Raw genomic sequence first — 55,001 nt, forward strand, 5'->3', positions numbered from 1 at the left:
GGCGCCGACCTGGGCGGCCGCTTCCGCACCCAGGGCGGCGCTAACGAGGCCGGGCGCCGACCTGAGCGACCGCTTCCGCACCCAGGGCCGCACCGGCCGCGAGCGCGGCCTGCGGCCCCGCCCCCGAACACCAGGCATCGAGCAGGCCCGCCGCGAACGCATCGCCTGCGCCGGTCGGATCCTTCATCGGTACGCGCGAGGCCGTCCCCCGCCAGCGACGGCCGTCCCGGGCCGCCCACGACGCCCCCTCGGCGCCCTGCTTGACCACCACGTCGGCCACGTGCGCCGTCAACCGGGCCGCCTGGTCGTCGGCGGGGCCCGGGCCGGCCAGCACCTCCGCCTCGTCCGTGTTGCACAGGAGCAGGCCGGCGTCGCGTACCCAGGCCAGGAACGCCTCGGCGCCCACCGACCGCAACGGCGCCGCCGAGGCCGCGTCGACGCTGGTGGTCAGGCCGCGCCGGGAGGCGGCCGCCAGGGCCGCGAGACCGGCCGCGCGGGATCCGTCGTGCAGCAGCGGATAACCGGAAAGATGCAGGTGACGGGCGTCGGTCGCGTCGATCGCGGCCACCACGTCGGCGGGGTCGAGCAGCAGCGACGCGCCCCGGTCGGTGATCATGGTGCGCTCGTGCGGCCCGGCCAGCACCACCACACTGCCGGTCGACGCGCCTCGGTGCGCGCGCACCGCGCAGTGCACCCCGGTCGCGGCCAGCTCGGCCACCCGCTCCCGGCCCGCCGGATCGTCGCCGACCGCGGCCACCAGCGTCACCGGCCGGCCGCGGCTCGCGAGCCAGGCGGCCGTGTTCGCCGCCTGGCCGCCGCCGCTCACCGTGATCGCGGCGGCGGTGTCCGAACCGACCTCGATCGGGCCCGCGTGCTCGACCAGCACGTCGGTGACCAGGTCGCCGACGACGATCACGCGGGCGCCGTGCGGCCCGGCGGGGCCGGTGCGGCGGTCGCCGGCGCTGATCACGCGGGCGGGGCTCACGCGGGCGCGGCTCACGCGGGCGCGGCTCACGCGGGCGCGGCTCACGCGGGCGCGGCGAAGCCCACCGGGGCCGGCGCCGCGGTGGTCGCCACCGCGATCCGGGCGGCCAGCGCGGCGTTGCGCAGGATGATCCGTACGTTCACCGCGAGGCTCTGTCCCGCGGTGCTCTCGTGGAAGTGGGACAGCAGGAACGGGGTGACCGCCTTGCCGGTGACGTGCCGGTCGGCCAGCAGCTCGAGGCCCTCCGCCAGGGTGCGGTCGTGCAGCGCCGGGTCCAGCTGCTCGTCGGCCGGCAGCGGGTTGGCCAGGATCAGCGCGCCGGCCCCGACGCCCTGGTCGGCCCGGGCCCGGATGACGTCGGCGACCTGCTCGGGCGAGTCGAGCTGCCAGTCGACGTCGAAGCCGCCGTCGGTGATGAAGAAGCCCGGGAACCGCTTGGTGCCGTAGCCGGCGACCGCGACGCCGAGCGTCTCCAGGCGCTCCAGCGTGGCGCCCACGTCGAGGATCGACTTCACCCCGGCGCAGACCACGACGATCGGGGTACGGGCGAGGGTGACCAGGTCGGCCGACTCGTCGAAGGTGACGCTCGCCTCCCGGTGCACGCCGCCGAGGCCGCCGGTGGCGAACACGCCGATCTCGGCGGCGGCGGCGACCGCGCTGGTCGCGGCGACCGTGGTGGCGCCGTCGGCCCGCCGGGCGGCGGCCACCGCCAGGTCGCGCACGCTGAGCTTGGCCACCCCCTCGGCCAGCGCGAGGTGCTCGATCTGGTCGTCGTCGAGGCCGACGACCAGCTCACCGCCGATCATGCCGATCGTCGCCGGCACCGCGCCGTTGTCCCGGACGGTCTGCTCGATCTCCCGCGCCACCCGCAGGTTGTCCGGGTGCGGCAGGCCGTGCGAGATGATCGTGCTCTCCAGCGCGACCACCGGCCGGCCGTCCCGGCGGGCTCGGGTTACCTGCTCGCCGTATCGCATCGCGAAGTCAGTCACAAGGGCTACGGTACGGTGCCGGACGGCCGGGCCAACGTTGGACCGTTCCGGCGTGAGGTGTCAGACTTGCTGGTTGGAGCATCGAACCTTCCGCCGCGCTGGGGGGCGCCGGCGGTATGACCCGACGTGGCGTTGACCGTGTCGTTGACTGAAGGGCAGATTGTCGTGACCACGCAGATTCTGGAGCGGCCGGAGACCAAGGACGCCGATACCGGTCCGGAGATGTTCCATTATGTCCGTAAGGAGAAGATCGCCGAGAGCGCGGTCATGGGCACCTTCGTCGTGGCGCTCTGCGGGGAGAAGTTTCCGGTGACCAAGACGCCCAAGCCCGGCTCACCGGTCTGCCCGCAGTGCAAGGAGATTTACGAGGCGATGACCCACTGAGCGGTTACAGCCTGGTCGTCGGCGATCTTGTCGGCGTCGCGGTCTTCGCCGCCTCGGGCGCGTCGGCCGCGGTCGCCAAGCGCCTCGACCTGTTCGGCGTCGGATTCGTCGGGTTCGTGGCCGCGCTGGGCGGGGGCATCCTGCGCGACCTGGTGATCGGCTCGGTGCCGCCGCTCGCGTTCGCCGACTGGCGGTACCCGGTGACCGCGGTTCTCACCTCGGTCGCCGTCTTCTGGCTGCATCCCCAGCTGTCCCGGCTGCGCCGCACGGTGCTGCTGCTGGACACGGCCGGCCTCGGGCTGTTCACGGTCACCGGCACCCTCAAGGCGCTGAACGCGGGCGTGCCGCCGGTCGGCGCCTGCCTCGTCGGCATGTTGACCGCGATCGGCGGCGGGCTCGCCCGCGACCTGCTCACCGGCGAGATCCCGGTGGTGTTGCAGCGCGAGATCTATGCGGTGGCCGCGCTCGGCGGCGCGATTCTCGTCACGATTCTGTACGGCGCGGGGTTCGTCGGTCCACTCCCGATGGTGGTCGCGGCCGTGCTCATCACGGGTGTACGGCTGTTCGCGCTCTATCGGCGGTGGCATGCGCCGATCGCCGTGCCCTGAGCCCGCACTGGCTATGCTGGCGTCTTCTGTCCGGAACTGAAGGGATGTTCGTGAGCCCGCCCCTGCCGGATCTGGAGAACTTCCCACCATTGCGGGCCTGGCAGCGCAAGGCGCTGGTGGAATACCTGCGGCGCCGCTCCGACGACTTCATGGCGGTGGCGACGCCCGGCGCCGGCAAGACCACGTTTGCCCTCCGGATCGCCGCCGAGCTGCTGGCCGACGGCACCGTCGACGCGGTCACCGTGGTCTGCCCCACGGAGCACCTCAAGTCGCAGTGGGCGGCCGCCGCCGGCCGCGTCGGCATCCAGCTCGACCCGACCTTCCGCAACTCCGATGTGCACTCGTCGCGTGACTTCCACGGCGCGGTCCTCACGTATGCCCAGGTCGGCATGGCGCCGGCCGTGCACCGGCGGCGGACGATGACCCGGAACACGTTCGTCATCCTCGACGAGATCCACCACGCCGGCGACTCGCGTACCTGGGGCGACGGGGTGAAGTCGGCCTTCGAGGAGGCCACCCGCCGGCTGATGCTCACCGGCACCCCGTTCCGCTCGGACGAGAACCCGATCCCGTTCGTCTCCTACGAGCGGGGCGAGGACGGGCTGCAGCGCTCCCGGGCCGACTCCGTCTACGGGTACGCCGACGCGCTGCGCGACCGGGTCGTGCGGCCGGTGCTGTTCATGGCGTACTCCGGCGAGACCCGGTGGCGCACCAACGCCGGCGACGAACTGGCCGCCCGCCTCGGCGAGCCGATGACCAAGGACCTGATCGCCCAGGCCTGGCGGACCGCGCTCGACCACCGCGGCGACTGGATGCCGCAGGTGATGCGGGCCGCCGACGCCCGGCTCTCCCGGTTGCGGGAGCACGGGATGACCGACGCCGGGGGCCTGGTGATCGCCAGCGACCAGCAGACCGCCCGGGCGTACGCGAAGCTTCTGCACGAGATCACCGGGCAGCCGGCCGTGGTCGTGCTCTCCGACGACGAGGGCGCCTCGGGCCGGATCGCCTCCTTCGCCGCCTCGCAGGAGCGCTGGATGGTCGCGGTGCGGATGGTCTCCGAGGGCGTCGACATCCCACGGCTGGCGGTCGGCGTCTACGCCACCAGCGCCTCGACCCCGCTGTACTTCGCCCAGGCGATCGGCCGCTTCGTGCGGGCCCGGGTGCCCGGCGAGACCGCCACGGTGTTCCTGCCGAGCGTGCCGCACCTGCTCGGGCTGGCCAGCGAGATGGAGGCGCAGCGCGACCACATCCTGGGCGCGCCGAAGGAGAAGGACGGCCTCGACGACGACCTGATGGAGCGGGCGCAGCGCGAGGAGGATGCCTCCGGCGAGCTGGAGAAGCAGTTCGAGGCGCTGTCCTCGATCGCCGAGCTGGACCAGGTCATCTACGACGGCACCTCGTTCGGCACCGGCGCCCGCACCGGCACCGCCGAGGAGGAGGAATACCTCGGCATCCCCGGGCTGCTCACCCCGGACCAGGTCTCGATCGTGCTGAACAAGCGGCAGGCCGATCAGCTCGCCGCGCAGAAGCGGCAGCCGAAGAATGCCGAGGTGCCCGCCCAGCGCGACCCGGCGCCCGCGCCGATGACCGCGGGGGAGCGGCGCAACAGCCTGCGCCGCCAGCTGAACACGCTGGTGGCCGCCCATCACCACCGCACCAATCTGCCGCACGGCAAGATTCACGCCGAGCTGCGCCGGCTCTGCGGCGGGCCGCCCAGCGCCCAGGCGACGATCGAGCAGCTGGAAGAGCGGATCGCGACAATTCAGTCGTTCTGAGGCTGCCGCTGCCGCACGGACGTGCTCGCCCGGGTGGCCTGGGTGGCCGTGCCGGGCTTCTCGCCGGACGGCCGGCGTCGCGTACGCCCTTCTGCGCGTCGCTGTTGCCCTCGGTGTACCGACCCTGAGGGGCGTGGCCGTTCGGGCCGTCGAAGGGATTCTGAGGCTCCGGAAGGGCCCTGCCGGGTAACGCTGCCGCTACTGATCCCGACCGTGCTGCCCCGGCGCCGGTCGATGTCAAGTCCTCTTGACGTATAGAGAACTTGACACGATGATGGGCGCATGGCGACCTCGGTGCTCGACCGCGTGGTGCGGTGGAATCTCGATCTTGATGGCGATCTCTACGGCGATGAACGGGAGCGGTATCGGTGGTATGAGGGCATAGCCGTCGCCGCCCAGCTCCAGTCGATCCTCATCCCCTGGTCGGCGGCCGTCGTGATATGGCCGCTGGGCGAGACCGCGGTGGTGCCGCTGACGATCATGCTGGTCGCGTTCTGGCTGCCGGCCGCGCTCGGCACGGTCTACGTCCGGTCCCGCAAGGTGGAGACCGCGCCGCGCGGGTGGAGCTCCAAGCGGGTGCTGCTGACCGCGGTCACCGCGCTGCCCTACGGGGTGTTCGTGGCCGGCGCCTTCTACGTGCACAACCCCGACAGCTCGACCTGGATCGGCGCTGTTCTGGGCGGCGTGGTCGGCGCGGGCATCGGCGTCGCGGCCCTGATCGTCAAGGGCCGGCAGCGTGAGCGGCGTGAGGCGCTCGCCAAGGATGACGACTGATGGCGCCACCTGCGGGCCCGGTGCGGGCCGCGGAGGCCGACGGCGCCGCGGGGGAGCGCATCCGGGCCGCACGAAAGGATGCGGGTCTCACCCAGCAGGGGCTCTCGAGCGCGGTGCAGGTGAGCCGGCAGACCATCATCGCCATGGAGACCGGCGATTACGCCCCTTCGGTGTACCTGGCGATCAAGATCGCGCGGGCTCTGGGTACCTCGGTGGAGGGTCTGTGGGGGAACGAGATGTGAAAAGGGGCGCCCCACACCTGGGCGCCCCTTTATCGCGTCTGAAGCGGGGGATCTAGTTGGAGTTAGACATCATGTCCGCGCCACGCCAGGTGAACTCCGGGTCCGCCGCGTACTGCACCGCGATCTTCACCAGGTCCTCGGCGTACCGGTTGGCGTGGTGTCCGCAGAACACCAGCTCACCGCCACCAGCCAGGGTCAAACGGAGCTTTCCGGCTGCATTGCAGCGGTCGCACCGTTCATCGGCTGCGGGGCCGGCCACACTACCCGCCGGCGGCGTGAGAGTCGGGGTCATCGCCTTCCTCCTCTGTTCGAACCGATGAACATGTTCCTCGGCTACTGCTCACATCGTGCAACACCCTGCACCGTTGCAGCCTTCCCACTGTGCCCCAGGGGGACCGGGGTCACACGTGTTCCGGCTAGTGTGCCGTGATCCAAGGGTGCCACGTCAACGATCACTTCTGCACAACGGTCTGATCACCACCCGACGATGTACGGATGGTGATCAGACGGACACGCAATGTTGACCGAACGGTTTAGTCCAGGTAGTCCCGGAGAACCTGCGACCGGGACGGGTGACGCAGCTTCGACATCGTCTTGGACTCGATCTGCCGGATGCGCTCGCGGGTCACCCCGTAGACCTGACCGATCTCGTCCAGCGTACGCGGCTGGCCGTCGGTCAGACCGAAGCGCAGCCGGACCACGCCCGCCTCGCGCTCGGAGAGCGTCTGCAGCACCTGCTGCAGCTGGTCCTGCAGGAGCGAGAAGGAGACCGCGTCGACCGCGACGACCGCCTCCGAGTCCTCGATGAAGTCGCCGAGCTGGCTGTCGCCCTCGTCGCCGATGGTCTGGTCCAGCGAGATGGGCTCCCGGGCGTACTGCTGGATCTCCAGCACCTTCTCCGGGGTGATGTCCATTTCCTTGGCCAGTTCCTCCGGGGTGGGCTCGCGGCCCAGGTCCTGGAGCAGCTCACGCTGTATGCGGCCGAGCTTGTTGATGACCTCGACCATGTGCACCGGGATGCGGATCGTGCGGGCCTGGTCGGCCATCGCGCGGGTGATCGCCTGCCGGATCCACCAGGTCGCGTACGTGGAGAACTTGTAGCCCTTGGTGTAGTCGAACTTCTCCACCGCGCGGATCAGGCCCAGGTTGCCCTCCTGGATCAGATCCAGGAACGCCATGCCCCGGCCGGTGTACCGCTTGGCCAGCGACACCACCAGCCGCAGGTTGGCCTCGAGCAGGTGGTTCTTGGCCCGCTCGCCGTCCCGGCCGATCCAGCGCAGGTCGCGCTCCATCGTCCGCTCGAGCTTCTCCTCGCCCTCCTCGCAGGCGCGCAGGCGCTCGGCCGCGTACAGGCCGGCCTCGATCCGCTTGGCGAGCTCGACCTCCTGCTCGGCGTTGAGCAGCGGGACCTTGCCGATCTGCTTGAGGTACGCCCGGACGGAGTCGGCGGACGCGGTCAGCTCGGCGTCCCGGCGGGCCTGCTTGAGGGCCTCGGACTCCTCGTCGTCCCACTCGAAGTCGCCGTCGGTGGCCGAGCTCGCGGCGTCGGTCGCCGCGGCCTCGACCATGGCGGCCGGCTCCTCGACGACCACGTCCTCGATCTCGGCGGCCAGCTCCTCGGGATCGATCTCCTCGCCGTCCTCCGGGCCTTCCTCGCCGGGCGCGGCGGCCTTGGCCGGCGACGCCTTCTTGGCGGGCGCGGCGCCGGCCTTGGCGGGCGCGGCGGCCTTGGCGGCGGTCGCCTTCTTGGCGGGCGCCTTCTTGGCGGGAGCGACCTTGGCGGCGGCCGGTTTCGCCGGGGTGGCCTCGGCGTCGGCCTCGACCGCCGGGGACGCCGCGGCGGCCTGCTTCGGCGGTGCCGCCTTCTTGGCCGCGGGGGCGGCCTTGGCGGTGGTGGCCTTGGAGGCGGGCGTGGCCGCGCGGGCGGCGGCGACCTTGCGACGAGTGCTCGCCGAGCCGTCGACGACCACGGTGACGCCGGCGTCCACGAGCCCGCGCAGGATCTTCTTGGCCTGAGCCGGGTTCACCTCGGCGGACTCGAGCGTGCGAGCGACCTCGGCCGACGTGAGCTGCCCGCCCGCGCCCTGTGCATGGGCGATCAGGGCCTCGGTGAGGGAACGAACGTCGGCACCGTTCTGGTGGGCTTCTGTCACGAATGACCTTCCGAAGGCGATGTGGTTGTGCACGGCCATGAGCCCAGCGCAGCGCACGGCGAGGAGGCTGGCCGGTGTTGGTGTGGGGACCCCCGGGACGCTCTCTTACGTTCGCGAAGCGGTGGGTAGGCGTGAATTGTAGCGCCGTCCAGTGAGATCCTCCCGCCGCAGCACGCCGCAGGGGGTCGCCGACCTCGCCGGAGACGTCTGGCGCGAGAATGGTATCGGCGGAAAGGGCGAACAAGTGAGCGAGTTTCCGGCGGCCGACGAGCTGCTTTCGATCGCGATACCGGTGGCGCGCGAGGCGGCAGCCACCGCGCGGCGCATGCGCGCCGAGGCGATCACCGACGTCCAGACGAAAAGCACCCGTACGGACGTCGTCACGGCGGCTGACCGGGCGGTCGAGCGGCAGGTCGTGGTCGCGCTGCGGACGATCCGGCCGTACGACGGCGTGTTGGGCGAGGAGTACGGCGAATACACCGCCGGGCCGGGCGCGGTGCGCTGGATTCTCGACCCGATCGACGGCACGGTGAACTACCTGTACGGCCTGCCCGCGTACGCGGTCTCGCTGGCCGCCGAGGTGGACGGCGTGGTGCTGGCCGGCGTGGTGATCAACGCGGCCACCGGCGACGAGTGGACCGCGACCCGCGGCGGCGGCGCCTGGCGAGGCGGCCGGCGGCTGCGCTGCTCGAACCGGACCGACCTGTCCCAGGTGCTGCTCGGCACCGGCTTCGGGTACGACGCGAAGCGCCGGGCGCACCAGGGCGCGGTGCTGGCCCAGCTGATCACCCGAGTGCGGGACATCCGGCGGATCGGCGTGGCGTCGCTCGACCTGTGCTCGGTCGGCGAGGGCCTGCTGGACGCGTACTACGAGAAGGGTCTCAACCCGTGGGACCACGCGGCCGGCGGCCTGGTCGCCGCCGAGGCGGGCGCGGTGGTCGGCGGCCTCGAGGGCGCACCCCCGGGCCTGGACATGGTCGTGGCGGCGCCGCCGGCGATCTTCGGACCGCTGCACGACGCCCTGGTCGAGCTGGACGCCGCCGGCGGCGCCTAGATGGGCACCCGGTGCCCGTCCCGGGCGTGTCCTCGATCACCCGGGAGGGCGGGCCTAGGTAGCGTCTTTCTTGACCGGCTTGGCGCAGGCGCCCGGCGGCAGGGTCGGCTCGCCGACCTCGACCAGCGACTGGTTGACCTCGGTCGTGGTGGCCAGCTGCCGGAACTGGCTGCCGATCACGATGTCGATCAGGGTGCCCTTGCGCTTGGCGTTGTACTCCAGCTTGGACCGGTCCAGGAAGTAGGCGCGCAGCAGCTGGGCCCGGCCGACCGCGTCCGGCCCGTACCGGATCTCGGCGACGCCCTTGTACTTGGTCTTGCTCTCGGCCGGCTTCTGCACGGTGAAGCGGCGGTTCTTGAACTCGTTGGTGACGCTGTCGGCCAGCCCGGCCGTGCTGGTCCCGTTATAGACCTTGATCGTGACCTCGGCCGGATCGTCCGGCAGCGTGACGTCGGCCATCGGGGCGCCCGCGGGACAGTTGTCGGCCGTCACCTCGTCCCCCTGGGAGTCGCGAACCAGGGCGGTGATGACGAAGACGATCGCGGCCACGGCGAGCACACCGACGACGACCAGTGCTCGAACGCGGGCAAAGCTCATGGGGCTGGCTCCAGATCGGGTAACACGGCAGGCTGGGACGCGGGACCTGTCGAGAGGTTAGCGTCTGTCCGCCAGGCATGCGGAAACAGGGAATCCTTCCGGCGCGCCGACGATGATCCAGAGCTTTGTGCCCCTACTTTGATGTCGCCTCGGTCACATCGGGAACAATGGGCCGCCTGTTTGCGTACAACGATGCCGCGACGCAGGTAACGTTCCGCGCTCGTCGGGGCAGTTTCATCAGGTCAGCAGGAGTGTCAGAAATCGTCCGGCGTAAGCGGGAACCGAAACCTCGTCACAGGCGTTACTAACGCCAAGTGACTCATCGATACAGGAGAGTGAAAACCGATGGCCACCGACTACGACGCCCCGCGTCGCGATGAGGTCGACCTCGGCGAGGACAGCCTCGAGGAGCTCAAGGCCCGTCGAGCCGACTCGCAGTCGGGCTCAGTGGACGTCGACGAGGTCGAGGTGGCGGAGAGCTTCGAGCTGCCCGGCGCCGACCTGGCCGACGAGGAACTCACCGTCAAGGTGCTGCCCATGCAGTCCGACGAGTTCCGCTGCGCCCGTTGTTTCCTCGTGCACCACCGCAGCCAGCTGGCCGCGGAGCGGAACGGGGAGCTGATCTGCCGCGAGTGCGCCTGACCGGCGACTCGCGCGCAAGCGCCACCACCCGGCCGCCCCGCCGAGCGGTCGGGCGTGCGGGCGTTTCCTAGTTTGACCGAGCTGGTTTCAATCGAGGACACGACCGGGCATTCGGCTGGTACGCCGATGCGACGCACGACGGGAGGACGACCATGAGCCACCCGGAGGAGACCGAGCTCGAACCGGGCGCCGCCACGCCCGCACCCGGCTCCACCCCCAGCCCGGCCGGCCCCGGTCCGGCCGAACCGACCCCGACCGATCTCAGCCCGGCCGACCCCACCCCGACCGATCTCAGCCCGGCCGGCCCGAGCGTCGCCGGCGCCGACAACGACCTGGGCAAGACGGTCGCGGCGCTCACCGCCGACGACCTCGAGCCCGCGAGCCGGCGAGAACTGCTCGGCCGCCTGGTCGGTGACATCCGCCACCGTGGGCTGGGCCAGCTGTTCCGCCCCAAGGCCGCGCTGCGCTGGATGGCCGACGTGGTCACCGACATCGCGCCGCACGTGCCGGTCCGCGACCGTGCCATGTTGCACCGCCACTTCCCCGGCCTGAACGAGGACGAGCTGGCCGAGCGCCTGATCCGCAATGCCGCGCGCTCCACCGCGGGCCTGGGCGCGGTCGGCGGCGGTGTGGTCGCCATCGAGTGGGTCGCCACGCCGACCCTGCTGTCCGCGCCGGTGCTGCTGGCCGCCGAGACCGTGGCGGTGGTCGCGATCGAGCTGAAGCTGCTCGGCGAGCTGCACGAGGTCTACGGCCGGCCGGTCCCCGGCGGCACCGGGCAGCGCGCCCTGCACCTGCTGCAGTCCTGGTCACAGCAGCGCGGCATCAACCCGCTGCTGCCCGGCGTGGGCGTCGCCACCGTGCTGGGCGCGGCCGCGCGCCGCGACCTGCAGCGCAACCTGCTACGCCGGTTCGGTCGCAGCCTGGGCACGATGGGGCCGCTGCTGACCGGCGCGGCCGTGGCGGGCTATCTCAACCGGCGGGCCACCCGGGCCCTCGGCGATCAGGTCCAGAAGGACCTGAAGCGGACCGCGCCGCGGGTCATCGAGTCTGCCTGACCCGTTCCGCCTGCTCCAGCAGGATGGTCGCCAGCTCGACCGGGTGCCGGGTGCTGATCACCCAGAAGGGTGTCGGATCGTCCGGGTCGTCGAGCAGGATCTGCACGGCCGGGCCGATCCACGGCCGCTGGATGACGAACGAGAGCGGGTGGGCGCCCACGCCGAGCGCCTCCCGCTTGCCGGCCGCGTCCAGCGCCACCACCTCGGAGACCACCGCGAGCGGCAGCCGGGCGTCGTCGATCAGGAACTCGTCGGCCGTCACGGTCACCCGGATGCGGCCCGCCCAGAGCAGCAGCGCCGCGCTGGCCGGCAGCAGCACGGCGAACGGTACCCAGGCGGGCAGGTGCGGGAAGCCGAGCAGCACCTCGAAGCCGATGATCAGGTCGACCGCCAGGGCGGCGAGCCAGGCCCACGGCGAGACGCCGAGCCGCTCGGTGTAACGGGCGGGCTCGGTGGTGCGCGCCGGGGACTGCGGTGTCACCCTGGAAGGGTACGGCGCGCCTCCGTTGCCGGGCACGGCAGGATGGCAGGGTGATTGCCTGCCGCCGCCGCACGAAGTGAAGGACGCTTTGCCTTGACCGACGTAGTCATCCCGATCCGCAGGCTCGACCCCGACCTGCCGCTGCCGGCCTACGCCCACCCCGGCGACGCCGGCGCCGACCTGGTCGCCGCCGAGGACACCGAGCTGGTCCCGGGCGGCCGCGCGGCGGTGCGCACCGGCGTCGCCGTGGCGATCCCGGACGGCTACGTCGGCCTGGTGCACCCCCGCTCCGGCCTGGCCGCCCGGCTGGGCGTTACGGTGCTCAACGCGCCCGGTACGGTCGACGCCGGCTACCGCGGCGAAATTCTGGTCATCCTGGTCAACCACGACCGGGAGCGGACCGTGAAGATCTCTCGTGGCGACCGCATCGCCCAGCTGGTCGTTCAGCGGGTGGAGCGAGCCGTGTTCCAGGTGGTCGAAACCCTCGACGACACCGCCCGCGGCGCCGGTGGTACCGGCTCCACCGGCGGGCACCAGTCCTTGATTCCGGAAGGTGGCAGTGATGTTCTCCCGTAAGCGCGGCGGCCCGAAACACGTGCGTCCGACCGACGCGCCGCCGTCCGCGGCGCTCGAGCGGAGCCTCGCGGCCGACGACGAGGCCCCGCCGCCCACCCACGGCCCGTGGGACGCCAAGTACGCCCCCGAGGGTGTGGAGCGGCTCGACCTGGGCAGCCTGCAGATCCCCGCGATCGAGGGCGTCGAGGTGCGGGTGCAGGCCAACCCGGACGGCGGCGTCGAGCAGATCGTGCTGGTCGACGGCGAGAGCGCGCTTCAGCTCGGGGTGTTCGCGGCGCCGCGCAGCGAGGGCATCTGGGACGAGGTGCGGGCCGAGATCGCCCAGGCCATGTCGGCCGACGGCGTCGCACCGCGCGAGATCGCCGGGCCGTACGGGATCGAGCTGGCCGCCCAGGTCAACACCCCTGAAGGGCCGGCCGACGTACGGTTCGTCGGGGTGGACGGGCCGCGCTGGATGGTGCGGGCGCTCTACCAGGGCGCGGCCGCGTCCGACCCGTCCCGCGAGGGCGCGCTCGGCCAGGTGCTCTCCGGCCTCGTGGTGATCCGGGACGCCGAGGCCCGGCCGGTCCGCGAGGCGCTGCCGCTGCGCCTGCCCAAGGAGATGGCCGACCAGGCGGCGGCGCAGGCGGAGGCGCAGGGCGCCCAGGGCCCGGGGGCCAACGGCCGGCACGCGTGATTCGCGGGACGCGGCAGCGTACCGTGGTTCGTGACGGGGGCCGGTCTTTGAAGGAGAACCCATGACGACGGACGAGCGCACCGGTCTGCGCAAGTTCTTCGACCGGTTGACCGCCAGCGACTCGGAGTTGGACGCGGAGCACCTCCAGCGGGAGAGCGCGAAATGCGGCGCGATGCCCGCCGGCCAGTGCAGCCGGGGGCAGGTCGTCTCGGTGTCCGGCCGGTTGCGGACGGTGGCGTACACTCCTCGCACCAACCTGCCGACGCTGGAGGCCGACCTCTACGACGGCAGCGACGTGGTCACGCTGGTCTTCCTGGGCCGCCGGTCGATCGCCGGCATCGAGCCCGGCAGGCAGCTCACCGCGCGTGGCCGGATTGCGATCCGGGACGACCGCAAGGTCATCTACAACCCGTACTACGAGCTGGAGGCGCCCCGGTGACTGGCAGCGAGCCGCGTCACGCCGCAGGTGAATCGGTGGAGGAACGGCTCGCCGAGGAGGTCATCGAGGAACTCGACCTGCACGAGGTCGACGACGAGGAGCCCCTTCCCTCGATGAGCGAGCAGATCGCCGACCAGCTGGGCGGTGTGCGCGGGCTCATCGAGTCGAGCCTGCCCGTGCTCGTGTTCGTGATCCTCAACGTCGTGCTCGGCGACGCCGTGCTGGGTCTGGACAAGCGCACCGCGCTGTACTGGGCGATCGCCGGCTCGGTGGTCTCGGCGGTCGGCATCGGCGTCTTCCGGCTGATGCGCAAGCAACCGGTCCGGCACGCGGTCAACGGCCTGTTCGGCATCGCGATCGGCGCGTTCCTGGCCTGGCGCACCGGCGAGGCGAAGGACTTCTACCTCCCCGGCATCCTGCTGACCTTCGGGCAGGCCGCGGTGCTGCTGGTCTCCGTCGTGATACGCAAACCCCTGATCGGCTACGCCTGGGGCATCATGGCGAACAAGGGACACCAGGACTGGTTCGGCAACGCCCGGCTGTTTCGCACCTTCCAGTGGCTGACCCTGGTCTGGGTGGTGTCGCTGTCCGCCCGCGCGGGCATCCAGTACTACTTGTGGGCCCTGGGCGAGGCGAACGCGCTGGGCATCGTCCGGATCCTGATCAGCTGGCCGATCTACGCCGCCACGTTCGCCTTCACCGCCTGGGCCATCCACCGGGTCACCTCCGAGCAGAAGGCCGCGCCCGCCTAGTCGCCGATCTCGCGGGCCTCGCTGCCCAGGACGACGGCGCGGATCTGGTCTTCTACCTCGCTGGTGCAGACGAAGATCAGCTCGTCGCCGGCTTCGAGCGAGTCGTCGACGGTGGGCACGACGACCCGCTTGCCGCGCAGGATGGCCACCAGCGCCGCGTCCCGGGGCAGCGGCACGCTGCGCACCGGCTTCCCCTCGTACGGCGCGTGCCGGGGCAGGGTGATCTCGACGAGGTTCGCCTCGCCCTGCCGGAAGGTCATCAGCCGGACCAGGTCGCCGACCGTGACCGCCTCCTCGACCAGGGCGGCCATCAGGCGCGGCTTGCTGACCGAGACGTCCACGCCCCACTGCTCGGTGAACAGCCACTCGTTCTCGGCGCGGTTGACCCGGGCGACCACCCGCGGGACCGCGAACTCCGTCTTGGCCAGCAGCGAGACCACCAGGTTGACCTTGTCGTCGCCGGTGGCGGCCACCACGACGTCGCAGCCGGCCACGTCCGCCTCCTCGAGGCTGGACAGCTCGCAGGCGTCGGCGAGCACCCACTCCGCCTCCGGCACCCGCTCCGGCCGCAGCTGGCGCGGCTGCCGCTCGATCAGCATGACCCGGTGGCCGTTGCCGATCAGCTCCTGCGCGATCGACCGGCCGACGTTGCCGGCCCCGGCGATGGCGATCCGCATGGTCAGTGCCCTTCCGTATGGGTGCCCGAGGCGACGTCCAGCACGGCGCGCACGGTGTCGTCGGTTACCAGCATGAAGATCTGGTCGCCGTCCTGGATGACCGTCGACGGGGTGCCCAGCGTGCCCATCCCGAACCGCATGAGGTATGCCACCCGGGAGCCGGTCGCGTCCTCCAGCGCCTTGAGCGTGCTGCCCACCCAGTCGCGGTGCAACGGCACCTCGACGATGGAGACGACGCTGGTCGGGTCGCGGAACACCTCGACGGTGCCCTCCGGTACGAGGTGGCGCACCATCCGGTCGGCGGCCCACCGGATCGTGGCCACCGTGGGAATGCCGAGCCGCTCGTAGACCTGGGCCCGGCGGGCGTCGTAGATCCGGGCGACGACCCGGGACACGCCGAACGTCTCGCGGGCCAGCCGGGCCGAGATGATGTTCGAGTTGTCGCCGCTGGAGACGGCGGCGAACGCGTCCGCCCGCTCGATGCCGGCCGCGCGCAGCACGTCCCGGTCGAAGCCGACGCCGGTCACCGTGATGCCGCTGAACTCCGAGCCCAGGCGGCGGAACGCGTCCGAGTTCTGGTCGATGACCGCGACCGAGTGGCCCCGGCTCTCGAGGTTCGCGGCGAGTGTGGAGCCGAGCCGCCCACACCCCATGATCACCACGTGCACGTGTCGCGTCCTCCCGGATCGGTGCTGACATGTGTGAGCGTGCCATGCGCGTCCGGCGGACGGTGCCCGGGGCGGGGTACGGGGCGTGCTGAGCGCCCGTACCCTTGGCACTCGTGGCAAGTTCGACCTCCCTCGCCAAGCGGCTGCTGCTGGGCAGACCGTTCCGCTCCGACAAGCTGCAGCACACGCTGCTGCCCAAGCGGATCGCGCTCCCCGTCTTCGCCAGCGACGCGCTGTCGAGCGTGGCGTACGCGCCCGATGAGATCCTTCTGACACTTTCGATCGCCGGCGCGGGCGCGTTCGTCATCTCGCCGTGGATCACCCTCGCCGTCGCGGTCGTGATGATGACCGTGGTGGCCAGCTACCGGCAGAACGTGCATGCCTACCCCTCCGGCGGCGGCGACTACGAGGTGGCCACGGTCAACCTCGGGCCACGGGCCGGCCTCGGCGTGGCCAGCGCGCTGCTGGTCGACTACATCCTCACCGTGGCCGTGTCGAGCTCCTCCGGGGTTGCCGCCCTGGGCGCGGTCTGGCCGCTGGCGAAGGACAACCCGGTCGCCTTCTGCGTGGGCGGCATCGCCATCCTGACCGCGCTGAACCTGCGGGGTCTGCGCGAGGCGGGCACGGCGTTCGCCATTCCGACGTACGCGTTCATCATTGTGATCGTCGGCGTGATCCTGACCGGGCTGTTCCGCATCTTCGTGCTCGGCCAGGACCTGCGGGCCCCCTCGGCCGATCTGGTGATCACCGCCGAGCACAGCAACCTGACCAGCTTCGCGTTCGCCTATCTGCTGTTGCGGACGTTCTCCTCCGGCTGTGCGGCGCTGACCGGTGTCGAGGCGATCTCCAACGGGGTGCCCGCCTTCAAGCCGCCGAAGAGCAAGAACGCGGCGACCACGCTGCTGCTGCTCGGCACTCTGGCGATCATCATGCTGGTCGGGATCATCACGCTGTCCCGGATGACCCACCTGCAGTTCGTCGAGGACCAGACCAAGCAGATCGTCTCCGGGCCGCCGGGGTACGACCAGAAGCCGGTGATCGCGCAGCTCGCCGAGACGGTCTTCGGCGCGCAGTCGCCGCTGCTCTACGCGGTCAGCGCGGTGACCGCCCTGATCCTGTTCCTGGCCGCGAACACCGCGTTCAACGGCTTCCCGGTGCTCGGCTCGATCCTCGCCCAGGACCGTTACCTGCCGCGCCAGCTGCACACCCGCGGCGACCGGCTGGCCTTCTCCAACGGCATCGTCTTCCTCGCCGCCGCCGCGATCGTGCTGGTCGTCGCGTTCCAGGCGCAGACCACCCGGCTCATCCAGCTCTACATCGTGGGCGTGTTCGTCTCGTTCACGCTCTCCCAGGGCGGCATGATCCGGCACTGGAACCGGCTGCTGCGTACCCAGCGCGACCCGTCGGTGCGCAGCCGGATGGTCCGCTCCCGGGCGATCAACGCGTTCGGCATGGGCCTCACCGGTGCCGTCCTGGTCGTCGTGCTGGTCACCAAGTTCCTGCTCGGCGCGTGGATCGCGATCGCCGCCATGGTGGTCATCTACGTGACCATGCTGGGCATACACAAGCACTACACCCGGGTCGCGCAGGAGCTGCAGCCCACCGACGAGCGCCCGGTGCTGCCCAGCCGCAACCACGCGATCGTGCTGGTCAGCAAGGTGCACATGCCGACCCTGCGTGCGGTGGCCTACGCCCAGGCGACCCGGCCGGACACGCTCACCGCGGTCACCGTGAACGTCGACGACAAGGACACCCGGGGCATCCAGGACGAGTGGGAGCGCCGGCAGATCCCGGTGCCGCTCACCGTGATCGACTCGCCGTACCGGGAGATCACCCGGCCGATCATCGACTTCGTGAAGGGCCTGCGCCGCGGGTCCCCTCGTGACGTGGTGACGGTCTTCGTCCCCGAGTACGTGGTCGGTCGCTGGTGGGAGAACCTGCTGCACAACCAGAGCGCGCTGCGCATCAAGGGCCGCCTGCTGTTCGAGCCGGGCGTGATGGTGACCAGCGTGCCGTGGCAGCTGCGCTCCAGCCAGGACCGCGACCTCGACCGCTTCGACCGCGGCCTCAGCCGGGCGCCGCGGCGCGGCCCGCGTACCCGGTCCGCCGGGTCCGAGCCGCCCGAGAACGAGGATGCACACCTATGACGGATCCGGGTTCGGACCTGGCCGAGGGCGACCGGGTCGAGGTGGTCGTCGAGGCGCCGGCGCACGGCGGGCACTGCGTGGCCCGGCTGGACGGCCGGGTGCTGTTCGTGCGGCACGCGCTGCCCGGGGAGCGGGTCGTCGCCGAGGTCACCGAGTGGCGCCGCGGCTACCTGCGGGCCGACGCGGTCGAGATCCTCGAGTCCTCGCCGGATCGGGTCGAGCCCCCGTGCCCCTACGCCCATCCCGGCGGCTGCGGCGGGTGTGATCTTCAACATGTCGCCGGCGACGCGCAGCTGCGGTGGAAGGCCGACGTGGTCGCCGAGCAGCTTCGGCGTCTGGCCAAACTGCATTTTCCGGTACGGGTCGAGGCGCTGCCGACCGCAGTTCCCCGAACCGGGGCGTCGGAGTCCGGCGCCGGGCCCGGCTCACCGCTGCTGGGCTGGCGCAGCCGGGTCCGGTACGCGGTCGACGCCGCGGGCCGCGCGGGACTGCTGCAACACCGCTCGCACCAGGTCGTCCCGATCGACCGGTGCCGGATCGCGCACCCGGCGGTGCAGGAGCTCGACCTGCTGGCCCGGCCCTGGCCGGACGACGACGCCATCGAGGTGACCGCCTCGACCGGCGGCGACCTGGCGGTGCTGACCCGACCGTCCCGGGGTCGTGCCGCTGCGCCCGGCGGCGACGCGCTGACCGGCGACCCGGTCGACTTCGCCTCGTCCGGGGGCCGGCGCGAGCGGCTGGCCGGGCCCGCGGAGGTCGTCGAGGAGGCGGTGGGTCGTCGCTGGCGGGTGCCGCCGGAGGGTTTCTGGCAGATCCACCCGGCCGCCGCCGACACGCTCGCCGCGACCGTCGTCGAGCTGTTGCGACCGGTCGAGGGGGAGGTCGCGTGGGACCTCTACGGCGGCGCGGGCCTGTTCGCCGCCGCGGTCGCCGCGCACACCGGGGCCCGCACCACGCTGGTCGAGTCGTCCCCGATCGGGTGCGCCGCGGCCCGCGCCAACCTGACCGACCTGCCCACGATCGAGATCGTCGAGGCCCGGGTGGAGACCGCCCTGCACCGCCGCCGGATCACCGGGCCGGTCGACCTGGTCGTGCTCGACCCGCCCCGGTCCGGGGCCGGCGCGCGGGTCGTCCGCGGCATCGCCGACGCCCGCCCGCGGGCGGTCGCCTACGTGGCCTGCGACCCGGCCGCCCTGGCCCGCGATGTGGGCACGTTCCTCGGCCTGGGCTGGCGGCTGACGCAGCTGCGCGCCTACGACTGCTTCCCGATGACCCAGCACGTCGAGTGCGTGGCCCTGCTCGAGCCGGCGGGCTGATCCGCGCGGAACGGGCCGCGGCCCGGCCGGCGGCGTGCACGGGCGGGCCGGGCGGGGAGCGCAAGGGCACGCTTCCGCCCGGATGGTCGCGCAGCGGCCGGGAGGTTTCGCCCAGCTCGCGGTGTCGACCGGGGACTTGTCCGCTATCCCGTATATCTGCTGTTTTTGCGTTAGTTGGCGCGCTCGGCGGCCTGGATCGCGTTGCGGAAGAGCATGGCGACCGTCGTCGGGCCTACGCCGCCCACTCGCGGGGTGATCGCGCCGGCCACCTCGGCGCACGACTCGTCGACATCGGGGAGCAGGCGGCGGCCCTCGTAGCGAACGCCGGCGCCGATCACGGTGGCGCCGGGCTTGACGTGCTCGGGCTGGATGATGCCGGGGACGCCGGCCGCCGCGACCAGGATGTCGGCTCGCCGGGTGTAGCGCGGCCAGTCCGCGACGCCGGTGTGCACCACGGTGACGGCGGCGTTGGCGGTGGGGCGCTTCTGGGCCATCAGCATGGCGAGCGGGCGGCCCAGCGTGGCGCCGCGGCCGAGGATGACCAGCTCCCGCCCGGCGACCGGGATGCCGTGGTGTGCCAGCAGCGCCTCGATGCCGGCCGGGGTGCAGGGGAGTGGGCCGGGCATGCCGAGCGCGAGGCGGCCCATGTTGAGCGGGTGCATGCCGTCGACGTCCTTGTCGGGGTCGAGGGTCTGCAGCGCGGCGTCGTAGTCGAGATGGCCGGGGATCGGGTACTGGATGAGGACGCCGTGCACGTCCTTGTCGGCGTTGAACTCGTCGATCACCCGGTGCAGCTCGTCCTGGGTGGTGTCGGCGGCGAGGTGCCGGTGCGGTGAGGCGAAGCCCAGCTCGGCGGCCTGGCGCTGCTTGATGCGGATGTAGCCGGCGCTGGCGTCGTCGTCGCCGACCAGGATGGTGGCGAGGCTGGGCACGATGCCGCGGTCGCGCAGCCGGGCGGCGCGGGCGGTGACGTCGGCGAAGATGGCCTCGGCGACCGGGGCGCCGGGCAACAGGCGAGCGGACATGGGGTCTCCTCTCGGCACGGGAACCCAGGCGGTCGACTCCCGTGGCCGGCTCCCCGATGGTCACCCATCCTGTGCCGCCAGTCGCGCAGAGGTTCCAAGGATGCCATATCGCCCAGCGGGTGAGCTAAGTCACCGGCGCCGGTGATGTGCAGGTTGTGTGTAGGACCTGGCTATGGCCGTTCGCGCGGCACGCCGTCACCGCCGCGCCGATAGACTCGGCATCCATGAGCGAAGCCCACTCTGCCTCGACCGGCCTGCTGGCGACCATCACCTGCCCGGGTGACCTGAAGCGCCTGACTCCCGAGCAGCTGCCGCTGCTGGCCGCCGAGATCCGCGACTTCCTGGTGGCCAAGGTGTCCCGCACCGGCGGCCACCTGGGCCCCAACCTGGGTGTCGTGGAGGTGACGCTGGCCCTGCACCGAGTCTTCGACTCGCCGCGGGACAGCCTGTTGTTCGACACCGGCCACCAGGCGTACGTGCACAAGATCCTCACCGGCCGGCAGGACGGCTTCGACCTGCTCCGCCAGCGCGGGGGCCTCTCCGGTTACCCGAGCCGGGCGGAGAGCGAGCACGACTTCATCGAGAACTCGCACGCCTCCACCGCCCTCTCCTACGCCGACGGCCTGTCGAAGGCGTACGCGCTGCGCGGCGACGACCGGCACGTGGTGGCCGTGGTCGGCGACGGCGCGCTCACCGGCGGCATGTGCTGGGAGGCGCTGAACAACATCGCGGCCGGCAAGAACCGGCTGGTCATCGTCGTCAACGACAACGGCCGCTCGTACGCGCCGACCATCGGCGGGCTGGCCGACCACCTCTCCACGCTGCGCCTCAACCCGGGCTACGAGCGGGTGCTCGACCTGGTGAAGGAGGCGCTCGGCTCCACCCCGGTGGTGGGCAAGCCGGTCTACGAGGTGCTGCACGCGGTCAAGAAGGGCATCAAGGACGCGATCAGCCCGCAGCCGATGTTCGAGGACCTCGGCATCAAGTACATCGGCCCGGTCGACGGCCACGACGAGCAGGCCATGGAGTCGGCGCTGCGCCGGGCCAAGGGCTTCCACGCGCCGGTCATCGTGCACGCGGTGACCCGCAAGGGCTACGGGTACGGTCCGGCGGAGCTCGACGAGGCGGACCGGCTGCACGGCCCCGGCAGCGCCTTCGACGTGGAGACCGGCAAGCTGCTGGCCAAGCCGTCGGTGAAGTGGACGCACGTCTTCGCCGAGGAGCTGGTGCGGATCGCCGACGAGCGCCCGGACGTCGTGGGCATCACCGCCGCGATGGCCGAGCCGACCGGCATCGCCGAGCTGGCCCGCAAGCACCCCGACCGGGCGTACGACGTGGGCATCGCCGAGCAGCACGCGGCGACCAGCGCGGCCGGCCTGGCGATGGGTGGCCTGCACCCGGTGGTAGCGGTCTACGCCACCTTCCTCAACCGGGCCTTCGACCAGGTCCTGCTGGATGTGGCGATGCACCGGCTGCCGGTGACCTTCGTGCTCGACCGGGCCGGCGTCACCGGGCCGGACGGGCCCAGCCACTACGGCATCTGGGACATGAGCGTGTTCGGCGTGGTGCCGGGCCTGCGCATCGCGGCGCCGCGGGACGCGGCCACCCTGCGCGAGGAGCTGCGGGAGGCGGTCGCGGTCGAGGACGGGCCGACGATCGTCCGGTTCCCGACCGGCTCGGTCGCCCCCGCCACCCCCGCGGTCCGGCGCCTGGGCCAGGTCGACGTGCTGCGCGAGGCCGACCGCAAGGACGTGCTGCTGGTGGCCGTGGGCTCGTTCGCCGGGCTCGGCCTCGAGGTGGCCGAGCGGCTGGCCGGGCAGGGCTACGGCGTGACCGTGGTCGACCCGCGCTGGGTGCGTCCGGTCCCGGTCGAGCTGATCGGGCTGGCCGGCCGGCACCGGATGGTGGTGACCCTGGAGGACGGCATCCGGGCCGGCGGGGTGGGCGACGCGGTGGCCGGCGCGCTGCGCGACTCGGCGGTGGACGTGCCGCTGCGCGACTTCGGCGTGCCGGCCGGGTTCCACCCGCACGGCAGCCGGGCCGAGATCCTCGCGGCGCTCGGGCTGACCGCGCAGGACATCGCCCGGGACGTGATCGAGTGGGCGTCCCGGATGGAGGACGCGGCCGAGCCGCAGCCCGCGCCGTAGAACGGTCTTAATGGTCCATACCCCCGATAAAGGGACGCGATAACGGCGATTCCGTTATCTAGTCGTTATTTTTGGGGAATGGACACGGTCACGATCGACCTTGGCCTCGAGCGTGGCGAACCGCCTACGTACTCCTCGCCGGGGCGGCGGACCACCCCGCTGTGGGTGCCCGCCGCCCTCCTCGCGGCCCTGGTGCTGATCTTCGGCACGGGCTCGGCGCCGCCGGCCAGATCGCCGCTCTCCGCGATGTTCCGGTTGCAGGTGGGGCCGGCCGACTCGTACGCGACGACCGAGGACGGCCAGTTGCTCGCCGAGACGTTCGGGCTGCTCACCTCGTACGACCTGACCAGCGGGCGGCTGCGCTGGCAGGCCGGCCAGTCCACCCCGGCGTACCGGCTGCGGATCAGCGACCACCTGGCTCTGATGCGGCCGTGGGCGACCACCGCCGCCGAGCCGGACACCACCGCGCTGTCCACGCTCACCGGCGCCCGCATGTGGGAGCGGCCCGGCGCCGTGGTCAACATCGCCGGCTCGGCGACCCTGCTGGCGGTCGACTCCCCGCGCACCCTCTCCGGCTCCGGCCGCCGGGTGGAGGGCCCGGTCGACGCGATCGACGCGACCACCGGGCGCACCCTGTGGAGCGTGCGCGTGCCGTCCACGGCGGTGCTGCTCGGCGTGCCCGGCCTCGGCGACGAGGAGTCCCGGATGCTGCTCGTGCACGACAACCAGACGATGGCCGTGCACGACCTGGCGACCGGCCGGCTGATCGCCAGCACGCACATTCCGGCCGCCGACTACGCCCCGGACAACCCGGTGGTGGCGGGCGGCCGGATCGTGCTGCGGCATCCCGGCGCGATCAGCCCGGAGATCTCGGTGTACGACCCGGTGACGCTCAAGCAGGTCTGGTCCGCGCCGTCCGAGACCGCGTACGAGATGCAGGCGTGCGGCATCCTGGTCTGCCTCAGCGGGCCGGACGGGGTGCACGCGATCGACCCGTTCAGCGGGGACACCGCCTGGGTGCAGCCCGCCTGGCACAGCCTCACGCAGTACGGCGACATGATCGTCGCGTACGCCGACCCGGACGGCGTCGAGCCGGTCGGTGTGATCGACCCGGCGACCGGCGCGCTGCGGACGCCCCTGGCCGGCTGGCGGCCGGTGACCGGCACCGGGAGCGGCGACCGGCTCGTTCTCACCCGGGCGACGGACAACGGAAGCCGTACCATGGTCGCCGTCGCCCGCCCGGGCGACCCGCGACCCCGCGTGCTGGACGCCCTGCCCCAGGGCACCGGCGACTGCCAAGCGGCGCCGTCCCGGCTGGTCTGCCGGACGATGTACGGCGAGCTGGTCGTCTGGGCGTACCAGGAGGAGTGACGCGTTGGCGCTGATCGAGCTGGACCTCGCCGCGCCGCCCGATCCGCGCCTCGACTCCCGTCCGCCCGTCCGGCACTACCGCTTCGCCGGCCTGATCCTCGCCGCCGTGCTGCTGGTCACCCTCGGCGGCGCGGCGCCCGGCCCGCACACCCTCTGGCGCTACCTCGGCGCGGTGCCCCCACCGGTCGGCGCCGAGACCCAGTCCCAGCTGGCCGGCGACCGGGTCTACACGGTGGCCTCGGCCGGCGGCGTGCGGATCGCCACCGCCTGGCAGGCCGAGTCGCCGCCCCGCAAGCTGTGGACCGTACGCCTCGCGGCCCGGGTCGCCGGCCCGGACACGGTCGGCTACGGCGGGGTCGAGGCCCGGCCGGCCGGCGACGTGGTGCTGCTCTCCGACGGGCCGCAGACGACGGTGGTGGACGCCCGGACCGGCGCCGTCCGCTGGACCTCCCCGGTCGGCGTCACCCCGCTGGGCAGCGGCCGGATCGGCCTCGTCCAGAACCAGGCGTTCCGCCCCGGCACCGCGTACGACCAGGACTCCGGGGCGCCCGGCATGCTGTATTTCTCGTCCACCGGCGAGCCGCACACCGAGCCGCCGATCCGGACCGAGATCGACGGCGTCGACCTGTACACCGGCAGGACGGTCTGGACCGCCTCGGTGCCCGGCGCGATCAACGTCTTCACCACCCGCGGCGACCCGCCGGCCGTGCTCCTGCTCGCCTCCGACCGGCTCGAGCGGCTGAACGGCGAGACCGGCGTGGTCGAGCACAGCCGCCCGCTGCCGAAGATCGGCGCCGACCGCCCGGCCGGTGGCCGGCTCACCGACGGCCTGCTGGTGGTCCGCTACGGCGACTACGCCGTCGACGGGCCGGCGGCCGGCTACGCCGCCGACTCGCTGGACCTCCGCTGGCAGCGCCGGGTCGCCGCGGTGCTGCTCGACCCGCCGAACTGCGGCGACCTGCTCTGCGCCGGCCCGCGCAGCGCCCTCGACGTGCTCGACCCGGCGACCGGCCGGGCCGCCTGGCGCGCCTCGGAAAACGTGGACCTCGGCGAGCAGAGCGGCTACGTGCTCGAGCGGGACGCCGGGACGGGCGCGCCGCTGCGGCTCGCCGACCGGGCGACCGGCGCCACCCGGGCCGACCTGACCGGCTGGGCCGCCGCGCTCCCCACCGGCGGCGACGGGCAGCCGCTGGTGCTGCGCCGTGGCCTGGCGGCCGGCAAGAGCGAGTTCGGCGTGCTGCTCGCCGGGCCGCCCGACCGGGTGCGGCGGCTCGGCGTCAGCGCCGGGCCGGTCAGCGACTGCACCGCCGACCAGCGGTACGTGGTCTGCCGGGGTAATGACGGTCTCGAAATTTGGGCCTACAGCTCCTGACCTCGTCGGGCGCAGAATGAGTGCACCGTGACACACACCTTGATCGACCTCGGGGAGGTGCCGGCCGTCCTGGAGGTTCGCAGGCGGCCGCCGCCCTACCGCGCCGTGCTCGGCGTCCTGTCGGCCGTGCTGCTCCTGGCGGCCGGCGGCGCGGCCTACCAGCGGCCGCCGGCCGGGCCCACGGTGATCCCGGCCCGGCTCGGCGACACCTTCACCATCGACGGGAACCGGCTGTACCTGGTCGGCGCCGGCGGCGTGGACAGCTTCGGCTCGGTCCGCGATCGGGCCATCACCAGCTACGAGCTGCCGTCGATGCGGGAGGTCAGCCGCACCACGGTCGGGGTGTCCGGCACCGTGGTCAGCGTCCAGCAGGCCGGTGACACGGTGGTCGTCGGCTACCAGCTCGACGCGAGCGGCGATCAGGTGACCGTGGCGTACCCGGCGGGTGGCGGCCCGATGCTGTGGCACCGGCCCGACCGGCTCGTGTCGGTCTCCTCCGCCGACGGGATCGTCCTGCTCAGCGCGGACGGCGGCGACGTCGCGATCGACCTGGCCACCGGCGCCGAGCGCTGGCGGGTGTCCCGGCCGGCCAACGGCGTCCTCGCCGAGACAGTTGCCGGCACCGGCTACCCGCAGTGGCTGATCTCGCTCTCCGGCCAGGGCCGGCTGCTGGCGTACGACGCGCACACCGGGCGCCGGATCGGCGCGACCACCGTACCCACCGGCAACCGGCCGATCGCCGGGTTGATCTGGCCGGTCGGCTCGTACCTGCTGGTCGGCGTCGGCGGCCGCTACGACGGTTACCGGGTGCCCGGGCTGGAACGGCTCTGGCAGACGCCGGCCGACCTGTCGCAGAGCTGGATGCAGGACGACTGCGGCACGGTGATCTGCACCTTCCGGCAGCAGCGCGGGATGACCGTGCTGGACCCCGCGGACGGGCAGGTGCTGTGGAGCTCCGACCGCTGGACGTCCGCCGGCGCGCTCGGGCCGCACCTGATGGCCACCGGCGGCTCGGACGAGGGCGGCGGTGCGCGGCTCTCGGTGCTCGACCCGCGCACCGGCAGGGAGCTCGGCAACTTCGGCGACTGGCAGGGGCTCGGCCTCGCGCCCGGCGGTCTGATCTACGGCATGATCCAGGCGCCCGGCCACTACCGGCTCGTCTACGGGCTGCTCGACCCGGCCGACCGCTCGATCGAGGTGCTCGGCTCGGCCGACCGGGTCTCCGGCGGCTGCGAGACCGGCGGCGGCGTGCTGGCCTGCCGGCTGGTCGACGCCTCGGTCGCCGTCTGGCGGCTTGGGTAGCCTCCACTTACGGCCTCTTCACACCCCGTCGGGGAGGCTGGGGCCCGGCAATGGCGTGGGAGGTCGTGCGGTGCGGGTGCTGGTGGTGGAAGACGAGCGCAACCTGTGCGACGCGATCGCCAGAGGGCTGCGCCGCAAGGGCATGGCGGTCGACGTCGCGTACGACGGCCTGCAGGGCCACGAGATGGCGTACGTGACCCGGTACGACGTGGTGGTGCTCGACCGGGACCTGCCCGGCAAGCACGGCGACGAGATCTGCGCCGACCTGGTCGCCTCCGGCGCGCTCACCCGGGTGCTGATGCTCACCGCCAGCGGCACGGTCGCCGACCGGGTCGAGGGCCTGCAGTTGGGCGCCGACGACTACCTGGCCAAGCCGTTCGCCTTCGAGGAGCTGGTGGCCCGGGTGCAGGCGCTCGGCCGGCGCGCCACCCCGGCCGCCCCGCCGGTGCTGACGGCGGGCAACCTGATCCTCGACCAGACCCGCCGGGTGGTCACCCGTGGCGGCGTGCTGATCGAGCTGACCAACAAGGAGTTCGGCGTCCTGGAGGAGCTGCTGAAGGCGCGCGGCGGCGTGGTGTCCAGCGAGGAGCTGCTGGAACGTGTCTGGGACGCGAACACCGACCCGTTCACCACCACCGTCCGGGTCACGGTGATGACCCTGCGGAAGAAGGTCGGCGACCCGCCGCTGATCGAGACCGTGGTCGGCGCCGGCTACCGGGTGCCCGAACCGGTCGGCCTCTCATGACCGTCTACCTCGGCCGCCGCAACCGCAAGCTGGAACTCAGCCTCCGGCCCACGCTCCGGCTGCGGCTCACCCTGCTCAACGGCATTCTGCTGGTCGGCGCCGGCGCCATCCTCGTGCTGCTGGCCTGGCTGCTGGTCGGCGACGCGATGCACCCGATCGACGCGCTGCAGCCCGGCTCCACGGTCACCCTGGCCAACGGGTCGACCCGGGACGCGATCGACTGGCAGACCGCGGTGGTCGACCGGGCCTCGCGCGAGGTGCTGGTCAAGGGCCTGGTCGCGCTGCTCGCGATCGGCATCATCGGCATCGCCGGGGCGTACGCGGTGGCGGGCCGGGCGCTGCGGCCGTTGCACGCCGTCACCCAGACCGCGCAGCGGCTCGGCGAGGAGACGCTGGACCAGCGCATCCGCTACTCGGGGGCGGACGACGAGGTGGCCGAGCTGGCCCGCACCTTCGACGCCATGCTGGACCGGCTGGCCGGTGCGTTCGAGTCGCAGAAGCGCTTCGTGGCGAACGCGTCGCACGAGCTGCGCACGCCGCTCGCCGTGATGCGCACCGAGATCGACGTGACGCTCAGCGACGACGAGGCCGACGTGGCCGAGTACCGCCGGATGGCCAGGGTGGTGCGCAACGCCTCGGAGCGGGCGAACGGCCTGGTCGACGCGCTGCTGGTGCTCGCCCGGTCGGAGGCGCAGTCGGGTCGCCGGCTGGTTCGCAAGGTGCCCGCCGACCTGGCGACGAGTGTCCACAACGCGCTGTCGGCGGTGCGGGCCGAGGCCGAGCGGCTCAAGCTGGACGTCACCACCGACCTGCAGCCGGCGCCGGTGGTGGGCGATCCGAGCCTGCTCGACCGGCTGGCCGGGAACCTCATCGAGAACGCGATCCGCTACAACCACCTGCTCGGCAAGCTGTGGCTGCGCACCGAGATGGTGGACGGGCAGGCCCGGCTGATCGTCGGCAACACCGGGTACGAGGTCGAGCCGGCCGACGTGCCGGGACTGTTCGAGCCGTTCCGCCGGGGCGGCTGGGAGCGCACCGGGTCACGCGGGTCGGGGCTGGGCCTGTCGATCGTGCGAGCGGTGTGCGACGCGCACGGCGGAACCGTGTCGGCGGTCGCCCAGCAGGGCGGGGGGCTCGAGGTGACGGTGGCGCTGCCGACCGCGGATGCCACGCCGGTGGTGGCCGCCACGGCGTCCGTGCCGCGCGGCCGGAACGTCGGGCTGGCCACCTGAGCCACGCGCGGCGGTCACGCCGGGTCGGTGACCTTGGGCTACGCGGCTACCGCGGCCTCGCGGCGGTAACGCCGGGTCGGTGACCTTTGGGCTACGCGGCTACCGCGGCCTCGCGGCGGACGGTGCGCCAGCGGGAGGCGCTGATGCCCAGCTCGGCGGCGATCTCGGCCTCGGTCAGCTGCGGGCGCTCGGCCTTTATCCGGTTGGCGAGGGCGACCGTCTCCGCGGGGGAGCGGCGCTCCTTCTTCTCCGGCTTGGCGGTGCCGCGTGCGTTCCCTGGCCTGGCGGCGCCGCGCGCTTGCGGCGGCGGGACGGCCTGGCTGGTGGTCGCTCGCGAGGCGGCGGTGCTGCGCTGGGCCGGAACCGCCCGGCCGGCCGCGACGGGCTGCCTCGGGCGGCGGGTCACGGTCGGGGTGAAGGACTCGTCCTCGTTCGCCTTCCGCGACAGGGCGGCGGCAATCTCGGCGCGGGTTCGGCGGTCCATCCCGCCGCGCCCGTTCGCCCCGGCGGGCACGGGCGATCCGCTTGCGGACGGCGAGGGGACGAGGCCGGGGACGGACGGCTGCGCCGGGGCCGGCGCGGTCTCGGCCACCGGGTCGGCCACCGGGTCGGCCGGGTTCTCCAGGGACGCGATGCGGCCGCCCAACTCGACCAGGCAGATGCTGGCCACCACGATCAGGCCGTCCACCGACAGCGGCAGGAGGTAGGGCGACGCCCCGGTCTCGCCGTACCGCGCCGCGACTCCGGCCATGTGCCAGTACGAGACCCAGGCCGCGATCCCCGCGATGGTCGCCGTGGCGAGCAGGCGGGTGGCGGCCAGCCACCGCCGGTGCACCGGCACCCGGGAGATCAGCTCCACGGTCAGCAGCAGCGCCAGCGGCGGCCACGCGGCGATCGCCTGGCTGATCGGGTTGTCCAGCGCGTGCAGAACGTTGGCGACCACCGAGGCGGCCACCCCGAGGAACAGGGTGGCGCGAACCGCCCACCGGACGCGACGCAGGTGTTGCAGGACCACCACCGGAGCTACTCCTCGATCAGTCGAACGGTCTCGGGACCGCCCCATCCTGACCGGTGCGGGTTACGCGAAGGCTCCTGGCGCGGAACCGTATCCGGTCCGTGCCAGGAGCGTTGCGATCATGTGATCGAGCGGTACGGCGTGTCGGCTTGACGCCGTCAGCCCTGCTTCTCGACCTGTGCCCGGAGCCGGGGGAACTCGGCCTTCGCCTTGGCGACCGACTTGTCGTACCAGATCAGCATGCCGATGCTGCCCGAGTCGGCCCAGGTGCACAGCGCCATCTTGGTGCCGGAGTCGGTGGCCAAGCCGCACTTGGCGGAGCCGCCGAGCGAGCCGGTCGGCGCGGTGGTGACGCCGGTGACCTTGCCGGCACCGCTGGATGCGCCGGTGAACAGGAGATCCAGCATAGTCGCCGGGTCGTCCACGTCGGCCTGGGCCGCGGCGAGCACCACGATGTCCTGGTTCGAGATCGTGCCGTAGAGCGCGCCGACCGGGTTGGTCGCGCCGGGGACCGAGCCGAGCGCGGTCTTCAGCGAGTCGGTGAGGCCGGCGAGCTCCTTGTCGGTCAGCTTCGGCCGGCCGCCCAGGGTCTTGGGCGCCGCGATCGTGACCTTGGTGGCCGGCGGGGTGGTCTCGGTGGTCTGGTCCGGCGTCGGCTCGTCGGTCGCCTGCGTCGGGGCGGTCGTCGACGAGGTGTCGGCCGTGTTCTTCTTGTTCTGGTCGTTCTTGACGATCAGCGCCACGGCCGTGCCGCCGCCCACGCAGAGCACCAGAACGATGCCGATGATGGTGAGGACGATCGGCAGCGTCCGGGATTTCTGCGGAGGAGCCGGCGGGGGATATCCGGGCTGGGCGTACTCGGGCTGGCCGTACTGGGGCTGGCCGTACTGCGGCTGGCCGTACTGCGGCTGCTGGCCGTAGTCGGGGTATGCCTGCGTCGGCGGCACGTCCGGGTTGGGCTGGCCCGGGTACTGCGGCTGGCCGTACTCGGGCTGGCCGTACTGGGGCTGGCCGTACTGGGGCTGGCCGTACTGCGGCTGCCCGTACTGCGGCTGCTGGCCGTAGGGCGGCTGGCCCGGAGAGGGATCGCCGGAGGAAGGCTGACCGTAGGGCGGGCCGGAATACGGCGGCTGCGACATCGGGGCTCCATCGATTGGTTACACCACCACGGAGCCTATCTGGCCCCGCCAAACGAGGTCTCTCCGCCATCGGTCGGCGGAGTGCCGCCGACCGGACAAAACCGCGCGAGTACGACAACGCCCCGTACCCACCGGGCACGGGGCGTCGTCGATCCGACGTCAGGCGGGCAGGCTGCCCACGCCCTTGGGCAGGAACCGCTTGCCGGTGACCCGCTCGGCGATGCCGCTGCGGTCCAGGTACGGCGTCACGCCACCCAGGTGGAACGGCCAGCCGGCGCCCAGCACCATGCACAGGTCGATGTCCTGGGCCTCGGCGACGACGCCCTCGTCCAGCATGAGCCGGATCTCCTGGGCGAGCGCGGCCAGCGCCTGCTCGCGTACCTCCTCGGCGGTCAACGGCGCGGAACCGCCGGTCGCCAGCTTCAGCACCTCGGGGTTGAACTCGTCGTCGACCAGCAGCGGCAGGCCCGCGTCGACGATCTTCTTGAGCGTCGGGCTGTTCGCGAAGCGGTCGGGGAACGCCTCGTGCAGCGTCTCGCCCACGTGGTAGGCGACCGCCGGCCCGACCAGCTGGAGCAGCGCGATCGGGCGCATCGGCAGGCCCAGCGGGTCGAACGCGGTGTCCACCACGTCCAGCGGGGTGCCGGCGTCGACGGCCCGGAAGACCACGTCGGTGAAGCGGAGCAGAACCCGGTTGACCACGAACGCCGGGGCGTCCTTGACCAGCACCGACGACTTCTTCAGCTCCTTGCCGACGGCGAACGCGGTGGCCAGCGTGGCGTCGTCGGTCCGCTCGCCCTTGATGATCTCGAGCAGCGGGAGGACCGCGACCGGGTTGAAGAAGTGGAAGCCGACGACCCGCTCGGGGTGCTCGAGGTCGGCGGCCATGTCGGTCACCGACAGCGAGCTGGTGTTGGTCGCCAGCACCGCCTCGGGGGAGACGATCTTCTCGAGCTCGGCCCAGATCTGCTTCTTGAGGTCGAGGTTCTCGAAGACGGCTTCGATCACGAAGTCGGCGTCGGCGAAGACGGACTTGTCGACCGAGCCGCTGACCAGGCCGCGCAGCTTCGCCGCGGTGCCCTCGTCCATCCGGCCCTTGGCGACCGTCTTGTCGATCTGGCCGAGGACGTAGCCGACGCCCTTGTCGACCCGGGTCTGGTCGAGGTCGGTCATCACCACCGGCACCTGGAGGCGGCGGGCGAACAGCAGCGCGAGCTGCGAGGCCATCAGGCCGGCGCCGACGATGCCGACCTTGGTGACCTTGCGGGCCAGCGACTTGTCCGGCACGCCGACCGGCCGCTTGGCCCGGCGCTGCACGAGGTCGAACGCGTACAGGCTGGCCCGCGCCTCGTCGCCCATGATCAGGTCGGCGAGCGCCTGGGTCTCGGCCGCGGTGCCGTCCTCGAAGGTCGCGTCCTTGGCCAGCGCGAGCAGTTCGAGCGCCTTGTTCGCGGACGGGACGGCGCCGTGCAGCTTCTCGTCGAGCTGCTGCTTCGCGAAGAACAGCACCCCGTCCCACATGTCCTTGTCGACCTCGGGCCGCTCGACGGTCTTGTCGCCCTGTACCACCGCGGCGGCCCAGAACAGCGAGCTCTCCAGGAAGTCCGCGGCCTCGAAGATCTCGTCGGCCAGGCCCAGCTCGCGGGCCTGCTTGGGCCGCAGCACCTTCTGGGTGAGCGGGTTCTGGAGGATCACCTGGGCGGCGCCCGGCGCGCCGATCAGGTTGGGCAGCAGCTGGCTGCCGCCCCAGCCGGGCACCAGGCCGATCGCGACCTCGGGCAGGCCGAGCGCGGCCGCGCCGGTCGACACCGTGCGGTAGTGGCAGTGCAGCGCGACCTCGAGACCGCCGCCGAGGGCCGCACCGTTGATGAAGGCAAAGGTGGGAATCGTCGAGTTCTTCAGGCGTGCGAAGACCCGGTGCCCGAGCTCGCCCAGCTCCACCGCCTGCGTCCTGTCCGTAATGTACGGAATGCCGGTAATATCGGCGCCAACGCAGAAAATGTACGGCTTGCCGGTCAGGGCGATGAACGCCGGCTCGGCGGCGGTGGCCGTCGTGATCGCCTCGTCCAGCGACGCGAGACCGCCGGGCCCGAAGCTGTTCGGCTTGGTGTAGTCGAGCCCGTTGTCCAGGGTGATCAGCGCGGCCTTCTTGGCCAGCCCCGGCACCTGGACAAACCGGACGAGAGCCTTCGTCACTACCTCGTTCGGGTGCTGGATGGTCACTTCTCCGCGCCTTCCCAGTTCGGGTTCTCCCAGATCACGGTGCCGCCCATGCCGATGCCGATGCACATGGCGGTGAGGCCGTAGCGGACCTCGGGGTGCTCGGCGAAGTGCCGGGCCAGCTGGGTCATCAGCCGCACGCCCGAGGAGGCGAGCGGGTGACCGATGGCGATCGCGCCACCCCACGGGTTGACCCGCGGGTCGTCGTCGGCGATGCCGTAGTGGTCGAGGAAGGCGAGCACCTGGATCGCGAACGCCTCGTTCAGCTCGAACAGGCCGATGTCGTCGATCGTGAGGCCGGCCTTCGCGAGGGCCTTCTCGGTGGACGGGATCGGCCCGTACCCCATGATCTCCGGCTCGACGCCGACGAACCCGTACGAGACCAGGCGCATCGCGACGGGCAGGCCCAGCGAGCGGGCGGTCTCCTCGTCGGCCAGCAGGGCCGCCGTGGCGCCGTCGTTGAGGCCCGCGGCGTTGCCGGCGGTGACCCGGCCGTGCGGGCGGAACGGCGTCTTCAGCGTGGCGAGCTTCTCGAGCGAGGTCTCGCGCGGCGCCTCGTCGACGGTCGCGAGCCCCCAGCCCTCCTCCTGGTTACGGATCGCGACCGGCACCAGGTCGGGCTGGAGCTTGCCGTCGGCGTACGCCTTGGCGGTCTTGATCTGGGAGTTGAGGCCGTACCGGTCCGCGCGCTCCTTGGTGATCTGCGGCAGGCGGTCGTGCAGGTTCTCCGCGGTCGAGCCCATCACCAGCGCGGACGGGTCGACCAGCTTCTCGGCGAGGATGCGCGGGTTCGGGTCGACGCCCTCGCCCATCGGGTGCCGGCCCATGTGCTCGACGCCGCCCGCGATCGCGAAGTCGTAGGCGCCCATCGCGATCCCACCGGCCACGTTGGTCACGGCCGTCATCGCGCCCGCGCACATCCGGTCGACGGCATACCCCGGAACGGTCTTGGGCAGGCCCGACAGCAGCGCGGCGGTACGGCCGATGGTCAGTCCCTGATCGCCGATCTGCGTGGTGGCCGCGATCGCCACCTCGTCCACCCGCTCCGGCGGCAGCTGCGGGTTGCGCCGCAGCAGCTCCCGGATGCAGCGGATGACCAGGTCGTCGGCGCGGGTCTCGGCATACATGCCACCCGCCTTGCCGAACGGTGTGCGGACGCCGTCGACGAAGACGACTTCGCGTACTTCACGGGGCACAGCAAGCCTCCTTGCGGGCGAGCCCATGTTCTTGGTGAGACGAATGCTACTCGCCAGTAACTAACGTCTGCCAAGCGACCGCCGGGAATGTCACAGCCCCGTTTCGGCTACCCGGCAAACCCCACGAAACCACGAACCCCGGCCGCCGGTCCCTCAGTCGGCCGGATCGGGCAGCACCTCGGCCAGTTGCGCGGCCAACAGCCCTACCTGCCAGTCCCGGGCACCGAACCCCCGCAGCGTGTCCGACACGGTCTGCGCGGACACCTCGTCCGGCGGCGACCAGGCGAGCCGGCGAACGTAATCGGGGCTGATCAGATTTTCCGGGGGGAGATGGTGCGACTCCGCGGTGCCGACGACAACCGCGCGGCAGCGGGCCAGGCGGGCCGCCGCGATCGGGTCCCGCTCGGCCCAGCGGTGCGGCGGCGGGGGACCGTCGATCGGCTGGTTGACCGGCAGGGCGTCGTCCGGCAGGGCGCGAGCCTCGTCGAGAGCATCCAGCCACACCCGGGCCAGGCGGCGGACCGACCGGCCACCGAACCCGGGGATGGCGAGCAGCGCGCGCTCGTCCTTCGGATCCTGCTCGGCGGCCGCGACTATCGCCGAGTCGGGCAGGACGCGACCGGGGGCGGAGTCGCGCCGGGCCGCGACACCATCCCGGGCGTACCAGAGAGCACGGACTCGGGACTGGGCGCGGGCGCCCCGTACCCGATGGATCCCGGACGTGCGGCGCCAAGGATCGGGCCGGACCCGGGGCGGCCGGTCCGCGCTGGCCACCAGCGCCGCGAACTCCTCCGCGGCCCATTCCGTCTTGCCCTGACGTTCCAGCTCGGCCGACAGGTGGTCGCGCAGGTCGGTCAGCAGCTCGACATCCAGCGCCGCGTAGGTGAGCCACGACTCGGGCAGCGGCCGGGTGGACCAGTCCGCGGCCGAGTGGTGCTTCTCCAGCGTGAAGCCCAGCAGCTGCTCGGTCAGCGCCGCCAGCCCGACCCGCTCGAAGCCGGCCAGCCGGGCGGCCAGCTCGGTGTCGAACAGGCGGCGCGGCTTCAGCCCCAGCTCCGCGAGGCAGGCCAGATCCTGGCTGGCCGCATGCAGCACCCACTCGCTGTCGGCCAGCGCGGCGTCGAGCGTGTGCAGGTCGTCGAGCGGCAACGGGTCGATCAGCACCGTTCCGGCGCCCGCCCGGCGGAGCTGCACCAGATAGGCGCGCTGGGTGTAGCGGTAGCCGGACGCGCGTTCCGCGTCGACGGCGACGGGCCCGGCGCCGGCCGCCATCCGGGCCACGATGTCGGCGAGTTCGGTCTCGGACTCGACCGGGCGGGGGGTGCCCTCGCGAGGCGCGGTCAGCGGGACGGCGGCGGGAAGGGGGTCGGGACCGCCAGACGTCGGGTCGGGCGGCTCGGGGAGCGGTCGTCCGTCCCCTGCCGGCTCTGGCTCGTCCCGACGGCGCAGGGGTGCTTCGTCGGTCACTCCGTAACCGTACGGGTGCACCACCCCCCTGATGTGCAGCCGGGTACCGGCGCGTCGGTTCTCGATCGAAAGCAGACTCATCCGGAACGGCTTTTCCTCCGTACTACCTCCCGCAGCACCGAGACCCGGGAGGCCGTGCCGGATGACTACCACGTACGACCCGTTCATCCCCGCCGACGGCACGGACCAGCACCGATACGACGGGCGAAGGCGCGCCGAGGAGCGGGGTGGCGGGTCCGCGTGGGGGACCGAGCCGCGCTGGGAGCCGCAGTACCAGCAACCTCAGTACCAGCAACCTCAGCAATGGGAATCCGAGCCGCAGCAGCATCGATGGGATCCGGAACCGCCGCCGCAGGCCCGGACCTGGCAGACCGGCGCGTTCCCGGTGATGCCCGAGGCCGAGCCGGAGCGCGCCCGGGCGAGCGCCTCGAAGGGCTTGGTCAAGCCGCTGCTGGCCGGGCTGGTCGCGATCCTGGTCGTGGTGGCCGGCTGGCAGGCGTACCGGATCGAGAACATGAGCAGCGACAACGCCTCCATGCAGTCGGTGCTGACCGCGGAGAAGAACCGGACCGACAAGCTGGAGAAGGAGCTGGCCGGGGTCTTCGACCCCGAGGCGGTGTCGTCGAAGGTGCTGCCGAGCGTCTTCCGGGTGCGCGCCGGCGAGTTCACCGGCACGGCCTGGTCGGTCGGCAAGAAGGCGGCGAACGGCCAGTCGAATCTGCTCACGAACTATCACGTGGTCGCCCAGGTGTGGACCGGCGGCGGCCGCGCGGTGACCCTGGAGCGCGGCAACACATCGATCAAGGCGACGATCGTGAAGGTCAACAAGGCCAAGGACCTGGCGCTGCTGCACGCGAACCAGGAGATCACCGGGCTGACCGCCTTCACCGGTACGGTCAAGCCCGGTCAGCAGGTGGTCGTGGTGGGCGCGCCGCTGGGGCTGGACGACACCGTGACCACGGGCGTGATCAGCGCGTACCGGCCGAACGACCCGGACGGTCCGACGATCCAGTTCGACGCGCCGATCAACCCGGGCAACTCGGGCGGTCCGGTGGTGAACGCCAACAACCAGGTCGTCGGGCTCGCGACCGCGAAGGCGAAGGACGCCGAGGGCATCGGCCTGGCCATCCCGGTGAAGACGGCCTGCGACACCTTCGCGGTCTGCTAGCGGTAAGTCTCAGCGGCTAGCGGTAAGTCTCAGCGGCGTCGGTCAGCCGACGCGGTGACGGTCGTTGAGGGCCGTCACCCCCGGCGGCGGCAACCCGGCGGTCGAGGCGAGCATCGCGCACCAGCCGAGCAGGTGGGCGGCGGTGTCCGTGGAGGTGGGCGTCCAGGAGGCGCGTACCTCCAGGTCGGCCGTGGGCGCCGGGCCGGCCAGCTCGCCGAACCGGGTCGACGCGGTCTGCGTGATCGTGCCGCCGATCGCCGTGAACGTGGCCGTGTGCTGCTCGAGCGCGTCGGTCAGCCAGGTCCACGCCACCGCGGGCAACAGCGGGTCGCCGGCCATGTCCGGCTCGAGCTCCGCGGTGACCAGCGTGACCAGCCGCAGATCGCCGCGCCAGGCCTCGTGCCCGGCCGGGTCGTGCAGCAGGATCAGCCGGCCGCTGGCCACCTCGTCGCCGGAGCGCAACACGGTGGCACTCAGCGCGAACGAATACGGCGCCAGCCGCTGCGGCGCGGGAATCTCCTCGAGCAGGATCTCCGGTCGTGGCGTGGCCGCCTGCAGCCCGGCGACGGCGCGGGTGAACGCCTCGGGGGCAGCGGAGGGGGTCGCCATGCCGGAAGCCTATGCCGCGCACCGGTGTCAGTTGTCGATCGCCGCGCTGTAACTTTGCCGCCGCTTCGCTTCCCGGCGGCCGCCGCTTCGCTTCCCGATGGCCGCCGCTTCGCTTCCCGATGGCCGCCGCTTCGCTTCCCGGTGGCCGCCGCTTCGCTCGCCGGCGGCCACCGCTTCGCTCCCCGGGCGATCGCGATGCGGGGTCGTGGGAGCATTGCGCCGTGACTTCCGTGCTGAGCGATTCCCCCTTCGTCCGGGCGTGCCGCGGCCAGGACGTGCCGCACACTCCGGTCTGGTTCATGCGGCAGGCCGGGCGCTCGCTGCCCGAGTACCGCAAGATCCGGGCGGGCATCGGCATGCTGGAGTCGTGCCGGCGGCCGGACCTGGTCACCGAGATCACCCTGCAGCCGGTGCGCCGGCACCAGGTCGACGCCGCGATCCTGTTCAGCGACATCGTGGTGCCGATCGCGGCGGCCGGCGTCGACCTCGACATCGTGGCGGGCACCGGGCCGGTGGTGGCCGAGCCGATCCGCACCGAGAAGGACCTGGACCGGCTGCGCCCGATCACCGCGGACGACGTCGCGTTCGTGGCCGAGTCGGTGCGGCTGCTCACCGGCGAGCTCGGCCGGACGCCGCTGATCGGGTTCGCGGGGGCGCCGTTCACGCTGGCCAGCTACCTGATCGAGGGCGGACCGTCGCGGACCTACACCAAGACCAAGGCGATGATGTACGGCGAGCCGGGCCTCTGGCATGCGCTGCTGACCCGCCTCTCCGGCATCACCCTCGCCTTCCTGCGTACCCAGATCGACGCGGGGGTCAGCGCGGTCCAGCTGTTCGACTCGTGGGCCGGCGCACTGTCCGAGGCGGACTATCGGGAGTACGTGCTGCCACACTCCCGCGAGGTGCTGGCCGGGCTGGCCGACACCGACGTGCCGCGCATCCACTTCGGCGTCGGCACCGCGGTGCTGCTGCAGGCGATGGGCGAGGCCGGCGCGGACGTGGTGGGCGTCGACTGGCGTACCCCGCTGGACCGGGCCACCGAGCAGCTCGGCGCGCGCCACGCGGTGCAGGGCAACCTCGACCCGGCGGTGCTCTTCGCCTCCTGGGAGGTCGTCGAGCGGGAGGCCCGCCGGGTGCTCGAGCAGGGCCGCGCCGCCCCGGGCCACATCTTCAACCTGGGGCACGGCGTGCTGCCGGAGACCGACCCGACAGTGCTGACCCGGCTGGTGGAGCTGATCCACGACATCTCCGCGCGCTGACCGACCGGCTCACAGTCATGTACCCCGGTGGGGGGTGGGGGTGGGGGCCTGGGATGGTGGAGGCGTGCGAAAGCGGGTTGCGGTTGTTGGCGGCGGCGTCGCCGGGCTTGCGGCTGCGGTGCGTTTGCGGGATCTGGTGCCGGCGGGCACCGACCTGATCGTGTATGAGCAGGGCGGTGCGCTCGGCGGCAAGCTGCGCACCGGCGAGCTTGGCGGCCTGGTGGTCGAGCGGGGCGCCGAGTCTTTCCTGACCGCCGGGCCGGCGGGTGGCGACTCCGCGGCGGTGGCCCTCGCGAAGCGGCTCGGCCTCGGGTCGTCGCTGGTGCACCCGGCCACGGTGCCGGCCGCGCTCTCGATCGGCGGCCGTCTCACCCCGATTCCGGCGGGCACGCTGGTCGGCGTACCGGCAGATCTTGACAAGCTGGACGGCGTCGCGCAGCCGGACGCCGGCCGTGACCACGACGACGGCCGCCCGGTGCTCGCCGCAGGCGAAGACGTCGCGGTCGGCGCGCTGGTCCGCGACCGGTACGGCGAGCAGGTGGTGGACCGCCTGGTCGACCCGCTGCTCGGCGGGGTGTACGCGGGGCGCGCCGACGGCCTGTCGCTCGAGGTGACCATCCCGCAGCTGGCCGAGACCGCGCGGGTCGAGCACACGCTGCGGGCGGCGGTGCGGTCCGCGCAGGCGAAGCGCAACCGCACCCCCGGGCCGGTGTTTTCCGCGGTGGACGGCGGGATGACCCGGCTGGTGTCGGCGGCGGCCGCGGCGAGCGGCGCGCGGATCAGCCTGGGACTTCCGGTGCGCGACATCGCACGCACGGCTCGCGGCTGGCGGCTGCTTCTGGGCGCGGCGCCCTTCCCCGAGACGGACGATGTGGACGCGATCGTGCTGGCCGTCCCGGCCCGTCCCGCCGCACGACTGCTGGCGGGCGTCTCCGCGGCGGCCGCCGAGGCGGTGGGTGTGCTCGACTACGCGAGCGTGGCGCTGGTCGCGCTGGCGCTGCCGGCCGGGACACCGCTGCCCGAGCTGTCCGGGTTCCTGGTGCCGCCCAGCGAGGGGACGCTGGTGAAGGCGGCGACGTTCGTCACTCGCAAATGGCCGCACGTGGCCAACGACTCCGGGCCGGTGATCGTGCGGGCGTCGCTGGGCCGGGCCGGCGAGCAGGAGCGTCTCCAGGTCGACGACCAGGTGCTGCTCGATCGGGCGCGGCGCGAGCTGGGCGAGCTGATCGGCGGCGAGCTGCCGCCGCCGGCCGCGTCCTGGGTGCAGCGCTGGGGCGGCGGCCTGCCGCAGTACGCGCCGGGCCACCGGGAGCGGGTGGCGTTCGCGCGGGCGCAGCTGCCGCCGGGCTTGGCGCTGGCCGGCGCGGCCTTCGACGGCGTGGGCATCCCGGCGTGCATCGCCGGCGGCGAGCGAGCCGCCGAAGACGTCAGCAAGTACTTGGAGGGTTGATGAGCGAGCAGACGAACGCGGCCAGGATCAACGAGCTGAACGCGACCATCCGGTACACGATGTGGTCGGTCTTCCGGGTGCAGACGCCGCTGCCACCGTTGCGTGACGAGCTGGCCGGCGAGGTGGACGGCCTGTTCGAGCAGCTGGCCGGCAAGGACGTGACGATTCGCGGCACGTACGACGTGTCCGGCCTGCGCGCGGACGCGGACCTGATGATCTGGTGGCACTCCGGCTCGTCGGACGCGCTGCAGGACGCGTACGGGCTGTTCCGTCGTACCGCGCTCGGGCGGCACCTGGCGCCGGTCTGGTCGCAGATGGCGCTGCACCGGCCGGCCGAGTTCAACAAGAGCCACCTGCCGGCGTTCCTGGCCGGCGAGGACCCGCGGGCGTACCTCTGCGTGTATCCGTTCGTCCGCTCGTACGAGTGGTACCTGCTGCCCGACGAGGAGCGGCGGTTCATGCTGGCCGAGCACGGCAAGATGGCCCGGGACTACCCGGACGTGCGGGCGAACACGGTGGCCTCGTTCGCGCTCGGCGACTACGAGTGGATGCTGGCGTTCGAGGCGGACGAGCTGCACCGGATCGTCGACCTGATGCGGGAGCTGCGGGCGGCGACCGCGCGGCGGCACGTACGCGAGGAGGTCCCGTTCTACACGGGCCGCCGCCGTTCGATCAGCGAGCTGGTTGCCGCATTGCCGTAGCGTTCCGGATCATCGGAATGTGCGGAATGCCGTCCTCGATGTATTCGGGACCGTTCTGCTGGTATCCGAACTTGGCGTAATAATTCCTGAGGTGCGCCTGGGCGTGCAGCACGCTCGGGCGATCACCGATGATCCGCACCGCCTCGGCGATCAGCCGGCCGGCCAGACCGCCGCCGCGACCGGCCGGCGCGGTCACCACGCGACCGATCCGCGGCTCGCCGTCGATGTCCAGAATCCGCACGTACGCCCGGATTTCGCTCGCCCGTTCGATCCACAAATGCCGGGTACCCGGTTCCGGGTCGAGCCCGTCGAGATCAAGGTAGACGCAGTTCTGCTCGACCACGAAAACCGCGCTGCGCAGCCTGAGAATCTGGTACAGCGTGCCGGTGTCGAGCTCGGCGAACGACGCGATGCGCAGGTCGTCCTGGAGTTCCGAAGACATGTGGCAGATCGTATGCGGCGCGCCGTCACCCGTATCGGGGCCGCCCGTTGTACGGATGGAAGCCCGAGCTGTCTGTGGAGGTCTTCATGATCAAGAAGAGCAAGCTCTTCGGCAACAAGACCCGGGTTACCTTCTGCCTTCCGGGCGACAGCCCGGCCGGGCCGGTCAGCGTGGTAGGAACGTTCAACGGCTGGAGGCCGGGCGCGCACGAGTTGAAACGGCGCAAGGATGGCACCCGGACGGTCAGCGTGCCGCTCTCGCCCGGCCACTACTCGTTCCGGTATCTGGCCAGCGATGGCGTGTGGCTCGACGACGACCACGCGGACTCCGTAGGCCCGCAGGGGAGCGAACTCCGGTTGTAACCGGAAAGCCGGAAATTTCCTCACTTCTGGGTCATCATGGGCGACATGGCCATGTATGAGACGTCAGACCTGCACAAGCGCGTGGCGCGGTACGAGGCGGCGCTGGATGAGCTGCGGGCGGCGCATCAGGACGTACGCCATGTCTTGGTCGATCAGGTGCTGTACGAGCGCTGGCAGCAGATCGGCGCCGAGCTGGGCTTCGCCGCGCCCGCCACCGTGCAGGGCGTCGAGCAGCAGAGCCGGCAGATGTCGGAGGCCTGGGCCGGGTGACGGCCCGCCGCCGCCCGCGGTGTCGGCGGCGGTTGTTAGGTTTGCTGCCATGGCTGTGGACACCCAGTACGAGGATCTGCTGCGCCGGGTCCTGGCCGGCGGAACGCCGAAGACCGACCGCACCGGCACCGGCACGGTGAGCCTGTTCGGCGAGCGTCTGCGGTACGACCTGTCGCAGGGCTTTCCGCTGATCACCACGAAGCGGGTGCACTTCAAGTCGATCGCGGTGGAGCTGCTGTGGTTCCTGCGCGGCGACAGCAACGTGGCCTGGCTGCGCGAGCAGGGCGTCACCATCTGGGACGAGTGGGCCGACGAGAAGGGTGAGCTGGGCCCGATCTACGGCGTGCAGTGGCGGTCCTGGCCGACGCCGGACGGCGGGCACGTCGACCAGATCGCCGGCGTGCTCGACACGCTGCGGAAGGATCCGGACTCGCGCCGGATGCTCGTCTCGGCCTGGAACGTGTCCGAGTTGCCGGCCATGGCGCTGGCCCCGTGCCACGCGATGTTCCAGTTCTATGTGGCCGATGGGAAGCTCTCCTGCCAGCTCTACCAGCGCAGCGCCGACCTCTTCCTCGGGTTGCCGTTCAACATCGCCAGCTACGCGCTGCTCACGCTGATGGTGGCGCGGCAGGTCGGGCTGGAGCCGGGCGACTTCGTCTGGGTCGGCGGCGACTGCCACATCTACAACAACCACGTTTCGCAAGTCACCGAGCAGCTGACGCGGCCGGCGTTCCCGTTCCCCACCCTGGAGATCGCGGACGCGTCGTCGCTCTTCGACTACCGCTTCGAGGACTTCACGCTGGCCAACTACCAGCACCACCCGGCCCTGAAGGCGCCGGTGGCGGTGTGACCGTGCACATGATCTGGGCCGAGGCGCGCGACCGGGTGATCGGCGCCGGCGGCGGGATTCCCTGGCGGATCCCCGGCGAGCAGGCCATGTTCAAGGAACGCACGATGGGCGCCACCGTGGTGATGGGCCGCGGGACGTGGGACTCGCTGCCCCGCAAGCCGCTGCCGGGCCGGCGGAACGTCGTGCTGACCCGCGATCGGTCATGGACCGCGGACGGTGCTTCCGTGATCCATGCCATCGACGAGGTGCCGACCGCCGACGAGGTGTGGGTCATGGGCGGCGGTGCCATTTATGCCGCATTCCTGCCGAAAGCAGGACATATCGTGCGTACGCGGATAGATCTGGATGTTTCCGGGGATGTTCTGGCACCGGAACTCGGTCCCGAATGGGTGGTGACCGAGTCCTCGGGCCGGACCACCCCGGACGGCCTGCGGTATGTGGTCGAGGAGCTCTTCCGGAGCTAGGCCTTCGGCTCCAGCCTGATCGACAGGCTGTTCACGCAGTGGCGAGTGTTCTTGTCGGTGAGGTGCTCCCCGCGGAACACGTGGCCCAGGTGTGAATCGCACCGGGCGCATCGGATCTCGACTCGCACCATGCCGAGGCTGCGGTCCTCGATCTCCTTGACCGCGCCGGGGATGGCGTCGTCGAAGGACGGCCAGCCGCAGTGCGAGTCGAACTTGTAGTCACTCGGGTAGAGCGCCGCGCCGCAGGCCCGGCACTCGTACATGCCCTCGGTCTTGGTGTCGACGTACTCGCCGGACCAGGGTGCCTCGGTTCCGGCCTGGCGGAGGATGCGGAACTCCTCCGGGCTGAGCCGGACCCGCCACTCGTCCTCCGTGGTGGGCAGGGTGGTGTCGTTCGTCGCCATGCCGTCAAAGGTACGTCGATGGAGTGCCGACGCACCCGTGGTGCGGCCGTTGCCGCCGGCGTGCCCGTTGAGCGGAACAGGGAAGAGGCCCCAGCCCGCGGGTTGCACACCCGTGAGGGGATTTAGGGGGTAAACCGGGCAATCCCCGCTAAGCTCACTTTGGACCCGGAAATATCGCAAGAGAACGGATAACTCCTCATGAGTGCAAATCGTCGGATTCTCGTAGCCGGACTGTCCGCGGCGGCCGCCCTGTTCTTCGCAGCCTCGCCGGCTCTCGCCGCGGCCCACCCGGCCGCCACCGCCCCGCCGTGCGCGGAGGGCCGGCGCGACGGCTGCGTCTATGTCGACCAGGACGGTGTCCCCGCCGGGGACACCCGGGGTACCGGCGGCTACGGGGTCTTGCCGACCACGCCGTCCACCACGTACCCGACCAGCCCGGTGCCGAGCACCACCGCCCCGACCGCGCACGTCGACACGGTGCCGCCGACGACCACGCCGGTCACCTCGAGCCCGAGCCCCAGCGGCGTCAAGGGCGCCATGGTGCCGCCGAAGAACGGGGTCAGCGCCGGGCACGCCCTCCCGGTGACCGGGGCGCCGATGGGCACGATCGTCGCGGTCGGCGCGCTCATGGTGGCCGCCGGCGGGACCGCGGTCTGGTACACCCGGCGCCGCCGCGAGGCCTGAGCCACGACGAATGATCTTCCAGGAGAACGGGCCGCCCACCGGGCGGCCCGTTTCGTTAGGGTCGATCACATGCCGAAAGCCGCAGCGGAAGAGCACGAGATCGCCGGCCGCACCGTCCGGCTGAGCAGCCCCGACAAGATCGTCTTTCCGAGCAAGGGCTACACCAAGCGCGACGTCTTCGAGTACTACCGGGCCGTCGGCGACGGCATCCTGCGCGCCCTGCGCGACCGGCCCACGACCCTGCAGCGCTTTCCGGACGGCATCGAGGGCGAGGCGTTCTTCCAGAAGCGCATCCCCACCCGCGGCGTGCCACCCTGGATCCAGACCGCGAAGATCACCTTCCCGAGCGGCCGGGGCGCCGACGAGCTCTGCCCGGCCGACCTCGCCCACGTGGCCTGGGCCGCGCAGATGGGCACCATCGTCTTCCACCCCTGGCCGGTGCGGGCCGCCGCCGTCGACAACCCCGACGAGCTGCGCATCGACCTCGACCCGCACGCCGGCACCGGGTTCGCCGAGGTGGTCGCCACCGCGGGGGTGGTCCGCGAGGTGCTGGCCGACCTGGGCTGGGTCGGGTATCCGAAGACCTCCGGCGGCCGCGGCGTGCACGTCTACATCCGGATCGCGCCGCGGTGGTCGTTCGTGCAGGTGCGGCGGGCGGCGATCGCGCTGGCCCGGGAGGTGGAGCGGCGGGCCCCCGACCGGATCACCACGGCCTGGTGGAAGGAGGAACGCGGCGAGAAGGTCTTCATCGACTTCAACCAGATGGCCCGGGACCGGACGATCGCCTGTGCGTACTCGCTGCGGGCCAACGGGCGTGCCACCGCCTCGGCGCCGGTGACCTGGGACGAGCTGACCCAGGTCGAGCCGGACGACTTCGACCTGCGCACGGTCCCCGCCCGGTTCGCGAAGATCGGCGACCCGCACGCCGCGATCGATGACGTGGCGCACGACCTCACGCCGCTGCTCGAGTGGTCCGAGCGGGACGAGCGGGACGGGCTGGGCGACATGCCGTACCCGCCGGACCACCCGAAGATGCCGGGCGAGCCGCCGCGCGTCCAGCCGAGCCGGATCAACAAGGCGAACTGGCCGTCAGGGGGCTAGTTTCATCCCCTCATGCCCGCTGTCACAGGGCTAGTTTCATCCCCTCGTGCCCGCTGTCACAGGGCTAGTTTCATCCCCTCGTGGCTCGCGACGAAGCCGAGCGAGTCGTAGAACCGGTGCGCGTCGGCGCGGCGCTTGTCGGTGGTGAGCTGCACGATCCGGCAGCCGCGGCCGCGGGCGCGGTCGATCGCGTACGCCATGAGCTCGCGCCCGATGCCGCCGGAGCGACGGTCGGCGCGCACCCGGACCGCCTCCACGGTCATCCGCCACGCGCCACCGCGGCTGAGCCCCGGCGTGAACGTGAGCTGGCAGGTCGCGACCACCTCGCCGTCGGCCTCGGCGACGATCAGCTCGTTGTTCGGGTCGGCGTCGATCGCCTCGAACGCCGCCCAGATCGCGGCGTCCACCTCCTCGGCGACGACGCCGAACCCGCGGGCCCGGCTGATGTCGTCGTCGGCGAGCAACCGCAGGATCGCGGGCACGTCGACCCGTTCGGCCGAGCGGAACTCCATCACTTTGCCGGACACCGCAGGCCTTCCGCGGGCACCTGGAGATTGATCAGGTAGTTGTCGACCGCCTGCACGATGCAGGGCGTGCTCGGGTACGCCGTGTGCCCCTCGCCCTCCCAGGTGAGCACGTGCCCGACGCCCAGCATGTCGGCCAGCGCGGCGGTGTTCTCGTACGGCGTCGCCGGGTCGCCGGTGGTGCCGACCACCACGATCGGCGGGGCACCGGTCGCGGCGCCGGCCGGGAACGGGTCGCGCTCGCCCGGCCACAGGGTGCACGGCAACATGCCGGTCGCGAGCGAGGCGCCGAACAGCGGGTACTTCTTGCGCCACTCGCCCTGCAACTGCCGGATCTCGGCGACGCTCGGCACGTCCTTGGTGTCCGAGCAGTTCACCGCGAGGTTGGCGTCGAAGAGATTGCTGTACGTGCCGTCCGACTTTCGATCGGCGTACTGGTCGGCGAGGGTGAAGATGCCCTTCGCGTTGCCCTCCTTGAGCGTGGACACCGCCGCGGCCAGCGCCGTCCAGCCCGTCTCGGTGTACAGCGACGAGATCACGGCCAGGAAGATCCAGCCGGAGGTCGCCTTCCGCCCGTCGCTGTAGGGCACCGGGTTCTTCTCGGCCGCCGCCATCGCGTCGGTCACGGCCTTACGCGCGTCCGGTGCGATCGGGCACTTCGCCGGGGTCGCCTTGCACCAGTTGCCGAAGTTCGTGAACGCCCGCTCGAAGCCCTTCGCCTGCAACTCGGAGCTCTGGACGAAGGTCTGCTTCGGGTCGATCGCGCCGTCCAGCACCATCGCCCGGATGTCGGTCGGGAACTGCTGCGCGTAGGTGGCGCCGAGCAGCGTTCCGTACGAGAAGCCCAGGTAGTTCAGCTTGTTGTCGCCGACGGTCTGCCGGATCGCGTCCATGTCCCGGGCGGCCTGCTCGGTGGCGAAGGTGACGAGCTGGTCGCCGTACTTGTCGCCGCAGCCGTCCACGATCCTCTTGTTCAGCGCGACGAAGGCGTTGAACTGCGCCTGGGTGACCAGGTCGGGCGGGGAGGCGAAGGTCGCGTCCTGATCGGCGTCGCTGATGCACTTCACCGGGTCGGACCGGCCGACGCCACGCGGGTCGAAGCCGATGATGTCGAACTGGTTGGTGACGGCGGTCGGCAGGCCGCCGAGCGACTCGCCGTAGGAGAGGTAGACCGCGGTCTCGATGCCGGAGCCGCCCGGGCCGCCCGGGTTGATCAGCAGCGAGCCGATCCGGTGCGACTGGGTCTTGGACCGGACCCGGATGAGGGCGATCCCGTACGTCTGGCCGTTGGTCTTGTCGTGCCAGTCGCGCGGGACCCGGACCGTGGCGCAGTCGTACGTCATGTTGCTGGCGCCCCGGCCGATCAGCGACTTGGGAATGTCCGAGCAGTCCCGCCAGTCGGTCGCGGCGCCGGTCGGAGCGACGGTGCCGTTGGCATCCGGCCCGGCCTCGCCCGAGCCGTCCGGCGCGAACGTGGGCACGGTGCAGCCGGCAACGGCGAGGACCGCCGCGAACAGGAGTACGGCGACCAGACGAAGACGACGCGGCACGATCACGGCCTTTCGATGGCTGAGCTTGCTTGATCGAGGCTAGCCGGTCGGTCCGACAGGTTCGCTCAGCGGCCGGTCAAGACCTCGGCCAGATTGACTTGGACAGGGCGCTCCAGCTGCTCGTACGTGCATGTGCGGGGTTCCCGGTCGGGCCGCCAGCGCTCGAACTGCGCGGTATGCCGGAATCGGACGCCTTCCATGTAGTCGTAGCGGACCTCGACCACCCGCTCCGGCCGCAGCGGCGTGAAGGAGAGATCCTTGCCGTTGTTCCACCGGCTGTACTCGTTCTTGCGCGGGGTGCGCTCGCCCTGCTCGTGCGCCGCCCAGTCCCACGGGTGCCCCTCGAACGACGTGACCAGCGGCTGCATCTCCTCGAACAGCTCCTCGCGGACGGCCATCGGAAAGCTGCCGATCACGCCGACCGAGGCCAGCACCCCCCGCTCGTCGTACAGGCCGAGCAGCAGCGAGCCGATCCGGTTCTCGCCCGATTTGTGCACCCGATAGCCGGCCACCACGCAGTCCGCGGTGCGCTTGTGTTTGATCTTGGACATCACCCGCTTGTCCGGCTGGTACGCCAGCTCGCGGCCCTTGGCGATCAACCCGTCCAGCCCGGCGCCCTCGAACTCCGCGAACCACCGCTGCGCGGTGGGAAGATCGTCGGTGGCCGGGGTGACGTGCACCGGTGGCTGCGCATCCTTGAGTACGTCGAGCAGCCGCTCGCGTCGCTCGGCGAACGGGCGTTCGGTCAGGTCCTCGTCGCCGATCGCGAGCAGGTCGAACGCCACGAAGCTGGCCGGCGTCTGCTCGCTGAGCAGCTTGACCCGGCTGGCCGCGGGGTGGATGCGCTGCTGCAGCGCCTCGAAGTCCAGCGTGTTGCGCTCGGTGTCGGCCACGATCACCTCGCCGTCGATCACCGCCCGCTCCGGGAAGTTCGCCAGCACGGCCCGGACGACCTCGGGGAAGTATCGGGTCATCGGCTTCTCGTTGCGGCTGCCGATCTCCACCTCGTCGCCGTCGCGGAAAATGATCGAGCGGAAGCCGTCCCACTTCGGCTCGTACAGCTGGCCGGGCGGAATCTCCGCGACGGGCTTCGCGAGCATCGGCTTGACCGGCGGGTTGATCGGCAGATCCATGGCACCCAGTCTGCCGCTTCCGACGCCATCCGGAAGCCCCTCTTTACTCTCCCCTGAGGTCTTTACTCTCCCCCTGGGGGAGACCCCAGACTCCATGCCATGGAAGCGCGAGACCTCGAAACCCTCGCCATCGGCGAGTTCGGCCGGCTGGCCGGCCTGTCGATCAAGGCACTGCGGCTGTATGACGTGTCCGGTCTGCTCCGGCCCGACTCGGTCGACCCCGACACCGGCTATCGCCGATATCGGGCCGACCAGCTCGACCGCGCCCGGCGGATCAGCCTGCTGCGCCGGATCGCGATGCCGCTGGCGGAGATCGCCAAAGTGATCGACGCGCCCGACGAGGAGGCCGGGCCCCGTCTCGACCGCTGGTGGGCCGGCCAGGAGGCCGCCATGCAAAACCGGCGGGGGAGCGTGGCCTGGCTCCGCGGGCAGCTCATGCACGGCATTTCGCAACCCGAGCAGACGTACGCGGTGAGCACGCGCGACGTGCCGGCCACCAAGGTCGCGGCCCTGGTGACCGAGGTGTACCAGAGCACGCTGGTCGAGGCGATGCGCACCTGTGAGTGGACGCTCCGCGAGCACCTCACCCAGCAGCGGGCCGCGCTCACCCCCGAGTTCTGGGTGCTTTACCACGGCCCGGTCACACCCGACAGCGACGCGACCATCGAGGTCTGCATCCCGTTCATCGGCGCGGTCGAGCCGGCCGGCGAGATCGTCATCCGGGTCGAGCCTGCCCATCGCGAGTCCTACACCACCGTGGCCCGCGACGACGCCTTCTACCCCCGCATCCTGGGCGCGTACGAGGCCGTCTCCGCCTATGTCGCCCGGCACTCGCTGGTGCCGAGCGGGCCCGACCGCGAGATCTACCTCAACGACTGGGATCAGATCTCCGGCGCCGATCCCTTCGTGCAAGTCGCCCAACCCATCCTGGAGTAAGCCATGGACTACGCCCGGCAGACCCGGTTCTCCGACCCGCGCGCCCACGCGAAGCTGTTCGACCCGCTGCCCGACGACCCTCGCGGCATCGGGGAGGTGATCCGCAACATCGTTGTCCACTACCGCGCATCGGGCATCCCGTTCGAACTCGAACGGCTCGCCGAGATCGACAGTCGCTGGGCCGATCGGCTGCTCGATGCCGACCGGAGCCGGTTCGACACCCCGCTGACCGAGCCACGTGCTCCCGAGCAGCGCATCGTCGGCTGCTGTCGCGATTTCACGCTGCTCACGGTCGCCGCCTTGCGGCACAAGGGTATTCCCGCCCGCAGCCGGGTCGGATTCGCCGATTACCTCGGCCCGGATTGGCACTACGACCATGTCGTCGCCGAGTACTGGGACGGCGCCCGGTGGACCGCGATCGACAGTCAGGTGGATCGCTACGTCGATCTCGCACCCGGCGGGCTGCGGACCGCGGCCCAGGTCTGGTCGGAACACCGGCGGGGCGACCTCGACGTGGAGTCCTTCGGCGTGGATCCGGGTGACCACTTCAATCGCGGTTCCTGGTTCGTCCGCAACTACGTCATCTCCGAGCTCGCCCACCGCCGCGGTGACGAGCTGCTGCTCTGGGACCTTTGGGGAGGCATGTATCTCACCCTGGGCTATGACCTGGAGATGATCGACGAGGTGGCCGACCTTCTCCAGTCCGCCGACGCGGGCGACTCGCGGGCCGAGGAGAAGCTCGCCGGCATCTACGCCGACGATGAGCGCCTTCATCCGGGCGTCCAGGTCGAGTGCCTCAGCCCCTCCAAGCCCTCCCTCAGCGTGTTCACTGTCGACCTCGAGCGCCGTCAGCAGGTTGAGAGCCGGGAGTCGATCAGGCGCCGCTAGCCGGCTATCTGACCAGCAGCCTGACGAGTCGGTCCAGTTCGGCCTCCGGGTCGGTGGCCAGGCCCATGTGCACCGGGCCGGCCCGCAGGATCGTGCTGCGCGGGGCGACCAACCAGCGGAACCGTTCGCCGGGCTTCATCTCGGCCGCGGCTCCGGCGCCGGTGCAGGTCGCCTCCCACGACGCGAGGGCGGCGGCGACCGCGGGGACGTCGACGTCCGGGTCGAGGGCGCGCAGCCGGTCCTCGTCCAGGTGCGTGCGGGCGGCGAGGAAGTCGAGGCGCTGGCTGTACAGCACCACGCCTACGTTGATCAGCTCACCACGTTCGATACGGGGGACAGCCTGAATGATGGCGTACTCATACGGAGTTCTCATGGCAGCCACGCCTCCGGCTGTTCGGCCCGCCGGGACAGGTGGGACCAATAGGCGTCGCGGTCGCCGTCGTCGAGCCACTCGTCCGGCACCAGGTCCAGCACCTCGGACAGCAGGGCCGGCGTCAGACGTTCGGCGAGCGCGGGACCCTCCGTGGCCAGCGCGGTGGCGTACGGCTTGAGGACGTGGTCGTCCCACCGGTAGGCCCGGTGCACCACGCTCTCGGCGCGCGGCCAGTTGTGGTGGAAGTACAGGGTGGCGCCGTGGTCGATCATCCAGAGGGCGTTGTGCCAGATCAGGAGGTTCGGATTGCGCCAGCTGCGGTCGACGTTCTCGACGAAGGCGTCGAAGGCGACGACCCGGGAGGCGAGCGCCGGGTCGACCGGATGCGCGTTGGGGTCGTAGCCGAGCGAGCCGGGCAGGAAGTCCATGCCCAGGTTGGCGCCCGCGCTCGCCTTGATCAGCTCCTGGACCTCTTCGTCCGGCTCGGCCCGCGCGACGATCGGGTCCAGGTGCACCACGGCGAGATCCGGTACCGGCAGCCCTAGGCGTCGCGCGAGCTCGCCCGAGATCACCTCGGCGACCAGTGCTTTCGGGCCCTGCCCGGCGCCGCGGAACTTCACGACATAGGTGCCCAGGTCGTCCGCCTCGACCACGCCGGGCAGCGAGCCGCCCTCACGCAGGGGAGTGACATACCGCAGCGCGGTGACCTCTCGAAGCACGCCGCCCACCCTAGCCGCCGCGGATCACCGCCTCCGGCAGCGGCCCGCCCGACGCAGACCTTGAAGCCCAGGCGTTCGGAGCACGCGGAAAGGCTTCAAGATCTGGCGCGCCGGTGCGAGTGCGGGGGTGGGGGCGGGCCGCGAGGGTGGCTCGCGGCCCGCGCGCGTGGTGGGTCAGGTTGTGGTGGGGCCCTGGCGGCGTAGCTCGTCGACCTTGGTCATGGCCTCGCGCAGGCCGGCCAGCCACTCCTCGGTGTGTTGGCCGACCAGCTTGACGCACCAGGCCAGGGCCTCGGAGCGGGAGCGGGCGACGCCGGCGTCGACGAGGGTGTCGAGGATCTGGCGCTCGGGCTGGCGCAGGCGCGTCATCACGGGGGCGGCCAGGTGGGTGAACAACTCGTTGGTGTCGCCGCAGCGGATGCCCCAGGCGACCTTGCGCTGGTAGCGGTGCTCGATCTGGCGGGCCACCCGGATGCGGTCCTCCCGGGTGTCCTCGCGAAACTGGTTGATCCGGCCGGCCTGGCTCGCGGCCCGGTCGGCGTCGGTGGCGTCGGCGCCGAGGTCCGGCTCCGGCACGCGGGCCCAGATGATGATCTCGTCGCGGTCGACGACGATCTCGGGGCGCTCGGTGAACCACCCATCCGGGATGGCGCCGGTCACCCAGGCGGCGGCGTCATCGGCGGCGGGTGGCTCGGCACGGCCGCCACCGGGTGGTGCGGGACGAAAACGCATTCCAACCTCCCCAAACGAACGTGATTACAGAATTACACCGTTACAGCGTTTGCTGCCATCACGTTCGCTGGGGGCGGAAGCGGGCGCCCGGTCAGTCGTGCTTCGCCATCTGGGCGGCGCGCAGGTCGGCGTGCATCTCCCAGGGGGCCTGCGGCAGCACGTGACCGGTCTCCAGCAGGGACTTCAGGTTGGCCATCACCGCCGGCCAGCCGTGCGAGACGGCGCGGAACGCCTCCTCGTCGGCCAGGTTCTCATGGATCACCGTGAGGCGGACGATGTCCTGGTACGGCTCGATGTCGAAGGTGACCGTCGACGGGCCGGCCGGCGGCACGTCGACGGTCGGGTCCTCGAAGGTGACCACCAGGCGGCGCGGCGGCTCGGCCGACAGCACCTTGCCGCCGACGTCCGAAATGCCGGAGCCGTCGGTGCGCACGTGCTCCCACGTCGACCCCGGCTGCCAGTCCGACACGTTGCTGTGGCCCCAGTACTGGGCGGTCAGGTCGGCGTCGGTGAGGGCCTGCCAGACCTTCTCGGGCGTGCTTTGGATGTACGTCACGTACACAAAATGGGGTTTCTCGGTCATGTCTCGCTCCTCCGCACTCTGCTTGATGGCCGCCAGCGCCCGCAGTCGCGGCTGCTCGAACGGCGCGAGCCAGCGCTGCTGGATGTCGTAGATCGGGACCGGGTTGAGGTAGTGCAACTTCTCCCGGCTGCGACGGACCGTGCTGATCAGGTTGGCCTCTTCGAGGACGGCCAGATGCTGGGTCACCGACTGGCGGGCCATCGCGAGCTCGCCGCAGAGCCGGCCCAGCGTCTGCCCGTCCTCCTTGCGCAGGCTGTCGAGCAGGCGCCGCCGGGACGGATCGGCGAGCGCCTTGAACACCTTGTCCACGTCGCTGACCACGACCCCATTATGCAGGTACGCGCCTGCATAACGTCAAGTAGTGAATGGCGGCCGCGAGCAATACGCCGATGACGTACCAGACCAGGTCGAACGGGTCGAAGGCGCGACCCAGCACGAGACGGGCCACCACACTGTGTGCGGAAAGCGTCGCCGGTATGCCGGTGAGCTGGAAGAGCTCGACCGCCCAGCAGAACCCGACGGAGATCAGCGCGACGATCGCCGGGCGGCCGCGAGGCCAGAGGACCAGCACCCCGCCGTAGAACGCCGACGCGTACAGCGCGGTGCCGGAGACCTGCTCCAGCGCGCCGGTGCTCTCCATCACCGTGCCGGTGAACAGCCGGATCCCGAATGCCAGCGCGAGCGAGCCGACGACCAGCGCGACCCCGAAGATCCGGAGCCGCGCGTCAGAGGACGAACGCATCCGTCCACAGCTGGCGCGAGCGCCCGTCGAGCGCCTCCATCAGGGCCACCGCCTGGTTGTCGGTGAGCCCGGCCACGAAGTCGATCACCGCGCGCCCGCGGGCCAGGCCGAGCCGGTCCGGCGTGCCCTCCGGCAGCTCGACGTCGGCCAGCTCGACCAGGTCGCGCAGCCGCCGGGGCAGACGCTCCGCCTCGTCCGGGTCGGTGAGCCAGGCCAGCAGCGCCTCCACCAGCGAGCCCAGCAGCCGGGCCTGGCCGCGCTGGTGCAGCGCCAGGTCGGGGCGGGCCAGCACGAACCGGTTCTGCACGAACTTGAGGATCTGCACCTCGTGCCACTGCGCGGTGGCCAGCTGCACGTGCCCCGACCGGACCGCGGGCTGCTCGACCAACTCGACCGACTCGACCAGCCGCCGCGTCCAGGTCGCCGAGAACGCGGCGACCTGCGCCTCGGCCTCCAGCGAGCCGTCGAACGGGCGGGCCAGCAGGCCGTCGACCAGCTCGGCCCGGACCAGCTCGACGGCGGCCGCGAACGCCGCGTCGTCGGCCATCCAGCCGTCCTTGCTGTGCAGCTGCCGGCGCAGCGACTCGATCGCCCCGCCGGCCCGGTTCGGATCGGCCTCCGAACCCCAGCGCTGCCAGGCCATCAGCTCGGCGGCGACCGCGCCCTGCTGGAGCACGCCGACCCGGTGCACGTCCTCGAGGTCGTGGATCGCGTACGCGATGTCGTCGGCGGTGTCCATCACCGAGGCCTCGACGGTCTGCTGCCAGTCGGCGACCCGCCCGGCGAACGCCAACCGGGCGGCCAGCATGTCGTCGACCTCGGTGAGGTAGGCGCCGAACTTCGCCGACCCGGCCTCGGGATCGTCCGGCGGCGCCGCGGCCCCGCGGGGCGGCGGGCTCATGTATCGGGCGTCGCCGTGCCGGGTCCACGGATACTTGAGGATCGCCGCCCGCACCGCGTTGGTGAGATTGAGCCCGATCGTGGCCTGCCCCCGGATCTCGGTGCTGGTCACGATCCGGTACGACTGAGCATTGCCCTCGAACCCGTCCGGGATCCGCAGCCGCTGCCGGGCCAGGTGATCGAGGACCCGCTCGCCGAGGTGGCCGAACGGCGGGTGCCCGAGGTCGTGGGCGAGCGCGGCCGCCTCCACCACGTCCGGGTCGCAGCCGCCCAGCTTCTCGGCCAGATCCGAGTCTCGGCCGACCCGCTCGGCGATCGCCCGCGCCACCTGGGCGACCTTGAGACTGTGCGTCATCCGGTTGTGCACGAGCAGGCCGGCACCGCCGGGACTGATCACCTGGGTGACGCCGGCCAGCCGCGCGAAGAACGGGGAGCTGACGATCCGGTCGCGGTCCACCCGGAACGGGCTGGAGGCCAGGTCACCCGGTGCGACCAGGCTCTCCCCGAAGAGTCGCTGGGCACGCGAGTCGTCCATCCCCGCTACGTTACCGGCCCGGCCGGCGTGTCGACCGTCACGCCGAGGTGGGACGGATCGTTGCAGCTCGGCTGGCAACAGGCCGGGTCTTTTCGTCAGACTGGTCTGATGGCGAAGCGAGCACGTACCGGAGCATTGATCGCGCTGGCGCTGGGCGCCGCGGCGGTGTGGGTGGGCAAGGACATCCCCCGGCAGATGGGTGCCAAGGCCAAGGGCGACCGGCTGGCCCGGGTGCTGGCCTCGCCGCAGTTCTCCGGCGGGAAGTTCCGGAACACCGTGCCGGCCACCGAGCTGACCGGGGCGTCGGTGCCCGGGCTTGCGCTCGCCGCCGTACGCGACCGCGAGTCCCGTCATCCCCACCTGCCCATCCCGATCGTGACTCCCGACCCGGGCCAGGA

59 protein-coding genes (1 of these 59 running past the window's edge) are annotated in these 55,001 nt (G+C 71.8%); 33 read left to right on the top strand and 26 right to left on the bottom strand.

Features of this window, described 5'->3' with window-relative positions; translation table 11 throughout:
- Positions 1-40: 40 nt before the first annotated feature.
- Positions 41-916, bottom strand: coding sequence for a carbohydrate kinase family protein (locus tag ODJ79_RS18980; protein ID WP_317620677.1), 876 nt, complete (start codon positions 914-916; stop codon positions 41-43).
- A gap of 110 nt (positions 917-1,026) precedes the next feature.
- Positions 1,027-1,974 (bottom strand): pseudouridine-5'-phosphate glycosidase, encoded by a 948-nt coding sequence (locus ODJ79_RS18985; RefSeq protein WP_263024826.1) that lies wholly within the window; start codon positions 1,972-1,974, stop codon positions 1,027-1,029.
- A gap of 159 nt (positions 1,975-2,133) precedes the next feature.
- On the opposite strand from ODJ79_RS18985, the gene ODJ79_RS18990 reads away from it, so the two are divergent.
- The 5 genes from ODJ79_RS18990 to ODJ79_RS19010 all read left to right on the top strand — a co-directional run bounded on the left by ODJ79_RS18990 (position 2,134) and on the right by ODJ79_RS19010 (position 5,757).
- Complete coding sequence (locus ODJ79_RS18990) at positions 2,134-2,358, top strand: DUF3039 domain-containing protein (RefSeq protein WP_263024993.1); 225 nt, start codon at positions 2,134-2,136, stop codon at positions 2,356-2,358.
- Positions 2,325-2,966: a trimeric intracellular cation channel family protein gene (locus tag ODJ79_RS18995; protein WP_263024827.1), complete on the top strand. Its 642-nt coding sequence runs from the start codon at positions 2,325-2,327 to the stop codon at positions 2,964-2,966. Before ODJ79_RS18990 ends, ODJ79_RS18995 begins: the two co-directional genes overlap by 34 nt.
- A 44-nt stretch (positions 2,967-3,010) precedes the next feature.
- Positions 3,011-4,741: a DEAD/DEAH box helicase gene (locus ODJ79_RS19000; RefSeq protein ID WP_263024828.1), complete on the top strand. Its 1,731-nt coding sequence runs from the start codon at positions 3,011-3,013 to the stop codon at positions 4,739-4,741.
- A gap of 282 nt (positions 4,742-5,023) precedes the next feature.
- Positions 5,024-5,515, top strand: a complete 492-nt coding sequence (locus ODJ79_RS19005) for a hypothetical protein (protein WP_263024829.1) — start codon at positions 5,024-5,026, stop codon at positions 5,513-5,515.
- Positions 5,515-5,757, top strand: a complete 243-nt coding sequence (locus ODJ79_RS19010; RefSeq protein WP_263024830.1) for a helix-turn-helix transcriptional regulator — start codon at positions 5,515-5,517, stop codon at positions 5,755-5,757. Before ODJ79_RS19005 ends, ODJ79_RS19010 begins: the two co-directional genes overlap by 1 nt.
- A 52-nt stretch (positions 5,758-5,809) precedes the next feature.
- Here ODJ79_RS19010 and ODJ79_RS19015 read toward each other — a convergent pair whose 3' ends face one another.
- Both ODJ79_RS19015 and ODJ79_RS19020 read right to left on the bottom strand, forming a co-directional pair.
- Positions 5,810-6,049 carry a hypothetical protein gene (locus ODJ79_RS19015; protein ID WP_263024831.1) on the bottom strand — a complete coding sequence of 80 codons (240 nt, stop codon included), beginning with the start codon at positions 6,047-6,049 and terminating at the stop codon, positions 5,810-5,812.
- Positions 6,050-6,290: 241 nt separating this feature from the next.
- A complete protein-coding gene (locus ODJ79_RS19020) occupies positions 6,291-7,910 on the bottom strand; it encodes an RNA polymerase sigma factor (protein ID WP_317620674.1) in 1,620 nt (539 codons plus the stop codon).
- A gap of 244 nt (positions 7,911-8,154) precedes the next feature.
- Between ODJ79_RS19020 and ODJ79_RS19025 the strand changes: the two genes are divergently transcribed.
- Positions 8,155-8,964 carry an inositol monophosphatase family protein gene (locus ODJ79_RS19025; RefSeq protein WP_263024833.1) on the top strand — a complete coding sequence of 270 codons (810 nt, stop codon included), beginning with the start codon at positions 8,155-8,157 and terminating at the stop codon, positions 8,962-8,964.
- Between the two features lie 54 nt (positions 8,965-9,018).
- Here the strand turns inward: ODJ79_RS19025 and ODJ79_RS19030 are convergent, their stop codons facing one another.
- Positions 9,019-9,561, bottom strand: a complete 543-nt coding sequence (locus ODJ79_RS19030) for a LytR C-terminal domain-containing protein (RefSeq protein WP_263024834.1) — start codon at positions 9,559-9,561, stop codon at positions 9,019-9,021.
- A 345-nt stretch (positions 9,562-9,906) separates the two neighbouring features.
- Between ODJ79_RS19030 and ODJ79_RS19035 the strand changes: the two genes are divergently transcribed.
- Both ODJ79_RS19035 and ODJ79_RS19040 read left to right on the top strand, forming a co-directional pair.
- Positions 9,907-10,203 carry a DUF4193 domain-containing protein gene (locus tag ODJ79_RS19035; protein WP_030434033.1) on the top strand — a complete coding sequence of 99 codons (297 nt, stop codon included), beginning with the start codon at positions 9,907-9,909 and terminating at the stop codon, positions 10,201-10,203.
- 152 nt (positions 10,204-10,355) lie between these two features.
- Positions 10,356-11,261: a hypothetical protein gene (locus ODJ79_RS19040; RefSeq protein ID WP_263024835.1), complete on the top strand. Its 906-nt coding sequence runs from the start codon at positions 10,356-10,358 to the stop codon at positions 11,259-11,261.
- Here ODJ79_RS19040 and ODJ79_RS19045 read toward each other — a convergent pair.
- Positions 11,245-11,742, bottom strand: a complete 498-nt coding sequence (locus ODJ79_RS19045) for a DUF3093 domain-containing protein (RefSeq protein ID WP_263024836.1) — start codon at positions 11,740-11,742, stop codon at positions 11,245-11,247. The genes ODJ79_RS19040 and ODJ79_RS19045 overlap by 17 nt on opposite strands.
- Positions 11,743-11,835: 93 nt before the next feature.
- Between ODJ79_RS19045 and dut the strand changes: the two genes are divergently transcribed.
- The 4 genes from dut (at position 11,836) to ODJ79_RS19065 (ending at position 14,185) form a co-directional block, all read left to right on the top strand.
- Positions 11,836-12,318 (top strand): dUTP diphosphatase, encoded by a 483-nt coding sequence (dut, locus tag ODJ79_RS19050; protein WP_263024837.1) that lies wholly within the window; start codon positions 11,836-11,838, stop codon positions 12,316-12,318.
- On the top strand, positions 12,305-12,994 hold the full coding sequence (locus ODJ79_RS19055) for a DUF3710 domain-containing protein (RefSeq protein ID WP_263024838.1): 690 nt from the start codon (positions 12,305-12,307) through the stop codon (positions 12,992-12,994). Before dut ends, ODJ79_RS19055 begins: the two co-directional genes overlap by 14 nt.
- 61 nt (positions 12,995-13,055) lie before the next feature.
- Positions 13,056-13,433 (top strand): OB-fold nucleic acid binding domain-containing protein, encoded by a 378-nt coding sequence (locus tag ODJ79_RS19060; protein ID WP_030434038.1) that lies wholly within the window; start codon positions 13,056-13,058, stop codon positions 13,431-13,433.
- A 113-nt stretch (positions 13,434-13,546) separates the two neighbouring features.
- Positions 13,547-14,185 (top strand): DUF3159 domain-containing protein, encoded by a 639-nt coding sequence (locus ODJ79_RS19065; protein ID WP_411267351.1) that lies wholly within the window; start codon positions 13,547-13,549, stop codon positions 14,183-14,185.
- On the opposite strand, the gene ODJ79_RS19070 is transcribed toward ODJ79_RS19065, so the two are convergent.
- Together ODJ79_RS19070 and ODJ79_RS19075 are read right to left on the bottom strand one after the other, a co-directional pair.
- Positions 14,182-14,868 (bottom strand): potassium channel family protein, encoded by a 687-nt coding sequence (locus ODJ79_RS19070; RefSeq protein WP_263024994.1) that lies wholly within the window; start codon positions 14,866-14,868, stop codon positions 14,182-14,184. The genes ODJ79_RS19065 and ODJ79_RS19070 overlap by 4 nt on opposite strands.
- Positions 14,865-15,530, bottom strand: coding sequence for a potassium channel family protein (locus ODJ79_RS19075; protein ID WP_263024840.1), 666 nt, complete (start codon positions 15,528-15,530; stop codon positions 14,865-14,867). Before ODJ79_RS19075 ends, ODJ79_RS19070 begins: the two co-directional genes overlap by 4 nt.
- A gap of 113 nt (positions 15,531-15,643) precedes the next feature.
- On the opposite strand from ODJ79_RS19075, the gene ODJ79_RS19080 reads away from it, so the two are divergent.
- Both ODJ79_RS19080 and ODJ79_RS19085 read left to right on the top strand, forming a co-directional pair.
- Positions 15,644-17,677 carry an APC family permease gene (locus ODJ79_RS19080; RefSeq protein WP_263024841.1) on the top strand — a complete coding sequence of 678 codons (2,034 nt, stop codon included), beginning with the start codon at positions 15,644-15,646 and terminating at the stop codon, positions 17,675-17,677.
- Positions 17,674-18,993: a class I SAM-dependent RNA methyltransferase gene (locus ODJ79_RS19085; RefSeq protein ID WP_263024842.1), complete on the top strand. Its 1,320-nt coding sequence runs from the start codon at positions 17,674-17,676 to the stop codon at positions 18,991-18,993. Before ODJ79_RS19080 ends, ODJ79_RS19085 begins: the two co-directional genes overlap by 4 nt.
- A gap of 170 nt (positions 18,994-19,163) precedes the next feature.
- On the opposite strand, the gene ODJ79_RS19090 is transcribed toward ODJ79_RS19085, so the two are convergent.
- Positions 19,164-20,018: a bifunctional 5,10-methylenetetrahydrofolate dehydrogenase/5,10-methenyltetrahydrofolate cyclohydrolase gene (locus ODJ79_RS19090; RefSeq protein ID WP_263024843.1), complete on the bottom strand. Its 855-nt coding sequence runs from the start codon at positions 20,016-20,018 to the stop codon at positions 19,164-19,166.
- Positions 20,019-20,242: 224 nt separating this feature from the next.
- Between ODJ79_RS19090 and dxs the strand changes: the two genes are divergently transcribed.
- The 6 genes from dxs (at position 20,243) to ODJ79_RS19120 (ending at position 28,187) form a co-directional block, all read left to right on the top strand.
- Positions 20,243-22,165, top strand: a complete 1,923-nt coding sequence (gene dxs / locus ODJ79_RS19095; RefSeq protein WP_263024844.1) for a 1-deoxy-D-xylulose-5-phosphate synthase — start codon at positions 20,243-20,245, stop codon at positions 22,163-22,165.
- Between the two features lie 78 nt (positions 22,166-22,243).
- The gene (locus ODJ79_RS19100) at positions 22,244-23,536 is read left to right on the top strand and encodes a PQQ-like beta-propeller repeat protein (RefSeq protein WP_263024845.1); all 1,293 of its coding nucleotides are present in this window, start codon (positions 22,244-22,246) and stop codon (positions 23,534-23,536) included.
- Positions 23,537-23,540: 4 nt separating this feature from the next.
- Positions 23,541-24,908, top strand: coding sequence for a PQQ-binding-like beta-propeller repeat protein (locus ODJ79_RS19105; protein WP_263024846.1), 1,368 nt, complete (start codon positions 23,541-23,543; stop codon positions 24,906-24,908).
- A gap of 27 nt (positions 24,909-24,935) precedes the next feature.
- On the top strand, positions 24,936-26,210 hold the full coding sequence (locus ODJ79_RS19110) for a PQQ-like beta-propeller repeat protein (RefSeq protein ID WP_263024847.1): 1,275 nt from the start codon (positions 24,936-24,938) through the stop codon (positions 26,208-26,210).
- Between the two features lie 70 nt (positions 26,211-26,280).
- Entirely contained in the window at positions 26,281-26,955 is a 675-nt protein-coding gene (locus ODJ79_RS19115) for a response regulator transcription factor (RefSeq protein ID WP_263024848.1), read from the top strand.
- Positions 26,952-28,187 (top strand): sensor histidine kinase, encoded by a 1,236-nt coding sequence (locus tag ODJ79_RS19120; protein ID WP_263024849.1) that lies wholly within the window; start codon positions 26,952-26,954, stop codon positions 28,185-28,187. The genes ODJ79_RS19115 and ODJ79_RS19120 overlap by 4 nt, the downstream gene beginning before the upstream one ends.
- Positions 28,188-28,278: 91 nt before the next feature.
- Here the strand turns inward: ODJ79_RS19120 and ODJ79_RS19125 are convergent, their stop codons facing one another.
- The 5 genes from ODJ79_RS19125 to ODJ79_RS19145 form a co-directional block, all read right to left on the bottom strand.
- A complete protein-coding gene (locus tag ODJ79_RS19125) occupies positions 28,279-29,205 on the bottom strand; it encodes a DUF2637 domain-containing protein (protein ID WP_411267347.1) in 927 nt (308 codons plus the stop codon).
- Positions 29,206-29,360: 155 nt separating this feature from the next.
- Positions 29,361-30,341 carry a hypothetical protein gene (locus ODJ79_RS19130; RefSeq protein WP_263024851.1) on the bottom strand — a complete coding sequence of 327 codons (981 nt, stop codon included), beginning with the start codon at positions 30,339-30,341 and terminating at the stop codon, positions 29,361-29,363.
- Positions 30,342-30,500: 159 nt separating this feature from the next.
- Positions 30,501-32,564 carry a 3-hydroxyacyl-CoA dehydrogenase NAD-binding domain-containing protein gene (locus ODJ79_RS19135; RefSeq protein ID WP_263024852.1) on the bottom strand — a complete coding sequence of 688 codons (2,064 nt, stop codon included), beginning with the start codon at positions 32,562-32,564 and terminating at the stop codon, positions 30,501-30,503.
- Positions 32,561-33,757 carry a thiolase family protein gene (locus ODJ79_RS19140; protein ID WP_263024853.1) on the bottom strand — a complete coding sequence of 399 codons (1,197 nt, stop codon included), beginning with the start codon at positions 33,755-33,757 and terminating at the stop codon, positions 32,561-32,563. Before ODJ79_RS19140 ends, ODJ79_RS19135 begins: the two co-directional genes overlap by 4 nt.
- Positions 33,758-33,910: 153 nt before the next feature.
- The gene (locus ODJ79_RS19145) at positions 33,911-35,224 is read right to left on the bottom strand and encodes a ribonuclease D (protein ID WP_411267348.1); all 1,314 of its coding nucleotides are present in this window, start codon (positions 35,222-35,224) and stop codon (positions 33,911-33,913) included.
- Between the two features lie 142 nt (positions 35,225-35,366).
- On the opposite strand from ODJ79_RS19145, the gene ODJ79_RS19150 reads away from it, so the two are divergent.
- Positions 35,367-36,392, top strand: coding sequence for a S1C family serine protease (locus tag ODJ79_RS19150; RefSeq protein WP_263024854.1), 1,026 nt, complete (start codon positions 35,367-35,369; stop codon positions 36,390-36,392).
- A 42-nt stretch (positions 36,393-36,434) separates the two neighbouring features.
- Here ODJ79_RS19150 and ODJ79_RS19155 read toward each other — a convergent pair whose 3' ends face one another.
- Positions 36,435-37,001: a DUF3000 domain-containing protein gene (locus tag ODJ79_RS19155; protein ID WP_263024855.1), complete on the bottom strand. Its 567-nt coding sequence runs from the start codon at positions 36,999-37,001 to the stop codon at positions 36,435-36,437.
- 221 nt (positions 37,002-37,222) lie between these two features.
- Here ODJ79_RS19155 and hemE point away from each other — a divergent pair, with 221 nt between their 5' ends.
- The 3 genes from hemE (at position 37,223) to hemQ (ending at position 40,411) form a co-directional block, all read left to right on the top strand.
- Positions 37,223-38,260, top strand: a complete 1,038-nt coding sequence (gene hemE / locus ODJ79_RS19160; protein WP_263024856.1) for a uroporphyrinogen decarboxylase — start codon at positions 37,223-37,225, stop codon at positions 38,258-38,260.
- Between the two features lie 64 nt (positions 38,261-38,324).
- Entirely contained in the window at positions 38,325-39,710 is a 1,386-nt protein-coding gene (hemG, locus tag ODJ79_RS19165; protein ID WP_263024857.1) for a protoporphyrinogen oxidase, read from the top strand.
- Positions 39,710-40,411, top strand: coding sequence for a hydrogen peroxide-dependent heme synthase (hemQ, locus tag ODJ79_RS19170; protein WP_263024858.1), 702 nt, complete (start codon positions 39,710-39,712; stop codon positions 40,409-40,411). Before hemG ends, hemQ begins: the two co-directional genes overlap by 1 nt.
- Here the strand turns inward: hemQ and ODJ79_RS19175 are convergent.
- Positions 40,383-40,853 (bottom strand): GNAT family N-acetyltransferase, encoded by a 471-nt coding sequence (locus ODJ79_RS19175; protein ID WP_263024859.1) that lies wholly within the window; start codon positions 40,851-40,853, stop codon positions 40,383-40,385. The two genes, hemQ and ODJ79_RS19175, sit on opposite strands and share 29 nt — an antisense overlap.
- 86 nt (positions 40,854-40,939) lie before the next feature.
- Between ODJ79_RS19175 and ODJ79_RS19180 the strand changes: the two genes are divergently transcribed.
- From ODJ79_RS19180 to ODJ79_RS19195, 4 genes are read left to right on the top strand one after another with little or no spacing between them, the layout of a single operon-like run.
- Entirely contained in the window at positions 40,940-41,215 is a 276-nt protein-coding gene (locus ODJ79_RS19180) for an isoamylase early set domain-containing protein (RefSeq protein ID WP_263024860.1), read from the top strand.
- Between the two features lie 45 nt (positions 41,216-41,260).
- Complete coding sequence (locus ODJ79_RS19185) at positions 41,261-41,485, top strand: hypothetical protein (RefSeq protein WP_263024861.1); 225 nt, start codon at positions 41,261-41,263, stop codon at positions 41,483-41,485.
- A 49-nt stretch (positions 41,486-41,534) separates the two neighbouring features.
- Positions 41,535-42,335, top strand: coding sequence for a thymidylate synthase (locus tag ODJ79_RS19190; RefSeq protein WP_263024862.1), 801 nt, complete (start codon positions 41,535-41,537; stop codon positions 42,333-42,335).
- On the top strand, positions 42,332-42,799 hold the full coding sequence (locus tag ODJ79_RS19195; protein ID WP_263024863.1) for a dihydrofolate reductase: 468 nt from the start codon (positions 42,332-42,334) through the stop codon (positions 42,797-42,799). Before ODJ79_RS19190 ends, ODJ79_RS19195 begins: the two co-directional genes overlap by 4 nt.
- Here the strand turns inward: ODJ79_RS19195 and msrB are convergent.
- The gene (gene msrB / locus ODJ79_RS19200) at positions 42,796-43,203 is read right to left on the bottom strand and encodes a peptide-methionine (R)-S-oxide reductase MsrB (RefSeq protein WP_263024864.1); all 408 of its coding nucleotides are present in this window, start codon (positions 43,201-43,203) and stop codon (positions 42,796-42,798) included. The two genes, ODJ79_RS19195 and msrB, sit on opposite strands and share 4 nt — an antisense overlap.
- A 198-nt stretch (positions 43,204-43,401) precedes the next feature.
- Between msrB and ODJ79_RS19205 the strand changes: the two genes are divergently transcribed.
- Together ODJ79_RS19205 and ligD are read left to right on the top strand one after the other, a co-directional pair.
- Positions 43,402-43,887: an LPXTG cell wall anchor domain-containing protein gene (locus ODJ79_RS19205; RefSeq protein WP_263024865.1), complete on the top strand. Its 486-nt coding sequence runs from the start codon at positions 43,402-43,404 to the stop codon at positions 43,885-43,887.
- 69 nt (positions 43,888-43,956) lie between these two features.
- A complete protein-coding gene (gene ligD, locus ODJ79_RS19210) occupies positions 43,957-44,988 on the top strand; it encodes a non-homologous end-joining DNA ligase (RefSeq protein WP_263024866.1) in 1,032 nt (343 codons plus the stop codon).
- 56 nt (positions 44,989-45,044) lie between these two features.
- Here the strand turns inward: ligD and ODJ79_RS19215 are convergent, their stop codons facing one another.
- Genes ODJ79_RS19215 through ODJ79_RS19225 form a run of 3 tightly spaced genes read right to left on the bottom strand, consistent with a single transcriptional unit; the run spans position 45,045 to position 48,195 of the window.
- Complete coding sequence (locus ODJ79_RS19215; RefSeq protein WP_263024996.1) at positions 45,045-45,500, bottom strand: GNAT family N-acetyltransferase; 456 nt, start codon at positions 45,498-45,500, stop codon at positions 45,045-45,047.
- The gene (locus tag ODJ79_RS19220; protein WP_411267349.1) at positions 45,500-47,068 is read right to left on the bottom strand and encodes an alpha/beta hydrolase; all 1,569 of its coding nucleotides are present in this window, start codon (positions 47,066-47,068) and stop codon (positions 45,500-45,502) included. The genes ODJ79_RS19215 and ODJ79_RS19220 overlap by 1 nt, the downstream gene beginning before the upstream one ends.
- Positions 47,069-47,127: 59 nt before the next feature.
- Entirely contained in the window at positions 47,128-48,195 is a 1,068-nt protein-coding gene (locus ODJ79_RS19225) for an ATP-dependent DNA ligase (protein WP_263024868.1), read from the bottom strand.
- Between the two features lie 99 nt (positions 48,196-48,294).
- Between ODJ79_RS19225 and ODJ79_RS19230 the strand changes: the two genes are divergently transcribed.
- Positions 48,295-49,131 carry a MerR family transcriptional regulator gene (locus ODJ79_RS19230; RefSeq protein ID WP_263024869.1) on the top strand — a complete coding sequence of 279 codons (837 nt, stop codon included), beginning with the start codon at positions 48,295-48,297 and terminating at the stop codon, positions 49,129-49,131.
- 3 nt (positions 49,132-49,134) lie between these two features.
- Entirely contained in the window at positions 49,135-50,019 is an 885-nt protein-coding gene (locus ODJ79_RS19235) for a transglutaminase domain-containing protein (RefSeq protein WP_263024870.1), read from the top strand.
- A 4-nt stretch (positions 50,020-50,023) separates the two neighbouring features.
- Here the strand turns inward: ODJ79_RS19235 and ODJ79_RS19240 are convergent, their stop codons facing one another.
- From ODJ79_RS19240 to ODJ79_RS19265, 6 genes are all read right to left on the bottom strand, one after another.
- Positions 50,024-50,392 carry a DUF3037 domain-containing protein gene (locus ODJ79_RS19240; protein ID WP_263024871.1) on the bottom strand — a complete coding sequence of 123 codons (369 nt, stop codon included), beginning with the start codon at positions 50,390-50,392 and terminating at the stop codon, positions 50,024-50,026.
- A complete protein-coding gene (locus tag ODJ79_RS19245) occupies positions 50,389-51,111 on the bottom strand; it encodes a HipA family kinase (RefSeq protein ID WP_263024872.1) in 723 nt (240 codons plus the stop codon). Before ODJ79_RS19245 ends, ODJ79_RS19240 begins: the two co-directional genes overlap by 4 nt.
- A 174-nt stretch (positions 51,112-51,285) precedes the next feature.
- Positions 51,286-51,843, bottom strand: coding sequence for a hypothetical protein (locus ODJ79_RS19250; RefSeq protein WP_263024873.1), 558 nt, complete (start codon positions 51,841-51,843; stop codon positions 51,286-51,288).
- 91 nt (positions 51,844-51,934) lie between these two features.
- Positions 51,935-52,747 (bottom strand): ArsR/SmtB family transcription factor, encoded by an 813-nt coding sequence (locus ODJ79_RS19255; RefSeq protein ID WP_263024874.1) that lies wholly within the window; start codon positions 52,745-52,747, stop codon positions 51,935-51,937.
- A gap of 7 nt (positions 52,748-52,754) precedes the next feature.
- The gene (locus tag ODJ79_RS19260) at positions 52,755-53,168 is read right to left on the bottom strand and encodes a DUF2809 domain-containing protein (RefSeq protein ID WP_263024875.1); all 414 of its coding nucleotides are present in this window, start codon (positions 53,166-53,168) and stop codon (positions 52,755-52,757) included.
- A complete protein-coding gene (locus tag ODJ79_RS19265) occupies positions 53,152-54,603 on the bottom strand; it encodes a deoxyguanosinetriphosphate triphosphohydrolase family protein (RefSeq protein WP_263024876.1) in 1,452 nt (483 codons plus the stop codon). The genes ODJ79_RS19260 and ODJ79_RS19265 overlap by 17 nt, the downstream gene beginning before the upstream one ends.
- Positions 54,604-54,711: 108 nt before the next feature.
- Here ODJ79_RS19265 and ODJ79_RS19270 point away from each other — a divergent pair, with 108 nt between their 5' ends.
- Positions 54,712-55,001, top strand: the start of a protein-coding gene (locus ODJ79_RS19270; protein ID WP_263024877.1) for an MBL fold metallo-hydrolase. It continues 814 nt past the right edge of the window; the window shows 290 of its 1,104 coding nt (coding positions 1-290); it begins with the start codon at positions 54,712-54,714; the stop codon falls past the right edge of the window.

Source organism: Actinoplanes sp. KI2, assembly GCF_025630775.1.
In the GTDB taxonomy this organism is placed as follows: Bacteria; Actinomycetota; Actinomycetes; order Mycobacteriales; family Micromonosporaceae; genus Actinoplanes.

Bases quoted from the DNA above. Each gene is read 5' to 3' on its own strand.
- ODJ79_RS19000 (WP_263024828.1), top strand. From the start codon at position 3,011: ATGTTCGTGAGCCCGCCCCTGCCGGATCTGGAGAACTTCCCACCATTG.
- ODJ79_RS19005 (WP_263024829.1), top strand. From the start codon at position 5,024: ATGGCGACCTCGGTGCTCGACCGCGTGGTGCGGTGGAATCTCGATCTT.
- ODJ79_RS19010 (WP_263024830.1), top strand. From the start codon at position 5,515: ATGGCGCCACCTGCGGGCCCGGTGCGGGCCGCGGAGGCCGACGGCGCC.
- ODJ79_RS19015 (WP_263024831.1), bottom strand. From the start codon at position 6,049: ATGACCCCGACTCTCACGCCGCCGGCGGGTAGTGTGGCCGGCCCCGCA.
- ODJ79_RS19030 (WP_263024834.1), bottom strand. From the start codon at position 9,561: ATGAGCTTTGCCCGCGTTCGAGCACTGGTCGTCGTCGGTGTGCTCGCC.
- ODJ79_RS19035 (WP_030434033.1), top strand. From the start codon at position 9,907: ATGGCCACCGACTACGACGCCCCGCGTCGCGATGAGGTCGACCTCGGC.
- ODJ79_RS19040 (WP_263024835.1), top strand. From the start codon at position 10,356: ATGAGCCACCCGGAGGAGACCGAGCTCGAACCGGGCGCCGCCACGCCC.
- ODJ79_RS19055 (WP_263024838.1), top strand. From the start codon at position 12,305: ATGTTCTCCCGTAAGCGCGGCGGCCCGAAACACGTGCGTCCGACCGAC.
- ODJ79_RS19060 (WP_030434038.1), top strand. From the start codon at position 13,056: ATGACGACGGACGAGCGCACCGGTCTGCGCAAGTTCTTCGACCGGTTG.
- ODJ79_RS19065 (WP_411267351.1), top strand. From the start codon at position 13,547: ATGAGCGAGCAGATCGCCGACCAGCTGGGCGGTGTGCGCGGGCTCATC.
- ODJ79_RS19085 (WP_263024842.1), top strand. From the start codon at position 17,674: ATGACGGATCCGGGTTCGGACCTGGCCGAGGGCGACCGGGTCGAGGTG.
- ODJ79_RS19090 (WP_263024843.1), bottom strand. From the start codon at position 20,018: ATGTCCGCTCGCCTGTTGCCCGGCGCCCCGGTCGCCGAGGCCATCTTC.
- dxs (WP_263024844.1), top strand. From the start codon at position 20,243: ATGAGCGAAGCCCACTCTGCCTCGACCGGCCTGCTGGCGACCATCACC.
- ODJ79_RS19100 (WP_263024845.1), top strand. From the start codon at position 22,244: ATGGACACGGTCACGATCGACCTTGGCCTCGAGCGTGGCGAACCGCCT.
- ODJ79_RS19120 (WP_263024849.1), top strand. From the start codon at position 26,952: ATGACCGTCTACCTCGGCCGCCGCAACCGCAAGCTGGAACTCAGCCTC.
- ODJ79_RS19130 (WP_263024851.1), bottom strand. From the start codon at position 30,341: ATGTCGCAGCCGCCGTATTCCGGCCCGCCCTACGGTCAGCCTTCCTCC.
- ODJ79_RS19150 (WP_263024854.1), top strand. From the start codon at position 35,367: ATGACTACCACGTACGACCCGTTCATCCCCGCCGACGGCACGGACCAG.
- ODJ79_RS19155 (WP_263024855.1), bottom strand. From the start codon at position 37,001: ATGGCGACCCCCTCCGCTGCCCCCGAGGCGTTCACCCGCGCCGTCGCC.
- hemQ (WP_263024858.1), top strand. From the start codon at position 39,710: ATGAGCGAGCAGACGAACGCGGCCAGGATCAACGAGCTGAACGCGACC.
- ODJ79_RS19175 (WP_263024859.1), bottom strand. From the start codon at position 40,853: ATGTCTTCGGAACTCCAGGACGACCTGCGCATCGCGTCGTTCGCCGAG.
- ODJ79_RS19180 (WP_263024860.1), top strand. From the start codon at position 40,940: ATGATCAAGAAGAGCAAGCTCTTCGGCAACAAGACCCGGGTTACCTTC.
- ODJ79_RS19185 (WP_263024861.1), top strand. From the start codon at position 41,261: ATGGCCATGTATGAGACGTCAGACCTGCACAAGCGCGTGGCGCGGTAC.
- ODJ79_RS19190 (WP_263024862.1), top strand. From the start codon at position 41,535: ATGGCTGTGGACACCCAGTACGAGGATCTGCTGCGCCGGGTCCTGGCC.
- msrB (WP_263024864.1), bottom strand. From the start codon at position 43,203: ATGGCGACGAACGACACCACCCTGCCCACCACGGAGGACGAGTGGCGG.
- ODJ79_RS19205 (WP_263024865.1), top strand. From the start codon at position 43,402: ATGAGTGCAAATCGTCGGATTCTCGTAGCCGGACTGTCCGCGGCGGCC.
- ligD (WP_263024866.1), top strand. From the start codon at position 43,957: ATGCCGAAAGCCGCAGCGGAAGAGCACGAGATCGCCGGCCGCACCGTC.
- ODJ79_RS19215 (WP_263024996.1), bottom strand. From the start codon at position 45,500: ATGGAGTTCCGCTCGGCCGAACGGGTCGACGTGCCCGCGATCCTGCGG.
- ODJ79_RS19225 (WP_263024868.1), bottom strand. From the start codon at position 48,195: ATGGATCTGCCGATCAACCCGCCGGTCAAGCCGATGCTCGCGAAGCCC.
- ODJ79_RS19230 (WP_263024869.1), top strand. From the start codon at position 48,295: ATGGAAGCGCGAGACCTCGAAACCCTCGCCATCGGCGAGTTCGGCCGG.
- ODJ79_RS19235 (WP_263024870.1), top strand. From the start codon at position 49,135: ATGGACTACGCCCGGCAGACCCGGTTCTCCGACCCGCGCGCCCACGCG.
- ODJ79_RS19240 (WP_263024871.1), bottom strand. From the start codon at position 50,392: ATGAGAACTCCGTATGAGTACGCCATCATTCAGGCTGTCCCCCGTATC.
- ODJ79_RS19250 (WP_263024873.1), bottom strand. From the start codon at position 51,843: ATGCGTTTTCGTCCCGCACCACCCGGTGGCGGCCGTGCCGAGCCACCC.
- ODJ79_RS19260 (WP_263024875.1), bottom strand. From the start codon at position 53,168: ATGCGTTCGTCCTCTGACGCGCGGCTCCGGATCTTCGGGGTCGCGCTG.
- ODJ79_RS19265 (WP_263024876.1), bottom strand. From the start codon at position 54,603: ATGGACGACTCGCGTGCCCAGCGACTCTTCGGGGAGAGCCTGGTCGCA.